At 66.5% G+C, this 43,128-nt stretch carries 38 protein-coding genes and 1 pseudogene; 17 read left to right on the top strand and 22 right to left on the bottom strand.

Annotated elements, in window-relative coordinates; genetic code table 11:
- Window positions 1-130 precede the first annotated feature (130 nt).
- Window positions 131-1,108, top strand: a complete 978-nt coding sequence (locus A9X04_RS08715) for an LLM class flavin-dependent oxidoreductase (protein WP_067919383.1) — start codon at window positions 131-133, stop codon at window positions 1,106-1,108.
- On the opposite strand, the gene A9X04_RS08710 is transcribed toward A9X04_RS08715, so the two are convergent.
- Both A9X04_RS08710 and A9X04_RS08705 read right to left on the bottom strand, forming a co-directional pair.
- A complete protein-coding gene (locus A9X04_RS08710; protein WP_067919382.1) occupies window positions 1,032-1,547 on the bottom strand; it encodes a YkgB family protein in 516 nt (171 codons plus the stop codon). The genes A9X04_RS08715 and A9X04_RS08710 overlap by 77 nt on opposite strands.
- A 61-nt stretch (window positions 1,548-1,608) precedes the next feature.
- Window positions 1,609-2,286 (bottom strand): peroxiredoxin-like family protein, encoded by a 678-nt coding sequence (locus tag A9X04_RS08705; RefSeq protein WP_067919379.1) that lies wholly within the window; start codon window positions 2,284-2,286, stop codon window positions 1,609-1,611.
- A gap of 152 nt (window positions 2,287-2,438) precedes the next feature.
- On the opposite strand from A9X04_RS08705, the gene A9X04_RS08700 reads away from it, so the two are divergent.
- Window positions 2,439-3,056: a TetR/AcrR family transcriptional regulator gene (locus tag A9X04_RS08700; RefSeq protein WP_067919377.1), complete on the top strand. Its 618-nt coding sequence runs from the start codon at window positions 2,439-2,441 to the stop codon at window positions 3,054-3,056.
- A gap of 11 nt (window positions 3,057-3,067) precedes the next feature.
- On the opposite strand, the gene A9X04_RS08695 is transcribed toward A9X04_RS08700, so the two are convergent.
- Window positions 3,068-3,538 carry an SRPBCC family protein gene (locus A9X04_RS08695; protein WP_067919375.1) on the bottom strand — a complete coding sequence of 157 codons (471 nt, stop codon included), beginning with the start codon at window positions 3,536-3,538 and terminating at the stop codon, window positions 3,068-3,070.
- A gap of 80 nt (window positions 3,539-3,618) precedes the next feature.
- On the opposite strand from A9X04_RS08695, the gene A9X04_RS08690 reads away from it, so the two are divergent.
- From A9X04_RS08690 to A9X04_RS30310, 6 genes are all read left to right on the top strand, one after another.
- Window positions 3,619-4,440 carry a mycofactocin-coupled SDR family oxidoreductase gene (locus A9X04_RS08690; RefSeq protein ID WP_067919373.1) on the top strand — a complete coding sequence of 274 codons (822 nt, stop codon included), beginning with the start codon at window positions 3,619-3,621 and terminating at the stop codon, window positions 4,438-4,440.
- Window positions 4,441-4,633: 193 nt separating this feature from the next.
- Complete coding sequence (locus A9X04_RS08685) at window positions 4,634-4,846, top strand: heavy-metal-associated domain-containing protein (RefSeq protein ID WP_067919370.1); 213 nt, start codon at window positions 4,634-4,636, stop codon at window positions 4,844-4,846.
- A complete protein-coding gene (locus A9X04_RS08680; protein WP_067919368.1) occupies window positions 4,843-7,077 on the top strand; it encodes a cation-translocating P-type ATPase in 2,235 nt (744 codons plus the stop codon). The genes A9X04_RS08685 and A9X04_RS08680 overlap by 4 nt, the downstream gene beginning before the upstream one ends.
- 131 nt (window positions 7,078-7,208) lie before the next feature.
- Window positions 7,209-8,597, top strand: a complete 1,389-nt coding sequence (locus A9X04_RS08675; protein ID WP_067919366.1) for an alpha/beta hydrolase family protein — start codon at window positions 7,209-7,211, stop codon at window positions 8,595-8,597.
- A 176-nt stretch (window positions 8,598-8,773) separates the two neighbouring features.
- Window positions 8,774-9,583, top strand: a complete 810-nt coding sequence (locus A9X04_RS08670) for a polysaccharide deacetylase family protein (RefSeq protein WP_067919364.1) — start codon at window positions 8,774-8,776, stop codon at window positions 9,581-9,583.
- 440 nt (window positions 9,584-10,023) lie between these two features.
- Complete coding sequence (locus A9X04_RS30310) at window positions 10,024-10,167, top strand: hypothetical protein (RefSeq protein WP_156764276.1); 144 nt, start codon at window positions 10,024-10,026, stop codon at window positions 10,165-10,167.
- A 280-nt stretch (window positions 10,168-10,447) separates the two neighbouring features.
- Here the strand turns inward: A9X04_RS30310 and A9X04_RS08665 are convergent, their stop codons facing one another.
- The 5 genes from A9X04_RS08665 to A9X04_RS08645 all read right to left on the bottom strand — a co-directional run bounded on the left by A9X04_RS08665 (window position 10,448) and on the right by A9X04_RS08645 (window position 17,360).
- Window positions 10,448-11,650: a DUF4185 domain-containing protein gene (locus A9X04_RS08665; RefSeq protein WP_082974884.1), complete on the bottom strand. Its 1,203-nt coding sequence runs from the start codon at window positions 11,648-11,650 to the stop codon at window positions 10,448-10,450.
- Window positions 11,651-11,839: 189 nt separating this feature from the next.
- Complete coding sequence (locus A9X04_RS30305) at window positions 11,840-12,133, bottom strand: hypothetical protein (RefSeq protein WP_068055699.1); 294 nt, start codon at window positions 12,131-12,133, stop codon at window positions 11,840-11,842.
- Between the two features lie 625 nt (window positions 12,134-12,758).
- Entirely contained in the window at window positions 12,759-13,574 is an 816-nt protein-coding gene (locus A9X04_RS08655) for a caspase family protein (protein ID WP_231985682.1), read from the bottom strand.
- A 112-nt stretch (window positions 13,575-13,686) separates the two neighbouring features.
- Complete coding sequence (locus tag A9X04_RS08650; RefSeq protein WP_067919359.1) at window positions 13,687-15,183, bottom strand: hypothetical protein; 1,497 nt, start codon at window positions 15,181-15,183, stop codon at window positions 13,687-13,689.
- Window positions 15,180-17,360: a CHAT domain-containing protein gene (locus tag A9X04_RS08645; RefSeq protein ID WP_082974883.1), complete on the bottom strand. Its 2,181-nt coding sequence runs from the start codon at window positions 17,358-17,360 to the stop codon at window positions 15,180-15,182. Before A9X04_RS08645 ends, A9X04_RS08650 begins: the two co-directional genes overlap by 4 nt.
- A 166-nt stretch (window positions 17,361-17,526) precedes the next feature.
- Between A9X04_RS08645 and A9X04_RS08640 the strand changes: the two are divergent.
- Window positions 17,527-17,763 (top strand): annotated as a pseudogene (locus A9X04_RS08640) (polysaccharide deacetylase family protein); the annotation flags it as partial.
- A 30-nt stretch (window positions 17,764-17,793) separates the two neighbouring features.
- Here the strand turns inward: A9X04_RS08640 and A9X04_RS29550 are convergent.
- Entirely contained in the window at window positions 17,794-18,654 is an 861-nt protein-coding gene (locus A9X04_RS29550) for a pyridoxamine 5'-phosphate oxidase family protein (protein WP_156764275.1), read from the bottom strand.
- 137 nt (window positions 18,655-18,791) lie between these two features.
- On the opposite strand from A9X04_RS29550, the gene A9X04_RS32050 reads away from it, so the two are divergent.
- Entirely contained in the window at window positions 18,792-21,701 is a 2,910-nt protein-coding gene (locus A9X04_RS32050; RefSeq protein ID WP_067919352.1) for an AAA family ATPase, read from the top strand.
- A 7-nt stretch (window positions 21,702-21,708) separates the two neighbouring features.
- Here the strand turns inward: A9X04_RS32050 and A9X04_RS08625 are convergent, their stop codons facing one another.
- Window positions 21,709-21,978 (bottom strand): DUF4242 domain-containing protein, encoded by a 270-nt coding sequence (locus A9X04_RS08625; RefSeq protein WP_067919349.1) that lies wholly within the window; start codon window positions 21,976-21,978, stop codon window positions 21,709-21,711.
- Between the two features lie 425 nt (window positions 21,979-22,403).
- Here A9X04_RS08625 and A9X04_RS08615 point away from each other — a divergent pair, with 425 nt between their 5' ends.
- Window positions 22,404-23,702, top strand: a complete 1,299-nt coding sequence (locus tag A9X04_RS08615) for a lipase family protein (protein ID WP_197509101.1) — start codon at window positions 22,404-22,406, stop codon at window positions 23,700-23,702.
- Between the two features lie 132 nt (window positions 23,703-23,834).
- On the opposite strand, the gene A9X04_RS08610 is transcribed toward A9X04_RS08615, so the two are convergent.
- The 4 genes from A9X04_RS08610 to A9X04_RS08595 all read right to left on the bottom strand — a co-directional run bounded on the left by A9X04_RS08610 (window position 23,835) and on the right by A9X04_RS08595 (window position 26,518).
- On the bottom strand, window positions 23,835-24,341 hold the full coding sequence (locus A9X04_RS08610) for a flavodoxin domain-containing protein (protein WP_197509100.1): 507 nt from the start codon (window positions 24,339-24,341) through the stop codon (window positions 23,835-23,837).
- Window positions 24,341-24,862 carry a hypothetical protein gene (locus A9X04_RS08605; protein WP_197509099.1) on the bottom strand — a complete coding sequence of 174 codons (522 nt, stop codon included), beginning with the start codon at window positions 24,860-24,862 and terminating at the stop codon, window positions 24,341-24,343. The genes A9X04_RS08610 and A9X04_RS08605 overlap by 1 nt, the downstream gene beginning before the upstream one ends.
- A gap of 229 nt (window positions 24,863-25,091) precedes the next feature.
- Window positions 25,092-25,766, bottom strand: a complete 675-nt coding sequence (locus A9X04_RS08600; RefSeq protein WP_142393472.1) for a hypothetical protein — start codon at window positions 25,764-25,766, stop codon at window positions 25,092-25,094.
- Between the two features lie 89 nt (window positions 25,767-25,855).
- Window positions 25,856-26,518, bottom strand: a complete 663-nt coding sequence (locus A9X04_RS08595; RefSeq protein ID WP_067919344.1) for a TetR/AcrR family transcriptional regulator — start codon at window positions 26,516-26,518, stop codon at window positions 25,856-25,858.
- 218 nt (window positions 26,519-26,736) lie between these two features.
- On the opposite strand from A9X04_RS08595, the gene A9X04_RS08590 reads away from it, so the two are divergent.
- Together A9X04_RS08590 and A9X04_RS08585 are read left to right on the top strand one after the other, a co-directional pair.
- Window positions 26,737-29,766, top strand: a complete 3,030-nt coding sequence (locus tag A9X04_RS08590; protein ID WP_082974879.1) for an RND family transporter — start codon at window positions 26,737-26,739, stop codon at window positions 29,764-29,766.
- 132 nt (window positions 29,767-29,898) lie between these two features.
- Window positions 29,899-30,396 (top strand): nitroreductase family deazaflavin-dependent oxidoreductase, encoded by a 498-nt coding sequence (locus tag A9X04_RS08585; RefSeq protein ID WP_067919342.1) that lies wholly within the window; start codon window positions 29,899-29,901, stop codon window positions 30,394-30,396.
- A gap of 3 nt (window positions 30,397-30,399) precedes the next feature.
- Here the strand turns inward: A9X04_RS08585 and A9X04_RS08580 are convergent, their stop codons facing one another.
- On the bottom strand, window positions 30,400-31,020 hold the full coding sequence (locus A9X04_RS08580) for a TetR/AcrR family transcriptional regulator (RefSeq protein ID WP_067919340.1): 621 nt from the start codon (window positions 31,018-31,020) through the stop codon (window positions 30,400-30,402).
- Window positions 31,021-31,085: 65 nt separating this feature from the next.
- Here A9X04_RS08580 and A9X04_RS08575 point away from each other — a divergent pair, with 65 nt between their 5' ends.
- From A9X04_RS08575 to A9X04_RS08565, 3 genes are all read left to right on the top strand, one after another.
- Window positions 31,086-31,916, top strand: coding sequence for an alpha/beta fold hydrolase (locus tag A9X04_RS08575; RefSeq protein ID WP_067919338.1), 831 nt, complete (start codon window positions 31,086-31,088; stop codon window positions 31,914-31,916).
- A gap of 75 nt (window positions 31,917-31,991) precedes the next feature.
- Entirely contained in the window at window positions 31,992-32,753 is a 762-nt protein-coding gene (locus A9X04_RS08570; RefSeq protein WP_067919336.1) for an SDR family NAD(P)-dependent oxidoreductase, read from the top strand.
- A gap of 358 nt (window positions 32,754-33,111) precedes the next feature.
- Complete coding sequence (locus tag A9X04_RS08565) at window positions 33,112-33,951, top strand: aspartyl/asparaginyl beta-hydroxylase domain-containing protein (protein WP_067919334.1); 840 nt, start codon at window positions 33,112-33,114, stop codon at window positions 33,949-33,951.
- 34 nt (window positions 33,952-33,985) lie between these two features.
- Here the strand turns inward: A9X04_RS08565 and A9X04_RS08560 are convergent, their stop codons facing one another.
- Complete coding sequence (locus A9X04_RS08560) at window positions 33,986-35,293, bottom strand: hypothetical protein (protein WP_369828935.1); 1,308 nt, start codon at window positions 35,291-35,293, stop codon at window positions 33,986-33,988.
- Between the two features lie 753 nt (window positions 35,294-36,046).
- On the opposite strand from A9X04_RS08560, the gene fadD1 reads away from it, so the two are divergent.
- Window positions 36,047-37,690 carry a fatty-acid--CoA ligase FadD1 gene (fadD1, locus tag A9X04_RS08555; protein ID WP_067919330.1) on the top strand — a complete coding sequence of 548 codons (1,644 nt, stop codon included), beginning with the start codon at window positions 36,047-36,049 and terminating at the stop codon, window positions 37,688-37,690.
- Here the strand turns inward: fadD1 and A9X04_RS08550 are convergent.
- The 6 genes from A9X04_RS08550 to A9X04_RS08525 form a co-directional block, all read right to left on the bottom strand.
- Entirely contained in the window at window positions 37,629-38,282 is a 654-nt protein-coding gene (locus A9X04_RS08550) for a PadR family transcriptional regulator (RefSeq protein WP_067919329.1), read from the bottom strand. The genes fadD1 and A9X04_RS08550 overlap by 62 nt on opposite strands.
- On the bottom strand, window positions 38,279-38,710 hold the full coding sequence (locus A9X04_RS08545; RefSeq protein WP_067919327.1) for a Zn-ribbon domain-containing OB-fold protein: 432 nt from the start codon (window positions 38,708-38,710) through the stop codon (window positions 38,279-38,281). Before A9X04_RS08545 ends, A9X04_RS08550 begins: the two co-directional genes overlap by 4 nt.
- Window positions 38,707-39,867, bottom strand: coding sequence for a thiolase family protein (locus tag A9X04_RS08540; protein WP_067919325.1), 1,161 nt, complete (start codon window positions 39,865-39,867; stop codon window positions 38,707-38,709). The genes A9X04_RS08545 and A9X04_RS08540 overlap by 4 nt, the downstream gene beginning before the upstream one ends.
- A gap of 22 nt (window positions 39,868-39,889) precedes the next feature.
- Window positions 39,890-40,225 (bottom strand): hypothetical protein, encoded by a 336-nt coding sequence (locus tag A9X04_RS08535; RefSeq protein ID WP_067919323.1) that lies wholly within the window; start codon window positions 40,223-40,225, stop codon window positions 39,890-39,892.
- 1 nt (window position 40,226) lies between these two features.
- Complete coding sequence (locus tag A9X04_RS08530) at window positions 40,227-42,554, bottom strand: CoA transferase (RefSeq protein WP_067919322.1); 2,328 nt, start codon at window positions 42,552-42,554, stop codon at window positions 40,227-40,229.
- A 2-nt stretch (window positions 42,555-42,556) separates the two neighbouring features.
- Window positions 42,557-43,128: amidohydrolase family protein (locus A9X04_RS08525; protein WP_156764273.1), on the bottom strand; the 572-nt coding region annotated here is incomplete at its 5' end.

Here is a 43,128-nt window from a genome sequence, read left to right as displayed (position 1 = left end):
TCTACGCGCTGACTCGCGGGCTGACGGAGCGGGCGGCCAGTCTGGGCCCGGAGGCGTACGCGGCCACGGTCGCCTCCGCGAAGGACTTGGTCAGGGGGACGCTTTTCGTGCGCGCGGCCGGTGTACGGCGATGAGCCTGCTCACCGCGTTGCGGCTGAACATGACCAACATCGCCGACCCCACGGCGCGCCAGGCCGCCCGTTACCAGGCGGCGCTGGACATGGCCGAATTCGCCGATCAGCGTGGGCTCACCGCCGTCAGCGCGGAAGAACATCACCTGGCCGCCACGAGTTGGCTTCCGTCACCGCTGATTTTGGCGGCCGCCATCGCCGGGCGGACGCGCACCGTGCGCATCAGCATCAACGCGCTGATCATCCCGCTCTATGAACCGATTCGGTTGGCCGAGGACATCGCCGTACTGGACAACATCAGCCAGGGCCGGTTCAGTTTCGTGGCCGGCATGGGTTACCGACCGGAGGAATATCGCGCCGCCGGCAAGGACTGGGCGCGACGGGCCGAGTTGATGGACCGCTGCTTGACGGTTTTGCTCAAGGCGTGGAGCGATGAGCCCTTCGATCATGACGGGCTGCTGATCGACGTCACACCGAAGCCGCACACCCGTCCCCATCCGGTGTTCTTTGTCGGCGGCATGAGTGCCGCGGCGGCCCGGCGCGCGGCACGCTTCGGGCTTCCGTTCTCGCCACCGATGGCGATGCCCGAAGTGGAAGCGGTCTATGAGCGGGAGCTGCGCGACCGCGGCACGACGGGTTTCGTCTATCACCCCGAGAGCGGAAACAGGGTGACGCTGTTGCACGCCGACCCCGACGAAGCCTGGTCTTGTTACGGCGCTTTCATCATGAACGAGGCCGCCGAGTACAGCGGCTGGAAGCGCCCGGGGGTTCCGCGGCCCAACGAGGCCGGCGCCACCTCGATCGAGGACCTGCGCCGGCTCAACCATGTCGAGATCCTCACCCCCGCCCAGCTGGTCGATCAAATCCGCGCCGGGAGAAGGGAGGTCGTGATGAACCCCCTCATGGGTGGCCTACCGATCGACGCCGGATGGGCAAGCCTGCACTTGTTGACGGATGACGTTCTTCCCCACGTGTGATGTTCACTGCCGCAAGCGAATCGCCCAGTGTCCATAGTGCGACCCCGATCAGCACCAAGTCCTTGAGCAGGAATTGACCGGGTTTGGCCGAGAGCACGGGAAGGCCCGCGGAATGGGTGACGACCACCCCGGGCGTGGTGAACAAGAAACTCAGCGTCCCCAAGAAGAGCACCACCGCCAGCGCGCTGCCGGCCGCCGACGCGCGCGGCCATACCGGCCGCAACGCAATCAGCAGCGCCGCAACGATTTCCATCGTGCCCAGCCCTCGCGCGACCGTGGTGGCGCTGACCACGTCGTACATCCAGCTCATCAGCGGGCTGTGTTCGATGAGCACGCGGGCTTCCATTTTCACGTACTTGCCGAAGCCGATCCATGCCAACACGACGACCAGGCCGTAGCGGCTGATGAGCTGCCCGCACCGGGTCAGCCGTTGCGCCAACGGTTTTGAACTTGGTCCGGTTTCGGTCACGTACTGAGCACGAGCTCGCGCGGCCCGGAGTTCACTCGAGGCTGTTCAGGGCGTCGATGATGTCGGCGACCTCGGTGCGGGTGGTGTAGTCGGGATGGACGTCGATCCACCGGATCGTCCCGGCACGGTCGACGATCGTCACGGTCGGCATCGGCAGCCCGGACGTCCCGTCGGCATTGGCTTCCCGGAGCTCGAGGCCCAGTCCGCGCTGCGCGGCCTGGGCGTCTTCCGACGGTGCGGTGAGTACGCCCAGCGCCGCCGCGACCTGATTGCCTGGGTCGGACAGCACGGTGAAGCTCAACGCGTTCGTCTGCTGCGACGACAATGAGCCGTCTGGTTTTTGCGGGCTGATGGCCACCAGGGCGACATCGCGCTGCGCCAGCAGCGGCACCAAATGCTCCTGGTAGGCGCGCAGGGTCAGATTGCAGTAGGGGCACCATGCGCCGCGGTAGAACACCACCACCGCACTGCGCCCACCGACGCTCTCGGCCAGGGTGGTGGGTTCGCCGCGCACGTCGAGGAGCTGCCCGTCAGGCATCGGGGTGCCGGTCGCGGCGACGCCGGACGGCACGCCACCGTCCCGCAGCCGCGCCTGCTCGGCACCGAAGGTGTCAGCGATGTCCTGGGGCAGCCGGCCTGCCATCTCCTGCTGGAATCGCGCGACCCGCTCGGCGATGGTCGAATGTTGGGTGTCGGCGGTACTGGTCATGAGGTCCTCATCCCTGGCATGTGTGCCGGCTTGGCGCACAACGACTTCCGGCACCGGCTCGTGACATTTGCGACCAGCATGCGGAATGCAAAATGGAGTGTCAACTCCAAAACGGGTAGATTGCGGTGGTCGCTCCGCAGAAAGGGGGCTCCATGGCGCCGGTCCCGTACGACAAATTGACCACGAAGGGCCGCGCGACCCGCGCGCGGATCGTGGCCGCCGCTTCGGAGTTGATGCTGCGGCGCGGTGTCGCGCGCACGACCATCGAGGACATCCAGGAAGCCGCGTCCATCAGCACCTCGCAGATGTACCACTACTTCGCCGACAAGAGCGACCTGGTGGCCGCCGTCATCGACTTTCAGACCGACCGCGTCCTCGGCGTGCAGCACCTGGGTCTCGACCGCATTGACAGCATCGAGGACCTGTCCCGCTGGCGCGACATCATGGTGAACCTGGTGCGGAGCCTGGGGTGCGCCGGCGGCTGCCCGATCGGCTCGATGGCCAACGAGCTGTCCGAGGCGGATCCCGTCGCACGTGCCCAGCTCGCCCGGTCATTCGCCCAGTGGGAGAACATGATTCACGACGGACTGGCCGCAATCTCTGCGCGCGGCGAGCTGGCCGAGGGAACGGACATCGAGCGCGTCGCATTGGCCATGCTCGCCGGCATTCAGGGTGGGTTGCTCCTCAGCCAGGTGCGTCGCGACACCGCGCCTCTGGAAGCTGCGGTAGACACGATGATCGAACACCTGAGGCGCCTGGGCATGCGGTGAGGCTCATGCCCTTATCCGGCGTAACGATCCCGCAACCGGGCCAGCGTCGCCTCGATACCCGCGGCGTTCGCCTTCGTCGCGCCGATCAGGGTGTAGTAGTTCAGCGCGTTCTTGATCGCACCGGCGTCGCGATAGTCGAACGTCTCGGTGACCCGTGTCCGGGTCGGTGACAGCGACTCGAATTCCCACCGCCAGCGGTGGCCCACTGGGTGACGCCATTCGACCAATTCGTCCGGTTTCAGAGCGGTCACCGTGCTGGTTATGCGGTACGGCAGGCCGTACATCCTCATCTTGGTCGAAAACGTCGAGCCGACAGTCAGTTTCGCGGGCGCCTTGATGTTGTCACGCACCGTCCCCGAACCGTCGAGTTCGCTGTGCCGCCGGGGATCGACTGCCATCGCGTACAGCTCGGCGGCCGGAGCTGCCACTTCGACCGACCGGCTCACCTGCCGCGGTCCCGCGTCGACAACGGTGACGTCCACGATGCGTCCCTCCGGTGAGCTGGTAAAGCGAACTCGACGCTACGCTTCGCCGGGGTCATCAGAAAGGACGTCAACAACCGATGAGCCAGTCTTTGCCGGGAAAGGTGGCGCTGATCACCGGCGCCGCGCGAGGGCAGGGCCGGGCGCATGCCGTACGCCTGGCCGCCGAGGGCGCCGACATTATCGCGGTCGACATCGCCGGGCCGTTGCCGCCGAGCGTCCCCTACGATTCGCCCACCCCCGACGATCTGGCCGAGACGGCGCGGCTGGTCCGCGCCGAGGGCAAACGGGTGATCACCGCGCCCGTCGACGTCCGCGATCTGGACGCCCTCAAAGACGCCGTCGATCGGGCGGTCGGCGAACTGGGCCGCCTCGACATCATCGTGGCCAACGCCGGAATCTGCAGTCCCGCACCCTGGGACCAGATCACGGCTGAGGCGTTTCGCGACACCATCGACACCAATGTGATCGGCACCTGGAACACGGTGATGGCCGGCGCCCCCCACATCATCGACGGCGGTCGCGGCGGATCGATCATCCTGATCGGTTCGGCGGCCGGCATCAACATGCAGTCGTTCATGATCCACTACACGGCCAGCAAGCATGCCGTCGTCGGGATGGCGCGAGCGTTCGCCGCCGAGCTGGGCCGGCACAACATCCGCGTCAACAGCCTCAACCCCGGCGCGGTCGCGACGCCAATGGGTACCGGTCGCATGCGCGAGGCGCTGCAGGCGGCCGCCGACACCTACCCGCATCTGCGCGCGCTGCACAAGCCGCTGCTGCCCGAGGGAATCGCGCAGCCCGAGGACATCGCCGACGCCGTCGCCTGGCTGGCCTCCGACCAGTCCCGGTTGGTCACGGCCACCCAGCTGTCCGTCGACATCGGGGTGGGCTACGTCTGATCCCGGTCCGGACCCATCCCGGCCGCGCCTTCGACACCGTCGACCAGGCACAATGGTGGAGTCCTCGTCGCCTCGGCCGGGTCCGGGTCTTTCCTGACGCCCGTTTGCCCCGGCGGCTCCGCGGGGGAATACCGCGGGGCGATGCGCGCGTTGCGGCGAGGCATACCCCACCCGGGTACGAGGAAGGAAGACCATGGTCACGAGCGAATACCGCGTGGACGGGATGAGCTGCGCCCATTGCGAGGCGGCGGTCAAGGGCGAGGTCGGTCGTCTCCCGGGCGTGGAGCGCGTGGACGTCAGCGCCGACACCGGCAGGCTGGTGATCACGAGTTCTCTTCCCATCGACGCGGCGGCGGTCCTCGGCGCGGTCGACGAGGCGGGCTACGAGGCCGTCTTGGTGGCATGAGCGCGGCGCCGGTGACCCATATCGAGCTGGAGATCGCGGGAATGACGTGCGCGTCGTGCGCCGCCCGGATCGAGAAGAAGCTGAACAGGCTCGACGGTGTCGCCGCGACTGTCAACTACGCCACCGAAAAGGCCGCGCTCACCGTCCCGTCGGGATATGACCCGCAGGTGCTGATCACCGCCGTCGAACAAGCCGGATACACCGCCGCACTGCCGCAACCGCGGGAGGAACCCGCCCCCGGCGAATCCGTGGACCCCAGCTCCCTTCGCACCCGCCTGATCATCGTGGGCGTGCTCGCGGGCCCGGTCATCGCCATGGCGATGATTCCCGGCCTGCAATTCCGCTATTGGCAGTGGGCGTCGCTGGTTCTGGCCGCACCGGTCGTCGTGTGGGGCGGTCGTCCCTTCCACGCCGCCGCCTGGGCCAATCTTCGGCACGGCGCCGCCACCATGGACACCCTCGTCTCGATCGGCACGCTGTCGGCGTTCCTCTGGTCGCTGTATGCGCTGTTCCTGGGCACGGCGGGAGAGCCGGGCATGCGCGACGGCTTCGAGCTCACCGCCCGGACCGCCGACGGAACCGGCAACATCTACCTGGAAGTCGCCGCGGGCGTGACCCTGTTCGTCCTGGCCGGCCGGTACTTCGAGCAGCGCTCCAAGCGGACGGCGGGCGCCGCGCTGCGCGCCCTGCTCGAGCTCGGGGCCAAGGACGTGGCGGTGCTGCGCGACCGCGCCGAGACCCGGATCCCCGTGGACCGCCTCGCGGTCGGGGACGAGTTCGTGGTCCGGCCGGGGGAGAAGGTCGCCACCGACGGAATCGTGATCTCGGGTTCCTCGGCGGTGGACGCCTCGATGCTCACCGGCGAATCCGTCCCCGTCGAGGTCGGCCCGGGCGACGCCGTCACGGGCGCCACCGTCAACGCCGGCGGCCGCCTCGTCGTGCGGGCCACCCGGGTCGGCGACGACACCCAGCTCGCCCACATGGCCAAGCTGGTCGAGGAGGCGCAGTCGGGGAAGGCCGAGGTGCAGCGGCTGGCCGACCACATCTCCGGCGTGTTCGTCCCGGTGGTCATCGGCATCGCCCTCGTGACCCTCGGCGCCTGGCTCGCGCTGGGCCCCTCGCCCGCAGCGGCCCTGACCGCAGCCGTCGCGGTGCTCATCATCGCCTGTCCCTGCGCGCTGGGCCTGGCCACCCCGACCGCCCTGCTCGTCGGTACGGGCCGCGCGGCTCAGCTCGGCGTGCTGATCAAAGCGCCCGAGGTGCTGGAGTCCACCCGCCTGGTCGACACCGTCGTGCTCGACAAGACCGGCACCGTCACCACCGGCAAGATGACGCTGGTCGAGGTGATCAGCGGGCCGGGAACCGACCGCGAGACGCTCCTTCGCTACGCCGGGGCGCTCGAGGACGCCTCCGAACATCCCATCGCGCAGGCCATCGCCCGGGCGGCCAGAGCCGAGCTGCGCGCCCTGCCCGCACCCGAAAATTTCGCCAGCCTGGAGGGCAGCGGTGTGCGGGGCGTCGTCGACGGCCACAGCGTCGTGGTCGGCCGCGCCGGCCTGCTGACCGAGCGGGGCGAGCCCCTGGACGCCGCACTGTCTGCGGGCAAGGCGCGGGCCGAGGCGGAGGGCAAGACCGCGGTCGCCGTCGGCTGGGACGGCCGCGCCCGAGGTGTCCTGGTCGTCGCGGACACGGTCAAACCCACGAGCGCCGAAGCGGTCCGGCAGTTCAAGCGGCTTGGCCTCACGCCGATCCTGCTGACCGGTGACAACGGGACCGTCGCGAACCGCATCGCCGGCCAGCTCGGCATCGGAGAGGTCATCTCTGAGACGATGCCCGCCGACAAGGTCGCCGCCGTCAAGCGGCTGCAGTCCGAGGGCAAGGTCGTGGCCATGGTCGGCGACGGCGTCAACGACGCCGCGGCGCTGGCGGCCGCAGACCTCGGGGTGGCCATGGGCACCGGCACCGACGTCGCGATCCAGGCCGCCGACCTCACCGTCGCGCGCGGCGACCTGCGCGCCGCCGTGGACGCCATCCGGTTGTCCCGGCGGACGCTGGCCACCATCAAGGCCAACCTGTTCTGGGCCTTCGGCTACAACGTCGCCGCCATCCCGCTCGCCGCGCTCGGCCTGCTGAATCCGATGCTGGCGGGCGCGGCGATGGCCTTTTCCAGCGCTTTCGTCGTCGCCAACAGCCTGCGGCTGCGCTCGTTCACCAGCGTGACGAACGCCTAGAAGGCCGCGCCCACACGCCGCGACGGCGGCCGGGTGGGTGGGGCCGGTGTGGGATAGTTGTCCTCGACCCACCGCGTTCGAAATGACCACGGGTCCGCCCCCGCGCAGCGACTCAGCAAAGGCAACGACCGTTGGACCAATTCTTCGGACGACTGTCCTTGCTGCATGGCTGGTTCCCGCCGGCCGTGCAGGCATTGACGTTGCTGCTGCTGATCATCGCGATCCAGTGGCGTGCGCGGACCTGGCTCAAGCGGGTGCTGCCTGCGGCCCTGGTCGCGGCCGTCGCGGTGACCGCGCTCGCGTATTGGTACATCACGTCGCTCGGCGTGGCCGGCGACCCGGCGCCGACGGCGCTGTGGGTCTGGATCGCGCTGACCGGCCTGGCCGCCGCGGTGGTGTTGGTGGGCTGGCCGGGTGCACGCTGGTGGCGCCGGGCACTGGCGGCGCTGTCCATACCCCTGTGCGTGTTGTGTGCGGGGCTCGCCCTGAACGGGTGGGTTGGCTACTTCCCCACCGCATTGGCCGCGTGGAATCAGCTGACCTCTGGGCCGTTGCCCAACGAGGTCGACCGGCTGCGGGTCACCGAGATGCAGGTCGCCGGCACCAGGCCCAGCAAGGGCGTGGTGGTGCCGGTCAACATCGACGACAACGCCTCGCACTTCCCCCACCGTCGGGAACTGGTCTACCTGCCACCCGCGTGGTTCAACAGCAATCCGCCGCCTCGGCTGCCGGCGGTCATGATGATCAGCTCCGCCTTCAACACCCCCGGCGACTGGCTGGGTCCCGGCGGGGCCTTCACCGCGATCGACAACTTCGCCGCCGCGCACCACGGGTTTTCCCCGGTCCTGGTGTTCGTCGATCCCACCGGTTCGTTCGACAACGACACCGAGTGCGTCAACGGCAGCCGAGGCAGCGCCGCCGACCACCTGACCAAGGACATCGTGCCGTTCATCGTGTCGAACTTCGGCGTCAGCGCCGACCGCGCCAACTGGGCCGTCGCGGGATGGTCGATGGGCGGGACCTGCGCGGTTGACCTGGCCGTCATGCACCCGGAGCTGTTCAGCGCGTTCGTCGACATCGCCGGTGACCGCAGCCCCAATGTCGGCCCCAGGGATCAGACGATCGCCAAGTTGTTCGGCGGCGACCACGCCGCCTGGGCCGCGTTCGACCCGCTTACCGTGATCGCGCGGCATGGTCGCTACACCGGGCTGTCGGGCTGGTTCGACGTCCCGGGGTCGTCGGAGCCGCGCGACGTGGCCGAGGAAGCCAACAGCACCGGAGGCGCTCCCGCCACCGACCCGGCTGCCAACCCGGAAGGTCAGGACGCCGCCGCCAACGCGCTGTGCGCCGCCGCCAGCGCCAACGGCATCGCCTGCGCGGTGGTCAGTCAGCCGGGAAAGCACGACTGGCCGTTCGCCGCGCAGGCGTTCACCGCGGCGCTGCCGTGGCTGGCCTCGACGCTGGGCACGCCGGACGCCGAACCGGTGCTGCTGCCGCCCTACCGTGGCGAATCACGTTAGTTAACAAAATTCACAGCTGACCCACCCGTAACGCCTCCGACATATTCACCCTGCTAGTGGTACGGTTCGCTGCTGATGGCTGCGATGTTCCGCATGACGGGCGACCCCTCCGCGGGTCGGCTCGGTGCCCACCGCGCCGCGGTCCACGTCGAGCCCGTCCCGCCCCGCGCCCCGAGATGAACCGCCGTCAATTCCTGGGTTCGCTCGCCGCGTCGGTCGTCGCCGGCGTGGGCGCCGCCCGCCTGGTGGTCGACCCGCAGCCGCGGACGTTCGCCCAAGTACCGCCGGCTTCGGTCGCGGTATCCGGTCCCGCCGCCCCGACGGCCCTGTTACCGCCTCCACCGCCCGACGCCCGCATCCCGCTGCCCGGCGGCGGCGCGTTGATGAAGATCCCCGGCGAGGGCGATCTGCTGGCACTGACGGTAGACGACGGCGTCAACAGCGAGGTGGTGCGCGCGTACACCCAGTTCGCCAAGGACACCGGGGTGCGGTTGACCTACTTCGTCAACGGCACCTACGACTCCTGGACCGAGAACAAGGAGATGCTGCGGCCCCTGGTCGACAGCGGGCAGATCCAGCTCGGCAACCACACGTGGTCTCACCCCGACCTGACGACGCTCCCGAAAGACCAAATCGCCCAACAGCTCTCCCGCAACGACGAATTCCTCAAGAAGACGTACGGGATCGGCGCGAAGCCGTACTGGCGGCCGCCCTACGCGAAGCGCAACGCCGCCGTCGACGCCGTCGCGGCCGATCTCGGCTACACGGTGCCGACGTTATGGTCGGGATCGCTGTCGGATTCGACGTTGATCACCGAGGACTACATCGTGCAGATGGCCGACCAGTACTTCACCCCGCAGGCCATCGTCATCGGGCACCTCAACCACCTGCCCGTCACACACGTCTATCCCCAACTCGTCGACTTCATCCGCGAGCGCAACCTGCGCACCGTCACGCTCAACGACGTGTTCTTGAAGACGCCGTAAGGTCGGGGGATACCGGCGAGGCGCTCATCAAGCGTGGCATGAAGGTGCCCCCCGATCGCGCTCTTGCGCGCAGATCGGCGACCGATCGCCAGGAGCTGAGAAAGGCCGCGGCGGCTCTGCACCTGGCCGAGGTCTGGGAGGGCGCGTGGATGCGCCCCGATAACCTTGATCCACAACGGTTTCCGATATTCACGGCCGTCAGGTACCGGCAGTGCACGCGCTTTCACGGCCCCGCCACGGGCATCATGACCGACAGGGTGCGATGGCTGTTTTCCCTCGACGAGTGGGCCGACGAGCCAGGGCCTGTCGATCGCCGTGGTCCGCCACCTTCCCGGGTAACTCAGCTGCAAGCACCGAACAGCGTCTTACGTCGAGAATCGCTTGCCTCAGCGCACGTTGAAGCCCAACGTGCGGTTCACTCGGCCCCTACGATGGTTCTTATGGTTAGTGCAGCCGACATGCCCAGCGACAGTGACCTTCCCGACGTCCCCAACGACAGCGACCTACCCGACGTCCCCAACGACGACGACCTACCCGACGTCCCCAACGACAGCGACCTACCCGACGTCCCCAGCGATGGGTGAGTCCCTCCCGTCGCTGCGCCGTCGTTAGCGGATCTCAACGGCGCTGTGCGGTATGGCGACGCTTTGATGTCACCGACCCGCTCGACGGATGAGCCAAGGCCGCACCTGGATCCCGGAGGGATGACCGCGGAGGTGAAACCAATCAACTCCCCAACGGGCACAGTCAGTTCACAAACGTTGGCATCAATGCGATACGTCGGCGCACCGCCTCAGACTCATCACGGCAAGTTACCGATCTGCGAGCAAGCGCCTCAACGCCCAGCTGCGCACTGACGTGGGGTCAACGATTGAGATTGACGACGAACTCTTGCACTCTGTATGGATAGTCGCCCGGGCACCACTGACTCACCAAAATGAGCGCCTGGTCCAGGGTAGAGCCGGGAACGATGTAGCCGCCGTAGTTGTTCGGAATTGAGATCGGGTCCGCAACGACCGTCATGGGTGTGTCCCGCGCCAATACCTGCGTCACATCGTCAGCCACCCGAACTTCGGTACACCCTGTCCTCGCGTTAAACCCGGACAGCACGAACTTTTCTTCGATGATGCGCAGGCTTAACTCGCCGAATATGTCGCCGCTCAGGGGTTCCGGGTCGACATCCCACTGCCATATGCCGTCTTTCTTACCCCAGGCCCACCACATGTTCCGGTCCTCGAAGTGCTCCGCATGGCAGTGGTAGAGGCGCACGGTGTGGTCACGCGCGAACCCGTCGGCGACGATGTACACCCAACCGTCGGGCGCTTGGCACCCGCTGATCTGGGTTTGATTGCCGCCCTCCCAGCCGGCATCCCTCAAGGACCCGGGAACAGTCGGCCAGTATCCCCTGTTTGGGTCGATTCGTACCAGACGCGAATCAATCGGAATGAGATCGTCCACTGTCCTCGTTATCAAGGCGTAGTCGATGCCGAACACCTGGACCGTACCGGCCGGCAGCTGACTGCCTCCTGGCGGCCAACCTTCGGCGTAGAGGCTGCACCAGCCAAAAGAATGGTCGAATTCGACTTTGCCCCCAAGTGTGCCCGGCTTGACATGCAGGCCCAGCGATGGGCTCCAATCTCCCTCCCTACAACGGTTTCCCGTGAACGTATCGCCCGCCAGAGCAACCTGGCCACCGGGTGATATCTCGCAGAGGTCGGTGGCCCCCGCGCCGAGCCAGCCGGTAGGTCCGTCGGACCCGGCGACTATCCCCAGATTGATCTTGTCACCTCGTACCGGCTGTGGCAGCTCGGGCAACGCCCTCGCGGCGAGAGCCGCCCTGGCCTTGATAGGCGGTGCGAGGGGCGCCGTTGACCGCCGGGGTGCCAAGTTTGACTTCGGTACTGGTGGTTGGCGCTTGGCCGCGCGTTGCCCTGTCGCGCTCTTCGATCCGTTGCCGGTGTGCCGCGCTGGTGGTGGGTGTTTGGCCGCAGCTCGCTCGGTGGTGCTCTTCGATCCGTCGCCGGTGTGTCGTGCTGATGCGACCTTCTTGGCTGTCTTTTCCGCCATGATGGTCCCTCCCTAGATCTGTCACTCAAATGGCATGCGTCAATCGAAGAACCACAACTGCAGGGAGGGCTAGAGCCTTATGTCACCGCTGCTCGGTGGAAGCCGGTTCGAAGGCACATCCGGCTACCCGTCGTCGAGAAGTGAGTAAATCTCCCGAATCTGCTGTGTGCCGCAGGCGGGTAAACCTACTCAAAACGTCCAGCTTTTGTCTGGGCCTACGACGAAGCCGTGCCGTTGCGCAGTCGTGTCGCCGTGGTTCTGCCGAAAGTCTCTGATCAGCATGCACGCGACGACAACGCCTTGCACACCGCAGGTGATCTGATCGCCGCCCATCAGATATCCCCCCGCACCCAAGATCACCTTCTCGCTCGATGCCAAGGGCTTCCCGTTCAGCTGGTCGGCGCCGGGCGAGGAGTTCTGGTCGAAGTACGCCTGATAGTCCCCCGCGTAGACATGATTTGCTGGGTGATCGAGGCCTGGCATCTCTCCAAAGCAGGCCGCTGCCGTACTTCCACGGTTGCTCCACATCGCGCACTGCAAGCCCATAGGGCTGGTAAACGTTGCAAGGGGATAGAGGCGCGACACATCGTGGTCCCGGGACACGTCAGTGAACCCATCCAAGTCGGGAAAGCCCGGCGGTGGCGGAGACACAGCCGCAGTCTGCAGGGACGTGGGAGCTCCGGGTTGGACCGACGTGGACGTACTACGTGCCGGCTCCGACGTCTTCGCCGGAGCCATTACCGGTGCTGAACTTCCAGTGGGCTTGACCACGAGACGCACGACGACCACGACGATGGTGACCACGACTGCCGCGACAGCCAGGACGAGCATGACCCGCCGCCAGCTAACGGTATGTGCCCTCACGGCCCCTCCGAAACAAATGACCGATTGCAGAAGCCTACGTCAGGGCGAGCACCTGAACGGCGCCGGCGACTTCGGGCCTCGTCGAAATCGCTTCCGCTGGTCCGGGCCACCGCGAAATCGTCGCGGTCTCGGGACCACCGCGGTGGTTTTGCGGAATTCAAAGCAGGTGTCACGCGGTATGTCGAGCGATCCCCGCTCTCCGCATCCAGAGCGTTGACGCAACTCCTCGGTGCTGCGGCTGCGCTTATCCTGCAAAGATGCGCGACTTCTTGTTGGCCGCCTTTCCCTCTAATTGCGGATGCTGATTGTATCCGTTTTCCGCGAGAAGATAATTGAGTCTCGTAACCAACTGTTGGAGAGTGATGTCGTAATCAGCCTCCCGAATAGTCTCCAGCGCGTAATAGGACATTGCACCGTGGTATGCCCCGTTGATCAGTGCATCATTCGAATATTCTTTGTCGGTGCAGCCGCTCAGCAAGACGTCCTTCATTGACGATTCTGGGTACTTTGTCCGTGCCTTCGGCGTTGCCTTCCATGGGTTTTGCAAGACCGCCCTGCCCATCAGCGCCGGACTCAGAAACCTCACGCGGCGGTCATCGGGTGTGGTCAAACCGGGAATTATCTCGGACACCGCAGCGCGCGTGACCGTGCCGGAAAAGCAAGAATCCGAAATTACCGTCAGGCGCACGCCTTCCGCCAGCTTGGCAAACAGTTCGCGCAGCTCATCATCGACAATGAGATTGTCTGGGATGTCATATGGGCATAGAGCCTCGTCATACTTTTCCTCGTCACCGCTGGTGTCTGCGACATACGTCCCGTGTGACGCATTGGTGAATACCAACACGTCTCCCGGCTTCGCCTTCGTCACCATGGTTTCGAGGTGCGCCATGATATTGGCCTTGGTAGCGTCGGCGTCGAGCAGCAGCTTGACATCGTCTTGAGCGAAACCGTAATGCTCAACGAGCAAACTCGCCCAGCCTTTGGCATCGTTCACACATCCATTCAAATCACTACCTTCGTAGGGGTAATCGTTGATCCCTACGCAGAGAGCTTTCTTCACCATCCGGATCCTCTCCTCTCGATGCGTCAACCAGCGGTCATGAGTTTTTCGATTGCTCTCCGATCACGGACCCCCACTACGGCGAACACCGGCTGCCCGGAGTGCAATCTCGTCAGGCAGTCGATATCCTTTCGTGCCTTGTCGGAAGCCACCGGAGCAGCGCCGAACCGGTCTTTTGTTGCCCGAAATATGCGCAATGCCAGACATGTTCGTCCTTCGCAAACGACACTGTTCGTTCGCGAGGGATCGGGAAGCCGAGCGCGGTGCCCGCGTCATACACCCCGCCGGCGGGTACAACGATGTCGTTTGGGGCTAAGCCGAACACGAGGTCGGCGATGCCGTCTGGCACACGCACGAGCTTGAGCAGGCCACCAACGGGCTCGAAGTCTGCATCGATGGCATAGCCGGCGAAGGGGGGAAAAGGCTTTGCGCCGAGCGCGCTTAACCAACCACTCGCCGGGTCCATTGCGTGCAAACCGGGAAGAGACCCAATTCCGTTGCAACCGATAATTTTCACGATAGTAAGAACACCGTCCAAGATGTCGGCCACCACCGACAGCGGGCCGTCGGGCGCAAGGTTGAGCAAGGTCGAGAGCCTGTCGACGAACTGGCTGTGCCGTTCGACGTTGGCCAGCGCGGTACCCGCATTTGGCACCCCAACATGCACAATCTTGTTGACATGCAATGGGAATGAACCGTCATTTCCTGCACAGGCGATTGTGCGGGCCACCAAGCCGCCACGGCTGTGCGCGATAATGTCGACATCGAAACGCATGCCGGGCGGAATCAGACCCGCCAACGCGTCCACATTCGCCAGCGGGTCCACCGATAGGGTTGGGTGGTCGTAGGCGAAGAGCCGGCCGCCGTAGCGGTAGTTGAGCTGACCCCAGACACCGCTGTCCAGGGCACCGAAGCCGCCCTGGCTGGTGCTGCACGTGCCGTGAATGAACAGCAGCGCGGGACCGCTCGCAAGCCGATCCCAGGACTGCGCCTCCACCGGGGTGACCGTCGCGCAATCATCGGGACCGCTGAACAACCGTAGAGCAGCTTTGCGATGCGATTCTTCCCAGCTCTTGGCGAGATGCTCGGCCAACGCCTGTGCCCCGGCCGCCATTAGCGGAAAAACCAGCACCGACAAAAGCTTCTTCCCAATCATGTACACCAGGCCACGCTGTTCACCGGTCGCTGCGGTCGGGCCCGTGGTGACGGTATCGGCCGGTACCTCGAACTGTACGGTTCCAGGCACCGCGCTTGTCTGTGCGAAATGCCAAGTGATAATGCCCTGCTCGTCGGCGAGCATCGCCACTTGAGGCTGCTCGGGGCCGATGTCGGGCACTTCGATACTCAACAATGGCCGCTCGTCGGGCCCGCGGCGAACAGGCGCCGCGGGGCCTATCACGGGTTGTGCGTTGATCTCGAGTGAGTGCATCGTGGTGAACTGCTGCCGCTCGAGGGCAGAGCTCAGTGCAGCGGTGGCGCGTTCCTCACCGGCGCGGGTGCCCAGCAACCTCGGCTCCAGCAGTTCCACGGTGCCCACAAGCCCCGGAGCCTGGACAAAAATCCCCGGGCCTAGTGCGATGCGGTCGGTGCTGCCGTTGAGATCGCTCATCGGGTAGTCCGCTGGAACCGAAGACCCGGGTTGCCGTAGAACACGTAGGCAAGCGCGGTCGCCGACTGCGAGTCCGGGGTGAAGCGCCGACGGATCTCGCGCATCGCTTCACCCACCGTTTGGCCGTCGACAAACGTGCGGCGGTAGAAGTCCACTGCGATTTCGCGAGCCTCGACATCGTCGACTTTCCACAGCGGTGCGATGAAGCCGCGCGCCCCCTCAGCAAGGAAAGCGCCAACCAGTCCGCCCAGATCGGACATCGTTTCACCGCCGACGCCCGCCTCACACGCGTTGAGAAACACGAAAGGCTGTTCCTGCTCTACGAGACGGAATCCGCGGATCTCGAAGGGATTCAACCGGTTTCCATTCGCCAGGACCAAGCCGGTGAATTGCGGGTTGTTGACGTCGGTCTGGCCATGTCCGGCGAAATGGATCACCGTCGGATGAAACGGTGCATCGCCGCGCTGCAAAGCGCACTGCATCAGGGCCGTCACGTCCGTGTCGGAGACCTCCAACCGCAGAGCGGCGTAGGCCGCGGCGATGTCGTCACCCTCTTTCACGGCCATGGGCAGCTGAGCGACCCCCGGAGTGCCGTGGTAGTTGCCCACGATGACGGCCATCTCATCGGCCTCGATGACCGGCGCGGGCGGGGACGCGGGCAGTGAACCGGTTGCCTGGTAACTGGTGGGCGGGGTCCACCGGCTCACCTCCCATAGCTGACCCAGGGTGGCGCCCTCACAGTCGGGCAGCAGGCTATCGGGTTCACGCAGGCGCCGCCGGTCGACCCACGCGAGCTCCCACGGGACCCAATGTTCGGTGGTCGTGAATTGCAGCCGGGGCGGTTCGTTAGCGGCGCGCGCACGCTTCCATACCTCTTCGAATATCGGCCAGAATTCAGGCGTGATCGCATCGGCGATTTGGTCCCCGGCGCCATGCATCGTGGCTTCCAGGGACGGCCCCGGGGGAGTGCTAGGCACCTGCCTCATCAGTTGCACCGCGAACGACTGAGCCGAGTCGTTTCCCAGGGTGGTGGTCACCGCGTCGGGGCGCCCAATATCGGCGTAGGGGCAGTGGAATAGCCATTTCAGTTCTGGGTGACCCTGATTGCTGAAGATGTCCACCGTGAGATGTGGACCTTGCTGACCCGGCGCAGAACTGACAACTCCGCTGCCGCCGATCAACGCCGGCGTATCGGTCTCTTCGACCAAACCGGGCATCACCCGCACCTGCGCCCAGGTTCGGCCCACAACGGCTCCTTCGAATTCGTAACTCACCTCGAGGAAGCGTGGCGCGGCTTCCTTTATCGGGTCGGCCTGCACTGTGAACGTGACGCGCCGACTCTTCAGATCTTCTCGGTCGACGACGAGAGTTTGCTGTATGCCATCGGGGAAAGTGAAGCCGAACCCGGTGACTTGGATGACGAATTCGGGTTGCGTACCGGCGAGGACGATGACCGGAGTCGGTGGACCGTACACCGCCATCGACGGGGACGGTTCCTCCGAGAATCCAACCTTGAGGGCGAACCTCTGTCCCCCGCCGACCTGGCCGGGCGCGGTGACGTCAGGGTAGGCGCGGAAGAGGCTGGGCACTGATGGCGACCCGGTGGCACCGTGTTCTGTCGGCTGCGCCGATGAATCAGACTCGATCCCAACGGAATCCAGTCCTCGTACTTTAATATGGCCACGGGTGATCAGGGGGCCCGGTTCTTTCGCCGGTTCAGGAGCAAATGCCGGACCTCCCGTAGGGATCCCGCCGCGAGTCACCGGCGGCGCGTAACCCGGAGGCGGCCGCTGCTCGTTGGCTGGAGGCCAAGCCGCAGCCACATCTTCCCACCCACCATCCGGGAGGTCCCCGTCAGCGTTACCGTCAACCATGATTCCGATGACCTGGCGGCCCTCCAGCGCCACGCTGCCCGGCGGCACTGCACGGCTCAACTGACCCGCCCGCGCCGGTTGGTAGCGGCGGCTCAAATCGATCGCCGTTGCCACATCGCCAGCCGCGGTGGCATGCGATAGACGCTCGCGTAAGTCCCCCGCGCTCAGCAAGTAGTAAAGGACGTCGCCGTCGTACTCTCGTACGAGGACCACGCTGGCATGAATAGCGGCGTGCTTAAGCTGCTGAAGGCCCTGGCGCACGGTACTCGACGCGCTTATGACGATCGCCGGCGCGCAGTGCATAGATCCCCCTGGTGGTTCTCCCTCGATGAATCTGCCCACTTGAAGAGGACCATTCGCCGGCTGGACTGTATAGAGACTATGGTCCCGACCTCTCCGGCCTTGTGGAAAACGTTGCCCGGGTCGTATTCCCCCTTGATCTCAGTGAGCCAGCGCCGCGGGCCACACGGCCGATCTCGGCTACACGGTGCCGACGATATGGTCGGGATCGCTGTCGGATTCGACGTTGATCACCGAGGACTACATCGTGCAGATGGCCGACCAGTACTTCACCCCGCAGGCCATCGTCATCGGGCACCTCAACCACCTGCCCGTCACGCACGTCTATCCCCAACTCGTCGACTTCATCCGCGAGCGCAACCTGCGCACCGTCACGCTCAACGACGTGTTCTTGAAGACGCCGTAGCACATTGGCGTCGCGAAAACCGGAGAGCGACTACGGGACCCGGCATTCGGTTACCGCTTCCGGTGTGATGACCACGTACGCCGGACTGGACTGGGTGTAATACCGCATCCGCCGCGCCCACAGCCGCATATGACCCAACTCGTCCACCGCGAACCGCGGTTGCAAGTAGTAGCGCCAGGCGATTCGGGCTAGCACCGCCGGCGGCGGCACGCCCCGCACGGCCCTGGCCCGTCCCCGCACCAGCAGCCGCGCGGCGCTTGACCCGCCCTCGCCGCCCAGCAGCACGGCGACCTGCGGGCACGCTTGCACATTGCGCACCGTCCAGGACGACGCAGAGGTGGTGGCATACCAGCGGCCACCGTGCGCGACGAACCACAACGGAACCGCGAATGGTGTGCCCTTGGGCGAGCGGGTGGCCAGCAGCATGACCCACGAATTGCGCACGGCCGCCTCAACATTCGGAGACCGGGTGGGGCGAACAGCGTCGTGCCCGTCGGCCACCGAAGCGGATGCCCGCGCGGGAGCCGGCGGTGTCGGCGGTGTCGGCACCTCACGAAGCGAGCCGTAGTCCCAGGCAACGACCCGCGTGGGCACGACCCGATAGGTGCGATCTCCGATGGCCTCGGCCGTCCCCCGGACGGCCAACGAACGCAGCCGGAACCACTGTGGACCGTCGTCGGCGACCACGACGACATTGCGATCGGCAAGCTCCGGACCGCCGTCCGGGATTCGGACGATGCGCGGCGACAACGCGGGATCGGCAGGCTCGTCCAGCCTGACGGTGGCCGGCAGTACGACGATCTCGTCGTCCACGGTGGCGGCCAACGCCGCCCGCGGCGGACACAGCGCCAGGTCCGCCACCGCGCTCGCATCGACGTCTCGAGTGATCACGAAGTGCCCTCCCGACAACAGCGCCTCAGACGCACAGTATGCGCGCCACCGGGCGGCACGACGCTGACGCGGGCGTGGCCGTCGATAGTCAGAACTGACTATCGACCCGTCCCGATCGCCGCGGCTACCTTGAGACCATGGCGCAGTGGGTGCCGCCCCCGCTCCCGGCCGAATTGATCGCTCGTCGCCGGGGTCCGCTCGTGGGTCGCGACGCGGAACTCGCGGTGTTCGAACAGGCCTGGGAGCGGGTCGAGCGGGGCAATCGCCAGGCGATCTTCGTCGGGGGCGAGCCCGGGGCCGGTAAGACGCGCCTGGCAGCGGAGGTGGCCGGAACGCTGCACGACCACGGCGTCGCGGTGCTGGTGGGTAGTTCGACCGCCGACGAGGATCTGCCCTACGCGCCGTTCGCCGAAGCGCTCGATCGGCTGCTGATCGCCGGTCCGCCGGGCGCCATGGCCGAAGCGCTCGGCGACGCGGCGCCGCAGCTGCGGCGGCTGTCGTCGCACGTGGTTCGGCATTTGCCCGCCGCAGGCCCGGCCCCGGACGCCGGTTCGCAGCGGCACGCCCTCTTCGACGCGTTGACCGGCTTCCTGCGGCGGCTGGCAGTCGATCGACCGATCGCGCTCATCCTCGACGACCTGCACTGGGCGCAGCTTCCCACGCTCGCGCTGCTCGAGCACGTGCTGGTCGGGTGCGCCGATGTGCGCGCGCTGGTGGTGGTCACGTTCCGCACGACCGAGCCCGACCGGTCCGCCGATCTGGCCACCCGGCTGGCCGAACTGCACCGATTCGACGGGGTGCGGCGGCTGGACCTGGCGGGCCTGGACACGGAGGCGATCGCCGAGTTCGTGGCGCGCACACAGCAACTCGCCCCCGCGTCGGCGCGCACGGCCGCCGCCCTGCTGCGCGAGAGGACCGGCGGCAATCCGTTCTTCCTGACCGAACTCGTCAACGAGCTCGAAATCCGCGGCGGCCTCGCCACGTTGGGCACGCAGCACACCGTCCCCGCGTCGATCGGCGACGCCATCGCCCGCCGCCTCGCCGGACTGGGCACAGGCGTGCGTGCGGTCATCGAGCAGGCGGCGGTGCTGGGCCAGACGTTCGACCTGCCGGCGTTGATCTCGACGTGCGGGCCGGAGCCCGCCGGAACGCTGGCGGCTGTCGATTCGGCCGAGGCCGTGGGGTTGGTGCGCGCCGTTCACGACTCCGACGGCGAGTTCGCCTTCGTGCACGCGCTGACCCGGGAAGCGGTGCTCGGCGGGATGGCCGCATCGCGGCTGCGGGTCATGCACGCGCGCGCCGCAGAGGCCCTCGAGGGCCGCGGCGACCCGGCGCTCGTTCCGCGCCTGGCCAACCACTACCTGCGCGCGCACGTGCTGGGCTACCACGAGCAGGCGTTGCGGTACGCGCGTCAGGCGGCCCGGATGGCCGAGCAGAGCCTGGCCTATGAGGACGCGGCCAAGTGGTTCGAGCGGGCAGCGTCGCTTCCCGAGCTCAACCTGGCCGAGCGGGCCAGGCTGCAGCTCGACGCGGCCGCCAACCACGTGCGCGGCGGCTCGTTCGCGCGGGCACGGGCCATCTACGAGCGCATCGGCGCGACCGACGACCCGCTCATGCGCCTGGAGGCGGCCGTCGGCTACGAAGATGCCAATTGGCGCCCGGGCCAATCGACTTCGAAGGCCGCCGACTTGTTGGCGTCGGCTCTGGAGTCGTGCGGGCTGCGCGCGGAGGACCCGCGCTATGTGCAGGCGCTCGGCAGCTTCGGCCGGGCGTTGGCCTTCGCCGGCGAGGCGCCGCGGGCGCGCGAGGTCGGCGCCGACGCCATCGAGCGCGCGCGGGCCGGCGGCGACCCGGCGGTCCTGCTGCACACGCTGAAAACCAGCCTGTGGCAGGGCCTCACCCCGGAGATGAGTGAGATTCAGGCCGAGCGCGCGGCCGAGGTATCCCGCATGGCGCTATCGCGCCGCGACTACGAGTCATTGGGCGCGGCATCGCATTTCCACGCCCAGGTCAGCTACCTGGCCGGCCGGCCTGAAGGCCTCGCCGCCGCGACCGCCGACATGCGGCGAGCGGCACAAAGCTGCGGTCAACCCGCCTTCGGCTTCGTCGGCGCGTGCATCGAGCAGGCGCTGGCCTACCTGCGCGGCGACTTCCCCGGCGCCGAACGATGGGCCGACATCGCCTTGCGCACAGGCGATTTGTTCGGCGCCGACGACACCGAGGGTTCCAACGGGGTCCAGATGTTCATGATCCGCCGCGAGACCGGCGATTTGAAGAGGTTCGGCGGGTTCATCGACGGCAGCGAGACGTTTGCCGGCCGCTGGGTGCCCGGGCTGCTCGCCCTGTACACCGAGCTGCAGTGCGAGCGCGGCATGACCCGCGCGCTCGACCAACTGCTCAACCGCAACCTGGGCGAGCGCCTCGAGGATGCGCAGTGGCCGATGGAGCTCGCGTTCATGGTCGAGGCTGCGCTGCGGCTTACCCGCCTCGACGCGGTCCGCACGCTGCGCCCGTTCGCCGGGCGGTACGCCGGAAAGAACCTGGTGGCCGGGCAGTTCGTCGCGCTGTTCGGCAGCGCGGACCGGTACCTGGCCCGCATGGCGGCGCTCTGCGGGGACCACGCGGCGGCCGACCGTCACTTCGCCGTGGCGATCGAGATGGACCGGCGGATGGGTTCGGTGGTCCACATCAGCGAGACGCTGGCCCGGCACGCGTTGTTCGCCGCGTCATGCGGACACGCCGACGATGCCCGGAGCCTGGCCGGGGAGGCGCGCGCCATCGCCGGTGCGATCGGCCAGACCCGGGTCGTCGACCTGGCGGATTCGGTGCTCACCGCGCCTCCCGTGGGGCCCGACGGTCTGACGGAACGGGAGGTCGAGGTGCTACGGCTGCTGGCTGAGGGGTTGAGCAACCGCGCGATCGGCGAGCGCCTTTTCATCAGCACCAACACTGCGGCCAACCATGTGCGCAACATCCTGATCAAGACGGGGGCGGCCAACCGGACACAGGCAGCGATGTACGCCGCAGATCACGAACTCCTGGGGTAGCGCCGCGTCAGATGTCGGACAGGGCCCCGTCCGGCATCATGCGGTCTTTCACTTCGACGACGGCGTCGGCGGGCAGACCCGCGCGGGCGGCCGCGGACCTGATGGCCTCCGGCGACGGCGCCTCGTAGAGGCAGTACGTCTTCCGCTTGTCCGCCGACAGGAACGAATACATCCAGCGAACGCCCTCCAGGTCGTTGATCCGGTTGATACCGTCGGCAACCTCGAGGCTCGGTTCCAAGTCCTCGGCGAAGTTGCGCTCGACCATGAAGATGGGCACGGCGGACTCCTGTCACTGTCTTGGGTCAGCCTAAGCCGTCGACGACGCTGAAGGCACGGGAATTCCCGGCGGGCATCACTCCCCCGCCGTCTCGGCCTGACCGGCGAGCAACGCCTGCAACGCCTCGCGCAATTCGGCCAGCCGCCGTCGGCCCAGGATCCGCTCCCATCGACTCTCCAAATCAACCGCGCTGCAACGCATTACACGTAGGGCACGGCGACCGCGCCGCGTGAGCTCGATGATCCGGCTTCGCGTGTCCTGCGGGTTGGGCTCCCGGGTGACGCATCCCCCGCCCTTGACGGCCCTGGACGCCACCGACACCATCTGGCGGTTCTTCGCCGCCAACCATCGTTAGGGCGCGCCGATTCTCTGAACTCCTAGAGAATTCCCTTCCGCCGGCGGCCCCCGATTGTTACCGTTCCGTGATGCGCCGGGTTGGGGGAGCTTTCGCCGTCCTACTGGTCATCGCCTCGGCTCTGGCCGGCCTGCCGAATGCGGGCAGTGCCCACGCCGACGGCGGGGACGAACCGCAATACGCGCAGTTCTACACGCCGCCCGACCCATTGCCGCCCGGCCAACCGGGCGACCTGATCCGCACCGAGCCGTCCCGACTGGTGCTGGAGCCGTCGGGCCAGCTGGGCGCCATCATGGCCACCGGTACACGAATCATGTACCGCAGCACCGATACCCGGGGCAACCCAATCGCGGTCACCGGCACCTACTTCGAGCCCTACAACGACTGGCCGGGCCGCGGACCGCGTCCCTTGATCAGTTACGCGCCGGGCACCCAGGGCCAGGGCAATCAGTGCGCCCCCTCGCGAATGTTCAACCAGGGCATCCACTATTCGGGCGGCTGGGACATCATGTTCAACTACGAGGAGCTGTTCGTCGCGACGATGGTTGCCCGTGGCTTCGCCATCGTGATGACGGACTACGAAGGGCTCGGCACCACGTCCATGCACACCTACGTGGGCCGCGTGGCCGAGGGACAGGCCGTGCTCGACGCCGCCCGGGCCGCCATGAAGCTGCCCAAGACTTCGCTGGATCCCCATGGGCCGGTGGCTTTTTGGGGCTACTCGCAGGGTGGCGGTGCGACGGCGTCGGCGGCTGAGCTGGCGTCGGCCTATGCTCCTGACCTCCATATCGTGGGTACCTACGCCGGGGCGCCGCCGGCCAACCTCAAGGAGCTCCTGCCGTATGCGGACGGCAGTGCCCTGGTCGGTGTCGTCGGGTACGCGCTCAACAGCGTCATGGCCGCCTATCCGGAGTTCGCCGACGTCATCCGTTCCAAGATGACCCCCAGGGGGCTGGCGATGCTCGAATCGGTCTCACGCCAGTGCGTCGGTCAGACCTTGCTGGACTTCATGTTTCGCCACATCCAGCCCTACTTCACCGAAGACATCAATCAACTGGTCAACGAGGAGCCGTTCAACACCATGTTCGAAGACCAGCGGATCGGGCGCTACAAGCCCAACGCCCCGGTATTGATCGACAGCAACCGCTACGACCCGCTGGTGCCCTGGACGGCCGCCAATCAACTCGGTCGCGACTGGTGCGCCCAGGGCGCCGACGTGGAATTCCGCACCAACGAGGAGCCGCCATTCCTCAACAAACTCGTGATCAACCACGCCCTGCCGATGCTCGTCGACGGTGAACCGGCCATGCAATGGATCGCCGCCCGCTTCAACGGAGAACCGACCGCGCCCAACTGCGGTCAGTTTTAGACTGGGCCCATCGCAGCAAGGAGAAAGTGCAACGCGCCCGAGCCGGCGCTGGTCGAAGACCAGGCCATCGCCACGCTCGCCTTCACCAACGGGATCATGGCGAGTGACTCCGACGACGCCGGTGACCGGCCCCTATGTCTGGCCGACGTTCTCGGACCGGCTCAATTCGGCAACGACTGTGGTGACCCAGCGCCGCACGTGCGCGGGGCTGCGCCAGTCGCCGGCCTTGTTCTTCGCCATCGCGCTGGCGGGGAAGCCTTTCGCGTCAGGCGCCAGAAACCCGCCGAAGGTCACATGACCGCGGGCGCCCACGCGGTCAGCCAATTTCGCGACTTGCTTCGTGGGCGGGATGTCGTGCTCCTCGGCTGAACCATCCAGGGGACCGCTACTGACCAGCCAAACCGGCAAGCCACGTAACGCCGACGCGTGGCGGCGCACGAAGCGTCGCGCGTGGTGGTGCCACCTGTTGGCGTACAGACCGCCGGCGACGATCACCGCGCCGACGTCGCCGAAGTCCCCAACGTCTTTGGCCGCCATCACTTCGGCCTCACACCCGGCCTCGGTCAGTGCGTCACCGATCATGGCAGCCAACCCGGCGGTACCACCCCGCTTGGAACCGAAACACACCAGGACGCGCATCATCTACTCCCGTCTGCTGTCGCCGCCTCGGCGTCGGCCTTGATCGCCCAGAGCGTCGCGCGCATGATGTGGGCGACGAAGGGCCGGATCAGCCACCAGTAACGCAGGAAGCGCCGTCGTGAATCCGGATCCGTTGTCGTGGTTCGGCATTGGTAGCTCAGCGCGGTGTGATCCTGCCCGCAGGGCAACACCGAAAAGTTTGCGGCGATCTTTCCCCAACCAGGTTCGTGGAAGCCGCCGAAGTCCGCCGGTGCAACGTCACGCCATTCGATGACCGGCCGCCAAAACTTGCCGACGGCGCCGAAGGCGATCTCGCGGTCGGGTTGTTCACCAAGCGGCAACCAGCCCGGCAAAGCGATCGGCTCGGACATCACGAGTCGCGGTGGCGTCGGGCCGGCCCTTCCCCTCAACCGCTCCGGCAGGCCGCGAATCCACATCGACGCCTTCAACAGCGGCGTGCGTACGGTGAGCAAGTCCAGCGCTCTGGCCGCCTGGAAAGTCGTCGACACGTCCGCGGCCACCATCACCTGCTCAGCGATCATCGTGTCGAATATCGGAACAGCCGCTTCGATCAGGAGACCTTGTGGGCGGACTTGCGCCATAACGCAATCGTCTATTCAGCCGTCGTCGGGTTCTAGGGCCGCTGTTCCCTTCCGCATAGGACGTTTGGCACACCACTGTGCGCTTCTCGTCGGGGTTTGATCCCGCTCTTTACCAGGCCCTGCTGAGCAGCCACGAAAAGCCTTGCAATCATCCAGGGCCCGGCAGGGCCTCGGCGCGTTGTTTGATGCCGAGCATCATCTTGCGGACCATCGCGAAATGCAGCGGTTCTCCGATTCCGTAGTCGATGATCGCACCCGCCGTACGAAGCATTCCGGAGCGACGGGGCGCCAGTGACCGCAACCATCCCGCATCCCGGTCGCGAACCAACAGCCGGGTACGGTTTTCGTCCAACGGCAACAATACGAATGCCCACGTTCCGATCACCAGTGCACGCTCGGGCTCGAGAACCGTCACCGGACTGCCGATCTGCATCGGCCCGAACGACCCCGTGTTGATCCGATCGCCGAGCGCGATCTTCTGCAGTTCGGGATGGATGCGGGTGGCGGAGCGATTCCCCTCGATGTAGTGCACGGTGCCGGGGAACAGGTACCGTTCGATCCAGTCGTAGCTGTAGAAGCCTGCCCGGCGATCGCCGATCTGCACAAGCCATGGCCATATCGCGGCGGCCGGCGCGTTGACGGTCAGTGCCCGCGTGTGGTGAGTCATGACGTCGGCGACTATCTCGTCGCCCGCCAATGGCATCCGTTGCTCGGCTTCGGTGGCGCCCCAGTCCAAAATGGCGGGCCTGATCAACGTGTCGTAGCCGATCAATCCGAGAACCGTAACGATCAACCTCGTCGTCTTGGGCTTCGCGCGGGACACGAGACCAACGTAGATCCTTCCGCGACTTTCGCGATGGGCCTTGGTCATCGGCAAGAGGTGCTGTTGCCCGGCACGGGCTCGGTCTGCTGCTAGGGCTTTTCAGCGTGTCCGTCGCGGCTTGGGCGCGTGAGTTGGCGGTCAAGCGCGCCGGTGATGTCCGTGGTGGTCACGACGAGGGCGGTCATGAACTCGATGAGCTGAGGTTGACTGACATCGATTTGGTGTCGGTACCACTGGGCGGTCAGCTCAAGGAGGCCCGCGACGACCGTCAACGCGGTCAGCATGATGTTGTCGTCGGCGCCGGCGGCCTCGCCGAGCAGCGCTCGCACCTGCCCGACCATGACCTGAGTGAGGACGCCGATCACCTCGTGCCGCCGGGCGGCGAGCGCCTCTGCCGTTTGCAGCTCGATCAGGAGCCGCGGGCGCCGCGGATCTTCGTCAATGAAGTCGGAAGCGAACTCGAGGACGGCCCGAACGCGCGCCTTGAGTTCGTGCGGTGACTCCGCGACCGTCGCCATGATCCCCGTCAGCGCACGGTTGAACTGGTCTTCGAAAGTGGCGATCAGTAACTCATGGCAGTCGCGGAAGCTCTCGTAGAAGTAGCGGTCATTGAGCCCCGCGCTCGCGCTGACCGCCCGTACCCGCAGGTTGCTCACCCCGTGCTCGGCGATGGTGTCGAACGCGGCCTCGATGAGTTGCCCGCGGCGCTGTTCACGCCGCTGATCAGCGGTTAGGCCGCGATGCACTGCCATTCGAGACCCAGCTCCTTCTTTTCGTTCGGCTCGCGAACTTGCGCTCGCGCCCAGCTTTGGTGAAGGATCTCACCAAAGCGCTTTGGTGAATTGCTTCACCAAACCATCATAGGGGGAGCTGTGAGACGGGGGACCTTTTCGGGGATCGGCGTGACCTGCTGCCGACCGAACCATGCCGGTGTTGTTCGCAGCGGGTGGCCGTTGGTCAGGGGACTGCGGTGACACGATTCGTCGACGCGGTCCGACGTCCACCGGGGCATACCGATCGGCCGCTTGCGCGCACCGGTGAATACAGCGCACGCCTTGCCGCATTGGGCGGATTCGCCGTCCGGCGCAAAGCCTTGGTGATCGGCACGTGGATTGGCGTGGCGGCGATCCTCGCCGTCGCCTTCCCACAGCTGGAGACCGTCGTGCGTCAGCAATCGGTCCAGCTCTTGCCCGGTGACGTGGCGTCGTTTCAAGCGCTTGACCGGATGGCGGCGGCGTTCGACGAACGGGGCGCCAAGACCTCGATCGTCATCGCGATGGAAGACCCCGCGGGGCTGACCCCGGCCGCGCGACAACGCTACGACGCACTCGTGACCGCGCTGCGCGCCGACAAGACGCACGTTCTGTTGGTGCAGGACCTCCTTGCCGAGCCCACCACCAGAAGCCGCGCGGTGAGTAAAGACGGGAAGGCGTGGTTCCTGCCCATCGGGATCGTCGGCACCCTGGGCGATCCCATGTCAGCCGAATCGGTCGATGCCGTGCGCGCGCGCGTCTCCTCCGTCGTCACCGGGTCATCGACCATCGCCTACGTCACCGGCCCGGCCGCCACGTTCCGTGATCAGATCGGCTCCGGCGAGCACGAACTGCTCCTCATCTCCGTGGCGACCGCCGCCTTGATCGGACTCATCCTGCTGCTGGTATACCGGTCGGTGGCCACCGCCCTGCTGCCGCTATTGGTCATCGGTGCGAGCGTGGCCGTCGGCCGAGGCGTTCTCTCGGCACTCGGTGAATTCGGCGTTCCAGTATCACAATTCACCATCGCGTTCATGACCGCGGTTCTGTTGGGCGCCGGCACCGACTACAGCGTGTTCTTGATCAGCCGCTATCACGAACAACGACGACATGGAAACGCCCCAGAACAGGCCATCATCCACGCTTGCGGCAGCATCGGTCGCGTCATCTTGGCTTCCGCGGCCACTGTCGCTTTGGCGCTGGCGTCCATGGTGTTCGCTCGCCTGAGCGTCTTCCAGGGCGTTGGCCCCGCTTGTGGGATAGCGGTGCTGATTGGATTCCTGGCCACCATCACACTCCTCCCGCCGCTGTTGGCGCTGGCGGCCAGCCGCGGCATCGCCGAGCCCCGCGCCGACCTGTCTCGCCGGTACTGGAACCCGATCGCCGTCATGGTGGTACGACGGCCAATGCCGGTGCTGGTCGCAAGCCTGGTGGTGCTGCTGGCGCTGGCCGGCGTCGTGGCCGCCATGACGATCAGCTACGACGATCGCAAAGGACAACCCGGAAGCACCGCAAGCAATCACGGCTATCAGCTGTTGGATCGGCACTTCCCCAAAGACACTGTCATCAACCAATTCCTGCTGGTGCAGTCCGGCACCGACATGCGCACCGCCAAGGGCCTCGCCGACCTCGACGCGCTGGCCTCGCGGGTGGCTCAGCTTCCCGGTGTCACTCGCGTCTCCGGTGTCACCCGCCCGACAGGGGACCGCCTCGATCAGGCGCAATTGTCCTGGCAGAACGGGCAAATCGGCGACAGGATGGCTGGCGCTGTCGCCGATGGCGAATCCCACAGGGACGACCTGGCCAAGCTCACCAACGGCGCCGACCAACTCGCGGCCGGCTTGGGTCAACTCGACACCACGCTGAGGCGTGCGCTCACACCGCTCACCGATCTGTTGAAGCAAGCCGAGAGCAGAGGTCAACAGCTGCAAGGCGCCCGCCCCCTGCTGCAACAACTCAACGCCACCGCTCCAGCCGTGGATCAAGCGGTACACACGGGTGCGGGACTGCGGCCCCTGGCCGACCAAGCCGCCACCGCCATTGCGGCCATCGAACCGCTCGTCGAAAGCCTCAACGCCTCACCGTGGTGCGCCACCACACCACAATGCGCGCAACTGCGCGACGAGACCCGGGTGCTCGTCACGTTGCGCAACGGTGGATTCTTCGACCGAGTCGGCGATCTCAGCGATCAGTTCAGACAAACCACCACCCTTGCCAGCACACTGACCGACCTCCAGAACGCCGCCACCACCATGCAGCAGACGCTCGGCACCACAGACGACCCCGCTGACCTCGTCGGCAACATCCATCGCCTGCAAGCCGGCGTCAGCCGACTTGCGTCGGGATCTCAGGCACTGGCCGCCGGGGTACATGCCCTCGCCGACAGCAACATTCGACTGCTGGGCGGCATGAGCCAGATCGCCGCCCAGCTGCAGAACTCCGCTCGTGCCACCTCGGGATCAGACGCCGCTTCCGGCTTCTATCTACCGCCGACCACGTTTGGGAATCGCCAATTCAGTGACCTGGCAAGGCATTTTATTTCTACCGACGGGCGCACCGCCCGATTCGCCGTCACGTCGTCGTACGACCCTTACTCCGCTGAGGCGATGGCCCTCAACCGCACGATCACCGACACCGCGAACGCCGCCCGGCCCAACACCTCACTGGCCGGCGCCGCCATCTCCGTGGCCGGCTTCACCGCCGTCAACTCCGATCTCCAACACTTGCTGTCCACGGACTTCACCCGCCTGGCCACCGCCACCCTGCTCATCGTGGGCGTCGTCCTGATTCTGCTGCTGCGTGCCGTGGTCGCCCCCGTCTACCTACTGGGCACTGTGGTGTTGAACTATTTCGCCGCACTGGGCCTGGGAGTCCTGGTATTCCAATACGGATTCGGCCACCCCATCGCGTGGCCCGTCCCGCTTCTGGCGTTCATCCTGCTGATAGCCGTCGGCGCGGACTACAACATGCTGGTGATATCCCGGCTGCGCGAAGAATCAGCCCGCAACATGCGCGTCGGCGTCCTGCGCACCGTCACCAGCACCGGCTCCGTTATCACCTCGGCGGGCCTCATCTTCGCCGCGAGCATGTTCGGACTCATGATCGGATCGCTCGACATGATGGTTCAGGCCGGGTTCATCATCGGCTGCGGGCTGCTACTGGATACCTTTGTCGTCCGCACCCTCACCGTTCCCGCCATCGCCACGCTGTTGCGGGAGCGGAGCTGGTGGCCGGCAACGAAGGCGTGATCCGTCAGTCCGGCCCTGAGCGGTTCGTGGTAGCCGATCGGTTGGCCCTACCGAATGGGCACGGGCCTTGGTCCCCGTGATGAGAGTCCTTTGACCGCCGCGGCCACGCACGCCGGAGGATAGCCTCCGACCATGCAGACTGAGCGGACGTCCCATTCGTTAAGAGTGGCTTTCAGGCTTATCTTCCTGCTGAGCTCTTTCGCGGTGGCGTGGCTGCTGATGAGTTATGCACTGGCGAAGATCGTGCAGCGCAATCCGCGCCTGCGCCCCACGCTGCTCAAGCCCTACAACAAGATCATCCGTCCGATGGCGGGCAAGGCCCATTCGCCGTATGCGCTTCTCGAGCACGTCGGTCGTCGATCCGGACGCGCCTACGCGACACCCGTGGGCGCCTTTCCCTACGAGGATGGATTTGTGATCGGGCTCTCGTACGGCGCCGACGTGGACTGGTGCCGAAATGTCATTGCCTCCGGCCGTGCCACGCTCACCTGGCGCGGCCAAACATTCGCTTTAGACCGGCCTGAGATAATCCCCATGAGTCCTGGTGTGCTGCAAGCTATCCCATCGTATTTTCGCCTGCCCGCACGCGAGCTCAAGCAGTTCTTATGGCTACGCCGATCTGACGGCTGAGGTTCACTGCGCCGGATCCGGTTCGCTCAACATCCCGTCGATCAGGCGGTGCAGCACCTGGCGCGTCTCCCGGCGCATGCGCTTCGGGTCGTCGGCGGTGGCGATCAGCATGGCCGCCTCGTCGAGCGCGCCGATGAGCACGTGCGCCAGCGGCCGCACCGGCTGCTTCGGCAACTGGCCGGCCCGGACGGCCTCGGTGAGCAACTGTTCGGTCATGCCCAGGCTGTACCGCTGGGCGACATCGCGAAAGCCGGCCCAGCCCAGCACGCTCGGGGCGTCCAGCAGCATCAGCTGGCGCACCTCGGGGTCCCCGGAGACCTCCAGCCACGCGTCGACCGCGGCACGGATCGCGTCCGCCGGCGTGGTCGCCCCGGACTGAGCCACCAGGGTGCCCATCCGGGCCATCACGTCCTGCTCCACGGCTTCGACGACTTCCCGGAAAAGCGTTGCTTTGTCGGCGAATTGGTGGTACATCGCCCCGCGCGTCACCCCCGCGGTGGTCGCGATCTCCGGCGTGCCCACCTCCGCATAGCCCCGCAGCCCCCACAGCTTGCGGGCAGCCGCGATCAGCGCGACACGGGTCGCCGCGGAACGCTCTTCCTGAGTCCGTCTCTTGCTTTCCATACACCCTGTTGGTAACTTACGAACAGACAGCCTGTTTGTAAATGTACTCGAATTAGGAGCCCTTCATGTCGACGATCGACATTAGCGCCGGAACCATCCATTACGAAGCAACCGGACCCGATAACGGCAGGCCGGTGGTCTTCGTCCACGGGTACATGATGGGGGGCGAGCTGTGGCGCCAGGTCGGCCAACGCCTCGCCGACCTCGGGCTGCGCTGCATCGCCCCGACGTGGTCGTTGGGCGCCCATCCGGAACCGTTGCGCCCCGGCGCCGATCGGACCATCACCGGTGTCGCGGGCATGGTCGCCGAGGTGCTGGCCGCCCTCGACCTCGAGGACGTGGTGCTCGTCGGCAACGATACCGGCGGGGTCGTCACCCAACTGGTCGCCGTCCACCACCCCGAGCGGCTCGGCGCGCTGGTGCTCACGAGTTGCGATGCGTTCGAACACTTTCCACCGCCGATCCTCAAACCGGTGATCCTGGCGGCCAAGTCGAAGGCGACCTTCCGGGGCGTCGCCCAGGCTATGCGATTGCCGGCCGCGCGCAAGCGCGCGTTCGACGGGCTGGCCCACCGCAACATCGACGACCTCACCGAGGCCTGGGTCCGCCCGGGCCTGTCCGACGCCCGCATCGCCGAAGACCTACGCCAGTTCACGTTGTCCATGCGCACCGAGGTGACGACGGGGGTGGCGGACCGGCTGCCCGAGTTCGACAAGCCCACCCTGATCGCGTGGTCGGCCGACGACGTGTTCTTCGAGCAGGAGGACGGCGTCCGGCTGGCCGCCACCATCCCCCACGCCCGCCTGGAGGTCATCGAGGGGGCCAGGACTTTCTCGATGATCGACCAGCCGGACCGACTGGCAGGGCTGTTGTCGACGATCGCGGTGCGCACGTAACGCCTGCTGCCTCGCGCGCGTAACGCCACGGCGAAAAATCGAGCAGGATTTCGCCGTGGCGTTACGCTCGCGGGCATGGAAGACGTGCTGCAAGGCCGGCGGATCCTGGTGACCGGCGGAGCGACCGGAATCGGCGCGGCCGCCGTGGGCGCCCTCACCGAGGCGGGGGCCGACGTCGCCGCCACCTATCACCGGACCCCGCCGCCGGAGGACCTTGCGGCCAGCTGGCTGCAGTGCGACGTGCGCGACGCCGACGCCGTCTCGGCGATGGTGCGGCAGGCCGCCGAACGCCTGGGCGGGCTCGACGTGCTGGTCAACGCCGCGGGCCTCTGGCAGGCCGGGATCCCCGGCTACATCGGCGTCGACGAGATCTCGTTCTTGTTGGACACCAACGTGAAGGCGACCATCCTCACCAACCAGGCCGCCTACGCGGTGATGAAGGAGCAAGACCCCAAGGGCGGCAGGATCATCAACTTCGGCTCTTCGGAAGCCGTTATGGGCAGCCCGATCTCGGCCGTCTACGCCGCGACCAAGGGCGCGGTGCAGGCGTGGACGCGCTCGGCCGCCAAGGCCTGGGCGGGAGACAAGATCACCGTCAACGCTCTGGCGCCGGCGGTGCAGACGGCCGGCGCCGACCGGCTGCGCGAGTTCCTCGGCCCCGACGCGAGCGCGTTGATCGACCAGCAGATGCAGATGATGATCCCGTTGGGCGGGGCGCTGGGCGACCCCGCCCGCGACCTCGGCCCGATGCTGGTCTTTCTCGCCGGTCCGGGTTCCGGGTTCATCACCGGGCAGCTTCTGGCCGTCGATGGCGGCCTGATGATGGTGGGCGGATAGCGCCGGGCGCACGTTCAGTGATCGCCACGTCGGCTCTGACAGTGGCACCAATGATTGACCGCTCTCGGAAGTCGGCGCCGACACCAGCTATCGAGCAGCTGGCCGGTCTCGCTTCCAGATGGATGCACTTATAGGCCGATGCCGTACCTCCTGCGGTACCCAGTCAGGCCGATGTTCATCATTTGTGACGAAAACGCCGCGTCGGGCACATACACTCGCCCAACGGTGATTCATGCGGCATCGCCGACGAACACACAAGAGGCGCTGTTCCGGGGGACGGCAGCCCGCTAAAGGGCGCCAACGTCGTCGCGCGTAGGTGCTTCACCACAACATCATCACGAGCTCAACGGAATGCCCAGTGATCGGAGAGCAGTTCATGGCTACAGTCAATGCGCCTGCACCCACCGGCGGCACAGCTACCAAAGCGATTTCCATTCAATGGCTGGGCCGCAACGTCAGTAAAGCGCCCGCGGCTCTCCAATTCCTCTGGTTTCTCACCATCACGCTCGGGTTGAAGACGATCAACTTGATTGTCCCCAGGAGATTCTCACTGGTAGAGACAACACCGTTCATCGATCCCACGCAATTCGAATGGCACGAGCACGTCGCATCCGAGATGAGCAAGGTTCAAGCTGAACTGAAGACTCTGCTATCGGCGCCGGAGACCATCCCGAACCACCAAGACATCATCGAGACGATAGCGTCGATTTCAAATGACGATAAATGGCTTAGCTATTTCTTCTACATCTACGGACAACGTTTCGACAAACAATGCAACGAATGCCCCGATACGGCTCGGCTCCTGGAGTTCATACCCGGAATGAAAACAGCGTTCTTCTCCATTCTGTCACCGGGGAAGAAGATCCCACCGCACCGAGGGCCCTACCAAGGCGTCATTCGCTATCACTTGCCTCTCTTGGTCCCTCGGCACGGTGAATGTGGAATCCGTGTCGGCAACGAGACCGCCTCTTTTCACGAGGGGGTGGCGCTGATGTTCGATGACACCTATGAACACGAAGTGTGGAACAACACCGAGGAAACCCGCGTCGTGCTGTTCCTCGACATCACGAGACCAATGAAGTTCCCGTTCAACATCTTCAACTCGGCGATGATCACGCTCATGGGCTGGTCGCCCGTCGTGCGGCGAATGCAAAAGAAGCAAGCCGCTTTCGATCGGGCCGTGGCAGAGCCTGCCTGACAACTGTGCGATCGCTGGTGCCGTCAGGCGAGGACTACCGCAGAGAGTCCAACGGGATCGGGGGGCTCACAAGCTGGAAACTCGACTTGCTGCGTTCCATGAACCGACGTTCAAATGTGCCCTTGATCTGCCTACCGTCCAACTCACCCGTCAGCACCAGCAGGTCCTTGTCCGGCTGGGTCGCGCGTAGCACGACTTGGACCGAATCGGACTCGCGCTTGCGCAATTCGAGCCGATTCCCGTTGATGTTCAGCAGCCAGATGGTGATGTAGCCCGCTGGCACCTGGCTAGCGAACCTGACCACACCGAGTTGTGGCTCCTTGTTGCGGTCGGCGATCGCCACATTGACCCACGGCTGGGGTCTCGTCTGATTTAGCGTTGCTTCACGACCGTCGACGGTGAACGACGTTGCGCGCCAGACTCCGTCCAGAGCCGAGGTGGGAGTGTGAAAGACGTTGTACGCCACGGCGTTCTGCATGGCGGTGAAACTCAGCAACAATCCGGCGATGCCGTACTTGGCGACCACGCCGGCTCGCCGCAACCAGCGATTATCTGCGCCCAGTGGCGGCCAGGGCTCAACCGGCCGAGTCTCACCGCGATTGAACACCACGCGCATCAGGTTCGACCAATACGGCGAGGTGATAGCGATGGCAACCAACAATAATTCGCCGACAGCCAGCTTCACAGGCACGTCATAGGTCATATTCAGCGCAAAAACCTGCGCCATGGCCATCGCCGCCCCGAGCGCCCCGAGCAGTTGCGTACGGTTCCACAGCAGCAGCAATCCCGATATCAGTTCAACTAGCCCTGTCGCCACGGAGTACGGCTCAGAGGCCCCCATGAAGCCCCAGAGCGTCTCGAACAGACTGGTATCGCCCACCAACTGCAGTTGGTGATCTGGCCGCGTCATGAACGCCATTTGGACGGGAATCACTTTGCCCAGCCCATAGAGGATCATCACCATCGCCAACCCGAAGCGTGCGCACACGATCAGCGAAGCGGCCAAGCGCCGGTATTCCGAACGCCGCCGATCCATGACTGTCCATGCCGCGGTGATCGCCACTGCCACCAGAATCCAGCCGAGATGCAAACACCAGAACCACAGCGTGTCTGAGCCCGCCGATTTGGTGATCTCGACACCATGACGTTGGATCGGGTAACTGCCGACTTGCGCGATTAGCCAGATCATCGGTTCCAGTGGGTGGCGGCCCACAGAGTCTTTCACCACACTGCCACCGATAACGGCTACGAAAAGCAGCCCGCCACCCACGGTGAAAAGCAGTCGGAATCCAAGCTTTTGGAGCGACGTCCACTCGTGGACAACTTCGGCGGGATCATGTATTCCCGCGGCTGGAACCGGGTGCGGTCCGGTAGTCACGGCAGTCATATTAGGCCGCTGATCTCCCGAATGCGGTCATAAGCGCGGCAACCTGATCCTGCCGTATTCATCTGAAGCGTCGGTCAGCTGAATGCTGTAACCGCGACACAATGACAACCAGTTTGGGGTCGAGCGCGGGACGGTATGACGATCGAAAGGCGATCATCCCGATTGCACGAGCTTCCCGACGCCATGACAGCTACTGTGACTAACGTCCTCTGCGACGACGGAATGCGGGCGCGTCTCGACTCTCCACCAGTTCAGCGCTTCTGCCTCCACACAGCAGGTCGCACGGCGCAACGTGGCGAGCAATCACGCGATGGACTCGGCCTTCAACGGCACCAGTGGAATCAGCGTTCCTGGTGGTCGTTCGGCGCGGCCGGCCGGCCACGGTGGCGCCGCCGGTGGGTGAGATCGCGCGACCGTGGTTGTGAGGCTTGGCGATGAAGCTCTCGGGCTCGGTTCCTGAGCAGAATCAGCGAGCGGTGCAACTCAAACAGCATGAGGCTATGGTCGCCGTTCTATGCGGCCGGGGCAGCTGTACACGCAGTGTTCGAGAGGGAAGCCTGGGAGAATCCGGCGTGAAGAGTTCCACAACACGAGGTGGTGGGCGGCCCATCGGTCCGGACTGCGAACGGCGGCGCGGGGCCCGCTACCATAAGACGGACCGTCTCGTCTCGCAGTGGGCCCGGGCATAGTGAAGGTGATTTGAGACCGATGACCGACGACACCATTCAAGCGCTGCTGCGCAAGCGCTTGTCCGACCCGGGCGTCGCGGTCAAACATCGCGCCCTGCAGTGGAGTTGGAGTCAGTACCTGGCCGGATCGGCGCAGCGGGCCGCGGCCCTGATCTCCGCCGCCGATCCGAACCGGCCGATGCACGTGGGCGTCCTGTTGGGAAACAACCCCGAAATGCTGGCCCAGATGGCGGCCGCCGGCCTGGGCGGCTACGTCCTGTGCGGCCTGAACAACACTCGGCGAGGCGAGGCGCTCGCGGCCGACGTCCGGCGCGCACATTGCCAGTTCCTGGTGACCGATGACCAACACCGGCCGCTGCTGGACGGCCTGGACCTGGAGGGCACCCAGATCCTCGACACCTCGAGCCCGCAGTGGGCCGAGTTCGTCGAAGGTGCGGGCGAGCTGGTGCCGCACCGGCAGGTGACCGCGACCGACCCGTTCATGATGATCTTCACGTCGGGCACCAGCGGGAACCCCAAGGCGGTGCAGGTGTCGCACCTGATGGCGACGTTCGCCGGCATCAACCTGGTTCAACGCTTCGAGCTGTCCGAGCGGGACACCTGCTACGTGTCGATGCCGCTGTTCCACTCCAACGCGGTCGTCGCCGGTTGGGCGCCCGCGGTGGTCTCCGGCGCCGCGATCGTGCCGGCGAAGTTCTCGGCGAGCAGCTTCCTCGACGACATCCGCCACTACGGTGCGACGTACATGAACTACGTGGGCAAGCCGCTGGCCTACATCCTGGCCACGCCCGAGCGCGACGACGATGCCGACAACCCGCTGCGGGTGGCGTTCGGCAACGAGGCCAACGACAAGGACATCGAGGAGTTCGGGCGCCGCTTCGCTGTGCAGGTCGAGGACGGCTTCGGCTCGACGGAGAACGCGGTCATCGTGATCCGCGAACCCGGCACGCCGAAAGGGTCGATCGGCAAAGGGGTCGACGGGGTGGCGATCTACAACAGCGAGACCGTGACCGAGTGCGCGGTCGCGCGCTTCGACGCTGACGGCGCCCTGGTCAATGCCGACGAAGCGGTCGGCGAGTTGGTCAACACGGCGGGCTCGGGGTTTTTCACCGGGTACTACAACGACCCGGAGGCCAACGCCGAGCGGATGCGGCACGGCATGTACTGGTCGGGCGACCTGGCCTACCGCGACTCCGAAGGGTGGATATACCTGGCCGGCCGCACCGCCGACTGGACGAGGGTCGACGGGGAGAATCTGGCCGCCGCGCCGATAGAGCGGATCCTGTTGCGGCACAGCGCGATCAACCGGGTAGCGGTATACGCCGTCCCGGACGGACGCGTCGGTGACCAGGTGATGGCGGCGATCGTGCTCAACGAGGGGCACACCCTGGACCCCGACGCGTTCGAGGCATTCCTCGACGCTCAGCCCGACCTGTCCCCGAAGGCGCGCCCGCGGTACGTCCGCATCGCCACCGACCTGCCCAGCACCGCCACGCACAAGGTGCTCAAACGCCAGCTGATCGCCGAAGGGACGGGCGTCGGCGATGGGGAGGTGCTGTGGGAGCGCGAGCCGCGCGGGACCGCCTACGCGGTCGCGACGCCTAGACCGGGCTCGGAGGCACTCGACGGCGGATCTGGCCCTTCGGCCGTCGCACCCGCTTGACCGGGTCGCGCGGTGTGCCGCAGGCGATCTCGTCGCGCAACTGCGCGATGTTGGATAGCTCCGCGTACAGCCCGCGGATCGCGTAGTCCAGGACGGCGACTGAGAAGCGCTGGTCCGGGTCGGCGCTGATGCCCAGGTCCCGCGAGCGCTGCCGCGACCACAACGCCTCGTCCAGCCGCGCCCGGGTCGCCTCGAGATGGCGGTCCAACGTGTCGACGATGAGTTCCGGGTCCCCGCCCCGGGCGAGCCAGGTTCGCAGGATCACGGGATGCTTGATGACGACCTGGTCGTCACCCGGGAAGTGCTGCACCCACCGCCGCAGTGCGTCGAGCCCGGCATCGGTGGTCTCGTAGAGGGTGATCGACCGCTTGCCCGATTTGGCGCCGATCTCGCCGACCATGCCGCGCGCCAGCAGCCGGTTGAGTTCGCGCCGCACGTGACTGACGGACGGCGACCAATAGAAATGGCCGACGGACAGCTCGGCGCGCATCTTGATCTCGCCCGCGGTGAGCTGCTCGTCGTTGGCGGCGAGCACGCCCAGCACCAGGTAGGCCGTTACCGGCAGGCCGTTGCTGGTGCGCCGGGGGCTCACGGCCGCTGGTTCTGCCCGGTGAAGTAGGGCAGGGTGACGTCGGGTCCGACGGCATGGAACGCCACCCGCACTCGCATGCCTATCCGCAACTCCCCCGGCGCGACACCGATGACGTTGGTCAGCATCTGATATCCCTCGTCCAGCGTGACGATGGCGGGCGCGTAGGGCGGGGAGAATTCCGCCGTCACCGGCCGGTGAACCACCGTCCAGCTGTAGATCTCGCCCAGCCCCGCGCTGAGCTCCCAATGCACTTGCGCCGAAAGGCATTGGCGGCAGTGCTCGGTCGGCGGGAAGTTCGCCAGGCCGCAGGCTGCGCAGCGTTGATACCGCAATTCACCGGACCGGCAGCCCTCCCAGAAGGGAACGCTGAGGTGGCTACTCGCGTGGGGCACCGGCCCGCTCTGCGGGTGCAAAGCATTGGAAGTCACAGCGGTTCGTCTCCCAGGAGCAGCAGTGTGGTGAACAAGGCGCCCGCTCCCCCGTTGCTGCACAACGCGATGTGCGCGTCGGGAACCTGGAGATCGCCCGCCTGTCCGCGCAGCTGCTGGACGGCCCGGACGGCCCGCTGCATCATCTGCGGATTGGAGCCCGCGTGGCTGAACGACATGGTTCCTCCGTCGGTGGTGATGGGGTGGCTGCCGTCGATGGCGACGTGGCCGTCGGCGACGAACGGACCGCCCTCGCCCTCGCCGCAGAACCCGAACGCCTCGAGCTGGCGGATGATCTCGAAGGAGAACGGGTCGTAGAGCTCCAGCACGTCGACGTCGTCGGGCCGCAGCCCGGCGTGGCCGAACGCCCGCTCGGCGGCGCGCCTGCCGACCACGCCGTTCACGTGTCCGTCGCGCCGCCCGGCGAGGTCCCACGCCGGCGGGTGCTGGTAGGACGGGCCGTGGAAGTCGGCGCCGCTGCCCAGTACATAGACGGGTTGGCTTGCGCCATCAGTCTTTTCGACGTCAGCCACGACCAGGGCGCACCCTCCTTCGGAGGTGGTGGCGCAGTCCAGGAGGTGGAAGGGGTCCGCAATGGGCCGGGATGCGGTGATGTCGTCCGGCGTGAAGGGTCCGCGTTGGTAGTAGACGGCTTCGGGGTTGCGCGATCCGTTGTTGCGGATGGTGGCGGCGACGATCGAAAGTTGTTCGCGCGTGGTGCCGTAGGTGTGCATGTGGCGGCGTGCGATGAGCGCGAACTCGGCGGTGGTGAACATGCCCCAGGGCGCGACGAATTCGTTTTCCGGCCGGGTCCAGGGCGCCGTCGCCTGGTGGTCGCGGTACTCGCCCGCCTGGGCGGCGACGAGCACCACCACGTCAGCCATGCCGTGCTCGATCGCGGTGACGGCCTCGGTGATCATGCCGACACCGAAGGCAAGGCCCTGCCACGCCGGGCCGAGGCGCAGGTCGTAGATGAGGGCGGTGGACAGCGGGCCCGCGCTGATCCCGTCAACGTCGTCCAGGCTCAGCCCGGCGTCGTCGAGCGCGCCGCGGATGGCGCTCAGGGTCAGGGTCCGCGAGGTCTCGCCGTCCAGGCGCCGGCCCTGTCGGGTGTTGTGCACCCCGACGATCGCCGCGGTCCGCTTCGTCGCTGCCAACTCCGTGTTCCTTTGCGTCCCTCTAGTTTTCGTTCGCCACGACGCCGAGGTAGGTGCCGACGACGTCGTAGTCGTGGCCGTCGCGGGTGATCGTCCCGATCGTCGTGGCGCGGGCGCCGGTGGGCGGGCCGCCCGTGCCCCTGTCCACGATGTCGATCCGCACGTCGACGGGCCGCGCGGTCTGTGGGTCGGTGATCTCGACGACCATCGCGACCGCACGCTCCCGCTCGTCCCACTCGACAGTGGTGATGCGGTGTCGTGCGGTCAACTCGATCACCACGGAGTCCTGGCGGACCAAAAAGCGCACCGGGGCGCACAATTCGCCGGCGCGCGGTGGGACGCACAGGGTGACCGCCATGTCACAGGCCCGCCGGCCGGGCGCTGAGGGTTCCGGACTCCCGCAGCGCGGCCAGGTCCTGTTGGCTGCGTCCCAGCACGCCCGTCAGGACCTCCTCGGTGTGCTGGCCGTACAGCGGCGGTATCCGGCGGATCCACCGCCGCGGTCGGCCCAGGAAGGCGAACGGCATTCCGGTGCACAGGAAGGAGCCGGCGACCGGATGGTCGACGGTTTCCCAGAAGCCCCGCGCGTGCAGGTGCTGGTCGCTCAGCAGGGCCGGGGCCGGCGTGACCGGCGCCGCGGCCGCCCCCGCGGCACGCAGCGCTTCGACCGCGTCGCCCACCGACCGCCCTGCGGTCCAGTCGGAGATCAGCTTGTCGACTTCGTCCGGCCGGTCCCGCCAGTCGGCGGGCCGCAGGTCCGGTCGGCCCAGCAGCCGCGCCAGGGCCGCGCGGGCGGCCTCGTTCGTCGCGGCCAGCGCGACCCACTCGTCGTTGCCCCGGCAGCGGTAGACCCCTTGGGGGCTGGCATCCGGGCCGCGATTCCCGTTGCGCCGCATTCGGATTCCGAATCGCGAATACTCCAGCACCATCTCGGCGGCGACGTTCAACGCCGCCTCGACCATGGTGGACTCAACATGCATCCCGTTTCCGTCGCGGTCGCGGATCGCCAGTGCGGCCACCGCGGCGAACGCCGCGTGCAGACCCGCGATCGGATCGCACACGCCGCGGGGAATCACCGGGGGCCCGTCGGCGTGCCCGGTCATCCACGCCATGCCGGTCGCCTGTTCCATCGTCTGGGCGAAGCCCACGCGGTCACGCCAGGGGCCGTCGAGGCCGAAGGCGGGCATCCGCACCATGATGGCGCGGGGGTTGGCCGCGCGCACGGCATCCCAGCCCAGGCCGAAGTTCGTCATCACCCGCGGCGAGAAGTTCTCGATGACCAGATCGCTTGCGGCCACCAGCTCCAGCGCGATCGCCCGCCCCGCCTCGGTGCTGAGCTCGACGCTGACGGCGCGCTTGTTGTTGTTGCTGCACAGAAAGACCGGGCCCCACTCCCACCACTGGTCCCAGCTGGGTGGACGGCCGGCGGAGAACCGCATGCCGTCGGGCCGCCGGACCCCCTCAACTTTGATCACGTCCGCGCCCAGGGCGCCCAGCAGCTGGGTGGCGACCGGTCCCGCCCAGAACGCGGTGAAATCGGTTATCCGCGTGTCCTCCAGCGGCAGCGTGTCCGCCCCGCGGCGGGGGATGTGCCGTGGTGGCCACTCGACGCGGCCGTTGTCAGCGCCGAGCCGCGGCGCCGGTCCCGGCGGCCTGGTCGTTATCGCGTCGCTGCGATAGGGCACCCTCGGCTGCAACCCACCGGCCGCGGATTCGACGAACACCCCGCGCTCCACGAAATGGTCGATGTGAGGGAGCATTTCGGGTGTCCCGATCGGTGCCACCGGAATGCGGAAGGCGACCGCGAGGTCGACGATCTCCTGGGTGGTGCGCGACTGGGTCCACTGCGTGACCATGCCGAGGAATTCGTCGCGGCGGGCGACGCGGCCGTCGAACGAGGCCAGCTCGACGTCGTCAAGGAGATCGGGGCGGTCGATGAGCACCAGGAAGTCCTGGAACTGCTGCGCGGTGATGGTGCAGAAGCCGACCATGCCATCGGCCGTGGGGACGATCGAGGGCAGCTCCAGGCTGCGCCGGCCCAACGGGGAATCCGCGCCCAAAACGCTGGCCGACATGGCGGACAGGCCGCCCATCGCAATCACCATCGCCTCGTAGGTCGAGACGTCGATGACCTCGCCCCGGCCGCCCCGGGCGGCGTGCCGGGCGGTCGCCGCGGCGACCGCGGCCGCGAAGGTGCCCGCCAACCACTCGCCGAGCTGACCGCCTGCCTGCACCGGTTCGTCCTCCGGCCAGCCCCGGCCGGCCGTCGAGCCGCACAACGCCTGCAGGATGAACTCGTTGGCGAGCACCCGGTCGTCGACGTAGGGTCCCGTCGTGCCGAACGGTGTCACGGCCACCACCACGGTCGAACCGGCGGTGTGGGCGGTGATGCGGTCGAGCGTCCAACCGTCGGTCAAGTCGGTGAGCACGATGTCGGCACCGGACAGCAGCGCGGTGATCTCCGCCCCGCCGTTGTCGAGCACCGATTTCTTGCCGGCGGCCAGGTAGGCGAACAACGCCCCGGGTGGGCCGCCGGCAGATCGCCGACGGATCGAATCACCTTGTGGCGATTCGACCTTCACAACGTCGGCGCCCGCGTCGGCGAACATCTTGCCGCAGTAGGACACGGCGATCCCGTTGGACAGCTCCAGCACACGCCAGTCGGCGAACGGCGCCCGTGCTGCCACGTTCAGTTGCCCAGGGTGGTGGTACGCCCCGATATTCCGGCGGCTTCGGCCGTCACCTGCGACTGCAGGGCGAATTGCGTCATCCGGGTCCACGCGTCCCGGTCGCGCTGGCTCGCCCGGCGGCCGACGTGCGTCACCACGTCGACGTCGGCGGCTTGCGCGCGCAGGTAACCGGCGCGGGCGTGTTCCTTGGGGATGTGCTGGAACGGGTCGAACGAGTATGCGGCCATGGCGTTTTGGTGGGTGATCTTGTCGATGACCCGGTCATCGAGATGCCCCATGGTCTCCATCACGTCCTCGGGCGCGAACGGCCAGTTGCTGTCCGAGTGGGGAAAGTCGGACTCCCAGCACAGCATGTCCTCGTTGAACCATTCCATGTTGCGCACGCCGACCTTGTCGCTGATGAAGCACGTGTAGAAGTGCCGCTTGAACACGTCGGTGGGCCCGCGGTAACCGGGCGGGAACTTGGCCTGCGTCCATCCCGAATGGCGGTTGTAGACGTGTTCGGCGCGCCACAAAAAGTACGGTATCCAGCCGACGTCGCCCTCGGTGAGCGAGAACTTCAGCTGGGGGA

This window comes from Mycobacterium sp. E3247 (assembly GCF_001667785.1).
Lineage (GTDB): Bacteria > Actinomycetota > Actinomycetes > Mycobacteriales > Mycobacteriaceae > Mycobacterium.
This window is presented reverse-complemented; position numbering and strand designations above follow the sequence as displayed.

Coding starts and splice junctions, on each gene's coding strand:
- A9X04_RS30310 (WP_156764276.1), top strand. CDS start 10,024: ATGGTTAGTGCAGCCGACATGCCCAGCGACAGTGACCTTCCCGACGTC.
- A9X04_RS08700 (WP_067919377.1), top strand. CDS start 2,439: ATGGCGCCGGTCCCGTACGACAAATTGACCACGAAGGGCCGCGCGACC.
- A9X04_RS30305 (WP_068055699.1), bottom strand. CDS start 12,133: ATGCCAGGCCTCGATCACCCAGCAAATCATGTCTACGCGGGGGACTAT.
- A9X04_RS08585 (WP_067919342.1), top strand. CDS start 29,899: ATGCAGACTGAGCGGACGTCCCATTCGTTAAGAGTGGCTTTCAGGCTT.
- A9X04_RS08615 (WP_197509101.1), top strand. CDS start 22,404: ATGCGCCGGGTTGGGGGAGCTTTCGCCGTCCTACTGGTCATCGCCTCG.
- A9X04_RS08570 (WP_067919336.1), top strand. CDS start 31,992: ATGGAAGACGTGCTGCAAGGCCGGCGGATCCTGGTGACCGGCGGAGCG.
- A9X04_RS08535 (WP_067919323.1), bottom strand. CDS start 40,225: ATGGCGGTCACCCTGTGCGTCCCACCGCGCGCCGGCGAATTGTGCGCC.
- A9X04_RS08595 (WP_067919344.1), bottom strand. CDS start 26,518: ATGGCAGTGCATCGCGGCCTAACCGCTGATCAGCGGCGTGAACAGCGC.
- A9X04_RS08650 (WP_067919359.1), bottom strand. CDS start 15,183: ATGAGCGATCTCAACGGCAGCACCGACCGCATCGCACTAGGCCCGGGG.
- A9X04_RS08580 (WP_067919340.1), bottom strand. CDS start 31,020: ATGGAAAGCAAGAGACGGACTCAGGAAGAGCGTTCCGCGGCGACCCGT.
- A9X04_RS08690 (WP_067919373.1), top strand. CDS start 3,619: ATGAGCCAGTCTTTGCCGGGAAAGGTGGCGCTGATCACCGGCGCCGCG.
- A9X04_RS08670 (WP_067919364.1), top strand. CDS start 8,774: ATGAACCGCCGTCAATTCCTGGGTTCGCTCGCCGCGTCGGTCGTCGCC.
- A9X04_RS08575 (WP_067919338.1), top strand. CDS start 31,086: ATGTCGACGATCGACATTAGCGCCGGAACCATCCATTACGAAGCAACC.
- A9X04_RS08665 (WP_082974884.1), bottom strand. CDS start 11,650: ATGGCGGAAAAGACAGCCAAGAAGGTCGCATCAGCACGACACACCGGC.
- A9X04_RS08680 (WP_067919368.1), top strand. CDS start 4,843: ATGAGCGCGGCGCCGGTGACCCATATCGAGCTGGAGATCGCGGGAATG.
- A9X04_RS08645 (WP_082974883.1), bottom strand. CDS start 17,360: ATGCACTGCGCGCCGGCGATCGTCATAAGCGCGTCGAGTACCGTGCGC.
- fadD1 (WP_067919330.1), top strand. CDS start 36,047: ATGACCGACGACACCATTCAAGCGCTGCTGCGCAAGCGCTTGTCCGAC.
- A9X04_RS08610 (WP_197509100.1), bottom strand. CDS start 24,341: ATGCGCGTCCTGGTGTGTTTCGGTTCCAAGCGGGGTGGTACCGCCGGG.
- A9X04_RS08715 (WP_067919383.1), top strand. CDS start 131: ATGAGCCTGCTCACCGCGTTGCGGCTGAACATGACCAACATCGCCGAC.
- A9X04_RS32050 (WP_067919352.1), top strand. CDS start 18,792: ATGGCGCAGTGGGTGCCGCCCCCGCTCCCGGCCGAATTGATCGCTCGT.
- A9X04_RS08685 (WP_067919370.1), top strand. CDS start 4,634: ATGGTCACGAGCGAATACCGCGTGGACGGGATGAGCTGCGCCCATTGC.
- A9X04_RS08705 (WP_067919379.1), bottom strand. CDS start 2,286: ATGACCAGTACCGCCGACACCCAACATTCGACCATCGCCGAGCGGGTC.